The following is a 56,760-nucleotide window of genomic DNA, read 5'->3' on the forward strand; positions in this document are numbered from 1 at the left end:
ATCTTCGCGAACCTGTTCGTCGAGCGTGACAGCCAGAAGTCGATCGTGATCGGGCACAAGGGCGAACGGCTGAAGGACGTCGGTTCACGGGCTCGTGCCGAGATCGAGTCGCTGCTCGGTGGACGGCACGTCTACCTGAACATCCGCGTGAAGGTCGCGAAGGAGTGGCAGCGCGATCCGAAGCAGCTCGGTCGACTCGGGTTCTGACGCGGGTCATTCCGTGGATTGACGCGCACGACGGCGCGCAGCCGTACCGTGGACGGGTGTTCCGTCCCATGCTGCGCGCCCAGATCGTCGTGGACCTCGTGGTCGCCGGCGTCCTCGGCGTGCTCGTCGCGGTCACGTCGACTCGGGGGATCGACGGGCCGCTCGCGTACCTGACCGTGCTCGGCCTGACCGTGGCGCTCGCGCTCAGGCGGCTCTCGCCGGGCCTCGCGCTGACCGTCGCGTGGGTCACCGCGGTCTTCCAGATGGTGACCGGGCAGAACCCGGACGGTGCCGATGCGTTCATCGCCGCGATCGTCTACACGACGAGCGCGTACGGCAGCCGACGCGTCCGCTTGGCGGGACTCGTCTCGGCGATCGGCGGCGCGATCACGGCCGCGGTGTACGTCGGCGCGAAGGACTACGCCCAGCGATTGACCATCGACACTGCGACGACACCGGCGCGGGAGTCGATGCAGGTCACGATCGCGTACTTCGTGGTCATCCTGGCGCTGCTCCTGCTGCCGTGGCTCGCGGGCGTCGTCGTGCGGACCCGTCGGGCCGCGCGGATGAGTCGTGAGGCCCTGCTCCTCGCCGAACGCGACGCGGCCCGGGCGGACCGTGCGGTCGCGGTCGAGCAGGAGCGGGTGCGGATCGCACGCGACATGCACGACATCGTGGCGCACTCCCTCGCAGTCGTCATCGCGCAGGCGGACGGTGCCCGGTACGCGTTGAAGGCCGACCCAGCCGTCGCCGACCAGGCACTCAGCACGATCTCCGGGACCGCCAGGCGGGCGCTCGGCGACGTGCGGGAGCTGCTCGGCGCGCTCCGCCACGAGCAGGGCACCGCGCCGACCCCGGACATCGACGACATCGAGCTCCTCGTGACGGAGATGCGCGCCATCGGGCTCGACGTCCGCGTGGAGCGCAACGGCGATTCGACCACCCTCCCGACCACCACGCAGCTCGCCGTCTACCGCATCGTCCAGGAGAGCCTGACGAACGCGTACAAGCACGGGGAGCACGGCACCCCGGTGCAGGCCACCCTGACGTACCGTCCGGACACCGTCGAGATCGACGTCGTCAACCGCCGTGCTGACCACGGGCACGCGGGGCCGGGAACCGGGCACGGGCTCGTCGGGATGCGGGAGCGTGCCACGATGTCCGGGGGCAGCATGACCGCCGGCCCCCGCGGCGACGACTTCGCCGTCGCGGTCCGGATGCCCGCGCACCCCGCGAGCGGGCAGATGCCGCGGGGGCTCGTCACGACGAGGCAGCCGACGGACCACACCACCGACCAGGAGCAGACACGACGATGACCGACACCCCGATCCGCGTCGCGCTCGTCGACGACCAGGCCCTGTTCCGCACCGGGATCCGGATGCTCGTCGACTCGCAGCCGGACCTCCTGTTCGTGGGAGAGGCGGGCGACGGCGCCGGCGGTGTCGAACTCGTCCGCACGGGACGCCCGGACGTGGTGCTCATGGACGTCAGGATGCCGGTCATGGACGGGATCACGGCGACCGCGAAGATCGTCGAGGACGGCGGGACGGACGGCGCAAAGGTCCTGGTGCTCACGACGTTCGACTTCGACGAAGCCGCGGCGAAGGCGATCCGTGCCGGGGCGAGCGGGTTCGTGCTGAAGGACGCCGATCCGGAGTTCCTGCTCGCGGCGATCCGGACGGTGCACGCGGGGACGGCCGTGTTCGCGGCCTCGGCGACCCGTGAACTCCTCCGCCGGTACGACGACGCCCAGGAGCAGGCAGCGAACGTCCCGGCTGCGTTCGCCGAGCTGACGCCGCGGGAGCGGGAGATCTTCGACCTGGCCGCCAGGGGCTTCAGCAACAGCGAGATCGCCCAGCACGAGTTCGTCAGCGAGGCGACCGTGAAGACCCACATCTCACGGGTGCTCACGAAGCTGGAGCTGCGGGACCGCGTGCGCCTGGTGGTGTTCGCGCATCAGCACGGGCTCGTCACGAAGGACTGACGATCGGGTGCTGCGCAGAGCGCTCGGCACCGACCCGTGTCATCCGGTGGGATGACCCGTCCACAGCACACGAAGCCGAGCGGACGATCCACAAGAGCCGACGGACCGACGCGAACCGAGCCTCCTGATCGTCAAGGTGGATGCATGACCACCAGCCACGCACCGATCATCCGCCTCGACCACGTGTCCAAGCACTACGGGGACGCCGCACGCCGGGTCACGGCGCTCGACGACGTCAGCGTCGACATCGGCGCCGGCGAGTTCACCGCGGTGATGGGCCCGTCCGGTTCCGGCAAGTCGACGCTCATGCACGTCGCAGCCGGGCTCGACACGGTCTCTGGCGGGCGCATCCACATCGACGGCACCGACATCACGCAGCTCGGCGACAAGGAGCTCACCGAACTCCGCCGACGTCGACTCGGGTTCGTCTTCCAGTCGTTCAACCTGGTCCCGACGCTCGACGTCGCCGAGAACATCCGGCTGCCGTTCCTGCTGGGTGGGCACAAGCCCTCCCAGCAGGAATCCGCGTGGATCGACCGGCTCGTCGAGATGCTCGGACTCGGCAATCGCCTGACCCACCGTCCGCACCAGCTGTCCGGCGGACAGCAGCAGCGGGTCGCGATCGCACGCGCGCTGGCATCGCGCCCCGCGGTGGTCGTCGCCGACGAACCGACCGGTGCCCTGGACTCCCGGACCGGGCGTGACGTGCTCGGCATCGTCCGCGGTGCCGTCGCGGAGTGGGGGCAGAGCGTCGTCATGGTGACCCACGACCCGGTCGCGGCCGCCAACGCCGACCGCATCCTGTTCCTCGCGGACGGCCGCATCGTGGGGGACCGCCCGGCGATGAGCGCCGCGGACATCTCCACCACCATGCTGGGGATGGAGGCCGCAGCGTGAACGCCCTCCGCGACTTCTCGCCCACCGTCCTGGTCGCCGCACTCGGGACCACGTTCGGCTCCGCGCTGGTGATCGCGCCGGGCATCGTCACCCAGGCGATGGCGGCCGCCGGCCTCGCCGACCTCGGACCGGTGAAGGCGATCCTCGACGTGATCGGCTGGTTGTTCCTCGGCATCGCGCTGTACGTCGGGGCGATCGTCACGGCGAACACCTGTGCCACCCTCATCGCCGGGCAGACTCGGATCCTCGCGCTGCAGCGTCTCGTGGGTGCCACCGGCGCGACGCTCCGCTCCCGCATCACCCGCGCCGGCCTCGTCGTGGGGGTCGTGGGCGGACTCGTCGGCGCGGTCGTCGGCACCGGGCTCAGTGCGCTGTTCGTCGCCGTCCTCCGGGGCAACGGGTTCCTGCCGGACACCACCTACACCCTCGTGCCGTGGCAGCTCGTGCTGCCGATCGTCGCGGTCGTGCTCGCGACCTGGGGCGCGTTCGCAGTGGGGTCCCGTCGGGTCCTGACGGTCACGCCGCTGCAGGCGCTGTCCTCGAGCGTCGAGCCGAGCCACGACGACGTCCGGTCCGGCACCGCGCGCAAGGTCTGGGCGATCTTGCTGATGGCCGGCGGCGGGGCGCTGATGGTGCTCGGGCTCGCCGTGAGCGGCGCGTCGCCCCTCGCGGTCCTGCCAGCTGCGCTCGGTGGGTTCGTGTCGTTCGCCGGGATCGCCGTCGGCGCGACGATCGTGATGCCGCCCGTCCTGGCGCTCATCGGCCGCTTCGGGGCCAAGGACCCGGTGGTGCTGCTCGCCGGCCGGAACGCGATGCGTGCGCCGGGTCGGTCGTCCCGGGCGACGATCGGACTCGTGATCGGCGTCACCCTGCTCGTCACCTTCGCCGTCGCGCTCGGGATGATGCAGCAGGTACTCGAGACACAGCTCCGCGGGCAGCTCCAGGGCGGGAGCCCGGAGCAGCTGCAGGGCATGCGCGACTTCTTCGTCCAGGTGAACGGCGTCGTCAGCGTCATCGTCGGCTTCTCCGCGGTGATCGCAGCGGTCGGTGTCGTCAACGCCCTCGCCCTCGGCGTGCTGCAGCGGCGTCGCGAACTCGGGCTGCTCCGTGTGCTCGGGCTGACCGGTGCGCAGGTGCGTCGGATGATCGTGACCGAGGCCGTGCAGATGGTCGTCGCGGCCGTCCTCACCGGGCTCGTGCTCGGGACCTTCTACGGGTGGGTCGGCGGTCAGACGCTGCTCGGGTCGCTCGGTCAGCCCGTCGGTCCGGTGCTCCCGCCGACCACGATCGTCATCGTGGTCGCCGGTGCGCTCGTCCTCGCGGTGGTGGCCACCGTCGCCCCCGTCCGGCGAGCCATGCGCGTCCCGCCGACCGAGGCGCTCGCGGTCGACTGACGGTGACGGTGGTGCGGAACCGACGCGTCACACGAGGCGGACCGGTGCTACGGTGAAGGAGCTATGTACTCGGCGCTCCTCCTCCTTCGCTGCCGCGACGAGGCCTGACACACCGGCCCACCTCGTCGCGGAGTCTCGTCGTCGGCCGACACCACCTGACGAACCGAAAGCGAACGACCGATGCAGAACACCCAGCGCCCCTCCGGGATGCCGATCCACAAGTACGTCCCGTTCCACGAGCAGATCTCCGTCGAGCTGCCGGACCGCACCTGGCCGACGAAGCGAATCGATCGCGCTCCGCGCTGGTGTGCCGTCGACCTGCGTGACGGCAACCAGGCCCTCATCGACCCGATGGACGCCGAGCGCAAGCGTGCGATGTTCGACCTGCTCGTGCGCATGGGCTACAAGGAGATCGAGGTCGGGTTCCCCAGCGCCTCGCAGACGGACTTCGACTTCGTCCGCAGCCTGATCGACGAGGGCGCGATCCCCGACGACGTCACGATCCAGGTCCTGACGCAGGCGCGCGAACACCTCATCCAGCGCACGTACGAGGCAATCGACGGCGCCAAGCAGGCCATCGTCCACCTGTACAACTCGACGTCGATCGTCCAGCGGGAGGTCGTCTTCCGCACGGACGTGCAGGGCGTCGTCGACATCGCGGTGGCCGGCGCGAAGCTCTGCAAGGCCGCCGAGGCGACGCTGCAGCACGACACGACGGTTTACTACGAGTACTCGCCGGAGTCCTACACGGGCACCGAGCTCGAGGTCGCGCTCGAGATCTGCAACGCCGTGCTCGCGGTCTTCGAGCCGACGCCCGACCGGAAGGTGATCATCAACCTGCCGGCCACGGTCGAGATGGCGACGCCGAACGTGTACGCCGACTCCATCGAGTGGATGTCCCGCCACCTCGCCCACCGGCAGGACGTGATCCTGTCGCTGCACCCGCACAACGACCGCGGCACGGCCGTCGCCGCCGCGGAGCTCGGGTACATGGCCGGTGCCGACCGCATCGAGGGGTGCCTGTTCGGCAACGGGGAGCGCACCGGCAACGTCGACCTGGTCGCCCTCGGCATGAACCTCTTCACGCAGGGCATCGACCCGGAGATCAGCTTCGCGGACATCGACCAGATCAAGCGCACGGTCGAGTACTGCAACCAGCTGCCCGTGCCGGAGCGCCAGCCGTGGGCCGGTGACCTCGTCTACACGGCGTTCAGCGGGTCGCACCAGGACGCGATCAACAAGGGCTTCGACGCCATGAAGGCCAAGGCGGCCGCAGCAGGGAAGAGCATCGACGACGTCGAGTGGGCGGTGCCGTACCTGCCCGTCGACCCGAAGGACATCGGCCGCTCCTACGAGGCCGTCATCCGCGTCAACTCGCAGTCCGGCAAGGGCGGGGTCGCGTACCTGCTCAAGACGGACCACGCGATCGATCTGCCCCGCAAGCTGCAGATCGAGTTCTCCGGCGTCGTGCAGCAGCGCACCGACACCGAGGGCGGCGAGTTCACCTCGGAGAAGATCTGGGACCTCTTCCGCGACGAGTACCTGCCCGCCGATGACGAGTCGGACAAGTGGGGCCGCTACGAGATCACGAAGACCGCGACCTCGAGCGACTTCGACGGCACCACGAAGCTCGCGGTCACGATGCGCGTCGACGAGGGATCCGTGGACGCCGATGCCGTCGGGACCGGCCCGATCGACGCGTTCCTGTCCGTCATGCGCGAGCAGGGCGTCGACGTCACGCTGTACGACTACTCGGAGCACACGATGAGCGCCTCCGGTGACGCGAAGGCAGCGTCGTACGTCGAGCTCGACGTCGACGGCGTGCGGCTCTGGGGCGTCGGGATCGACGCCGACATCGCGACCGCGTCGCTCAAGGCGATCGTGTCCGCCGTGAACCGTGCGGTCCGTGCGGCTGCCGCCGCCGGGGCTTCCCCGGAGCTCGTCTCCGCCTAGCCGGTCCGCCACCACGGCCGGGAGGCACGGTGCAGGTCCGCCCCGCACCGTGCCTCCCGGCCGTCGCGCGTTCCGGCCCATTGCGCGCGCAGTAGGAAGCCGAATCGCGCGTGGGAGGTGGAAACTTCCGACCGCCTACGCGCGATTCGACTTCCCACGCGCGGAAGGGCCCGCGGCACGCGCGGAAGGGCCCGCGGCACGCGCGGAAGGACCCGCGGCACGCGCGGCTCGACCCCGCGTGTCCGACCCCTGCGGCGCGCCGTGTCGGGGGCGCGGGGGATACTGGGGGCATGCCGCTGTACCGGGACGAGTGTGTCGTGCTCCGCACCCACAAGCTCGGCGAGGCGGACCGCATCGTCACGATGCTCAGCCGACAGCACGGCAAGATCCGCGCCGTGGCGAAGGGCGTCCGGCGCACCGCGTCGAAGTTCGGCTCCCGGCTGGAGCCGTTCATGGTCGTCGACGCCCAGTTCTACGAGGGGCGTTCGCTCGACATCGTGACCCAGGCGGAGTCGCTCGGGTCGTACGGCGCGCAGATCGTGGCGGACTACAGCGCGTACACGGCCGCCAGCGCGATGGTCGAGACCGCCGACCGACTGAGCGAAGCGGACGCCGGACTCCAGCAGTACCTGCTGCTCGTCGGAGCCCTCCGTTCCCTGTCACGCAGCGAGCACGTGCCGAGCGCGACGCTCGACTCGTACCTGCTCCGCGCGATGAGCATCGCCGGATGGGCGCCGTCGTTCTCGGACTGTGCGGTGACGGGGGAGCCCGGCCCGCACTCGGCGTTCGTCGTCCAGCTCGGCGGGGTCGTCGCCGACGGGGCCGCGCCTCCCGGCTCGCCCCGGCTCGACCACACCACGCTGTCGATCCTCGGCTCGCTGCTCGCGGGGGACTGGCGCACGGTCGACGCCGCCGACGAGCGGAGCAGGTCCCGGGCCTCCGGCGTGGTCGCGGCCTACGCCCAGTGGCACCTGGAACGATCGCTGAAGTCCTTGCCGCACGTCGACCGCACCGAGCACCCCGTGCCGGTGCCGACCACGCACGGCGGACCGGAAGCGACGGCAAGGGCGGTCGCGACCGTCCCGGCACCCCCGCCACCGACACCCGACCCCAGCGCCCCCGAAGGGACCCGCACCGCATGAGCCCCCGTCGTTCCGCCGAACCGGAGCCCTTCAAGCCGATCGACTGGACCGGCGAGACGCCTCCGGCGATCCCCCCACGGTTCGTCCCGGAGCACGTGGCGATCGTGATGGACGGCAACGGTCGGTGGGCGAACGGCCGTGGACTCACACGCATCGAGGGGCACAAGGCCGGCGAGGCCTCGCTGCTCGACGTCGTCGCCGGCGGGATCCAGATCGGCGTCAAGCACATCTCGGCGTACGCGTTCTCGACGGAGAACTGGAAGCGCTCCCCGGAGGAGGTCCGGTTCCTGATGGGCTTCAACCGTGACGTCATCCGCCGCCGTCGGGACCAGCTGCACGAGTGGGGCGTTCGCGTCCGCTGGGCCGGACGGCGCCCACGGCTCTGGCGCAGCGTCATCGAGGAACTCGAGACCGCCGAGCGGATGACCGCGGGCAACGACGTGCTGACCCTGACGATGTGCGTCAACTACGGCGGCCGCAACGAGATCGCCGACGCGGTCCGGTCGCTCGCCGAGGACGTCGCAGCCGGTCGCCTCAAGCCGAGCCAGGTGACCGAGAAGGCCCTCGCGAAGCGTCTGTACGTGCCGGAGATGCCCGACGTCGACCTGTTCCTCCGGAGTTCGGGCGAGCAGCGCACCAGCAACTTCCTGCTGTGGCAGTCCGCCTACGCCGAGATGGTGTTCCTCGACCGCCTCTGGCCCGACTTCCGCCGCAGCGACCTCTGGGGTGCGATCGAGGAGTACGCGAGTCGTGACCGTCGGTACGGCGGCGCCGTGGACGCCCCGACCGCCTAGCGGGGCACGCGGAACGCGTCAGGCCAGCAACGGTTCCGCCGCACGCACCGCGTCGAGCGCCGCTCGGACACTCGGCACCCGCTCGGCCCCGCGCGCGACGACGACCTCGACCCGCCGAGCGAGCTCGTCGTCGACGGGGTCGATCGACACCCCGGACGGGATCACCGTCGTCGCGAGCGCCAGTCGGGGGAGGAGCGCCACCCCGAGTCCGGCAGCGACGAGGCCCACCACCGCCGCGGCGTTGTCGGTCTCGAGCACGATGTCCGGCGTGAACCCGGCGCTCGCGCACGAGGCGAGCAGGTGCCCACGGCAGCGCGGGCACCCGCCGATCCACCGCGCACCACGCAGGGAGGCGAGATCGACCGCGACGGAACCGGCGACGGCACCGGCCGAGCCGGCGTGGCGGGCCTGCCCCGAGCCTCCCGACCGGACCAGCGCGAGCGGGTCCCGCCCGATCGCCCGCGTGACCAGCGCGGCATCGGTCGCGACGTCGTCACCCACGTACGTGAACGTCAGCGCGACGTCGACCTCGCCCCGCCGGACCAGCTCGAGCGCCTCAGGGGGCTCGACCTCGACGTAGGACGTCGTGACACCGGGGACCGCGGCCGCCATCGACGCGAGCACTGCGGGCACCAGTGTCGACGAGGCGCTCGGGAAGCCCGCGATCCGGACGCGTCCGCGGGCGAGCCCCCCGACGGCGTCGAGGTCCTCCTGCGCAGCGGTCAGGGCGGCCTGCACGTGCAGCGCGTGGTCGGCCAGCACCTGTCCCGCCTCGGTCAGGGTCACGCCGCGAGCGCCCCGGAGCAGCAGCGCATGTCCGAGTCGCTGTTCGGCCCGCTGCAGGAGCTGGCTGACGGCGGGCTGGCTGTACCCGAGTGTGGCGGCGGCGCCGGTGATCGACCCGGCGTCGGCGACGGCTCGGAGCGCGCGGAGCAGCTGCGGGTCGAGATCGTCCATAACGCAATGCTATGGCGAAGCAAACAGACCTGCCCTGGTGTGATGGATCGTCGCGCACGAGCATGATCGGCATGGACTCCTTCGTCGACGGCCACGGCTACCTCGCCGCCTGCACCGCCGGGCTCCCGACACGGGGGACCCTCGCGGCGATGCGCGCCGACCTCGACGAGTGGGGTGCCGGCGGATCGAGTCCGATCCGGTACGGCGAGCTCGTCGAGGAGGGGCGAGCCCTGTTCGCGCAGATCGTCGGCGTCGATGCCAGCCGGGTCGCGACCGGCTCGCAGACCTCCGCGATGACCGCGGTCGTCGCGTCATCGCTGCCGGACGGCGCCGAGGTCCTCGTCCCGGAGGGGGACTTCAGCTCCATCGTCTTCCCGTTCCTCGCACAGGCGTACCGCGGGATCCACGTCCGGAGCGTCCCGCTCGCATCGCTGGCGGCGGCCGTCACCCACGACACCGCACTCGTCGCGTGGTCTGCGGTGCAGTCGGCGACCGGCGCGGTCGCGGACAACGACGCCGTCGTGGCCGCCGCCCGTTCCGTCGGTGCGCGGACCCTCTGCGACCTCACCCAGGCTGCGGGGATCCTGCCGATCTCGGCCGCACCGTTCGACGTCACCGTCACCCACGCCTACAAGTGGCTCTGCGCGCCGCGCGGCGTCGCGTTCATGACGGTGGCGGCCGTCGCCCAGGAGTGGCTCCGCCCGGTCCAGGCCGGCTGGTACGCGGGCGAGGACGTCTGGTCCTCCTGCTACGGCCCCGCGATGCGGCTCGCCGACGACGCCCGCCGGTTCGACGTGTCGCCGGCATGGCAGGCCTGGCCAGGTGCGGTCGCCGCCCTGCGGCACGTCGCGTCGCTCGACATGGACACGGTCTGGAGGCACGGCACCGGTCTCGCGGACCAGCTGGCGGCCCGCCTCGGGGTCGCCGGGCAGTCGCAGGCCGTGATGACGGTGCCGGATCCGTCCGGCGCCGGGTTGGCGGCGCTGACCGCTGCGGGGATCACGGCATCCGGCAGGGCCGGACGACTCCGGCTCGCGTTCCACCACTGGAACGACGAGTCGGACGTGGACGCAGTGGCGGCGGTGCTGGGCCGTTAGTCTTGCCCGGTACGTTTCTCACGAACCGGGCACCCAGCTCGGCGACCTTACGGAGTTCTCCTTGGCTCAGCCCTCCCGTCTCGACTCGGTCATCGCCCTCGCCAAAGGCCGTGGGTTCGTCTTCCAGTCGGGTGAGATCTACGGCGGATCCCGCTCCGCTTGGGACTACGGGCCCCTCGGCGTCGAGCTGAAGGAGAACATCAAGCGCCAGTGGTGGCAGCGGTTCGTCCGCGGCCGCGGCGACATGGTCGGTCTCGACTCCGCCGTGATCCTGCCCCGTAAGGTGTGGGAGGCCTCCGGCCACGTCGCGACCTTCACCGACCCGCTCGTCGAGTGCCTGCACTGCCACCACCGCTTCCGCGAGGACCACCTGATCGAGGCCTTCGAGGCCAAGAAGAACCGTGCACCAGAGGGCGGCATGGCCGAGATCGCCTGCCCGAACTGCGGGACCCGCGGTCAGTGGACGGAGCCCCGCGAGTTCTCCGGGATGCTGAAGACCTACCTCGGCCCGGTCGAGTCCGAGGAGGGGCTGAACTTCCTCCGTCCCGAGACGGCGCAGGGCATCTTCACCGACTTCGCGCAGGTCGTCACGACCAGCCGCATGAAGCCCCCGTTCGGCATCGGTCAGGTCGGCAAGGCGTTCCGCAACGAGATCACGCCCGGGAACTTCATCTTCCGGACCCGCGAGTTCGAGCAGATGGAGATCGAGTACTTCGTCCCGCCGGCCGACGCCGAGACCCACTACGAGCAGTGGATCGCGGACTCGATCGCCTGGTACACGGACCTCGGCATCGACCCCGAGAACCTCCGTCGCTTCGACGTGCCGGACGGCGAGCGTGCGCACTACTCCGACGCCACCGCGGACATCGAGTACCGCTTCGGGTTCCAGGGCTCGGAGTGGGGCGAGCTGATGGGTGTCGCGAACCGCACCGACTTCGACCTCAACAACCACATCGAGTCCTCCGGCAAGGACCTCCGGTACTTCGACCAGGCCGCGAACGAGAAGTACGTCCCGTACGTCATCGAGCCGTCCTTCGGCCTGACGCGCGCGCTCATGGCGTTCCTGCTCGACGCGTACTACGAGGACGAGGCGCCGAACGCGAAGGGCGGCGTCGACAAGCGCACGGTCCTCCGCCTCGACCCGCGCCTCGCCCCGGTCAAGGCCGCGGTCCTGCCGCTGTCCCGCAACGAGCAGCTCTCGCCGGTCGCCCGCGGGCTCGCCGACGACCTGCGCAAGAACTGGAACGTCGACTTCGACGACGCCGGGGCGATCGGCCGCCGCTACCGTCGCCACGACGAGATCGGCACGCCGTTCTGCATCACGGTCGACTTCGACACGCTGGAGGACGAGGCCGTCACCGTCCGCGAACGGGACACCATGGCGCAGGAACGGGTCGCCCTCGACCAGCTGCAGGGCTACCTCGCGCAGCGCCTGGTCGGCGCATAGGGACCAGTACCACTGACGCGGTCGACTCCGGGAATGCTCCGGAGTCGGCCGCGTTGTCGTTCAGCATGAGCAACGACAGCGTGAAGGTCGATGTCTGGTCCGACATCGCGTGCCCCTGGTGTTACATCGGCAAGCGGAAGTTCGAAGCGGGCGTCAACGCATTCGGTGCCGGACCCGATGGGCACAGCGTCGAGGTCGAGTACCACTCCTTCGAACTGAGCCCGGACACCCCGGTGGACTTCGAGGGCACCGAGGCCGAGTTCCTCTCCCGACACAAGGGCATGCCCGTCGACCAGGCGCAGCAGATGCTCGACCAGGTCACCGGGATCGCCGCGTCCGTCGGGCTCGACTACGACTTCGACTCGATGCACCACACCAACACCGTGAAGGCGCACCAGGTCATCCACCTGGCGAAGCAGCACGGCAAGCAGCTCGAGATGGTGGAGCGGCTCTTCGCGGCGTACTTCGAACGCGGGGAGCACGTCGGACAGGAGTCCTCGTTGGCCGACCTGGCCGCCGAGGTCGGGCTCGACCGTGACGAGGTGCTGGCGACCCTGCGCGACGACGCCAAGCTCGCCGACGTCCGTGCCGACCAGGCGCAGGCCCAGGCGTACGGCATCAACGGCGTGCCGTTCTTCGTGATCGACGGCAAGTACGGCGTCTCCGGCGCGCAGGACCCCGCGGCCTTCGAGCAGGTGCTCCGCCAGGTCGTCGCGCTGCGGACGTCGACGCCGGAGGAGGTGGCCGCGGCGGCCGAGCGTGCTGCGGACGACGCGAGCGCGGACGTGGAGGCGACCCGATGACGGACCTCGACGTGCGCTCGCAGGCCGCGCCGAGCCTCCAGGCCGTGCCGGGGCTGCAGGCCGTGCCGGGGCTGCAGCCCCTGCTGGCGGACGCCGTGGTGTGCGACGGTGACTCGTGCTTGGTCCCCGGTGCCGAGGGCGACTGGTCAGAGGTACCCGACTAGCTCAGCGCTGGGGTTCCTCGTCGGTGATGTCGGCGACCGTCGCGCCGTAGGCCGCGATCAGGTCGTCGGCGTCCACGAACGCGCTCGCACCGTGGCGGCCGGCGCCGAGTGCGACGCGACGGCCGACGATGCGTTCGTCGGCGAAGACCGGCAGGTCGCCCGTCGCGCCGATCGGGGTGATCGTGCCGCGTTCGTATCCGGACGCCTGCAGCGCGGTCGCGGCGTCGGGCATCGAGAGCTTGTTCACGCCGACGAGCGCGCGGAGCTTCTTCCACGCGATGCTCCGGCCGCCGGGGACGAGTGCGAGGACGAAGTCGCCGTCGTGGCGCTTGACGACGAGGGTCTTGACGATGTCGCCCGGGGTGATGCCGAGCAGGTCTGCCGCCTCGGCGAGGGAGTTCGCGGCCGGGCGTTCGACCACCTCGACCCGGAGTCCGCGGGCTGCGGCGTCGGCGTCGAATCGGGCGATGGCATCGGTCGTCATGTGGAGAACGCTACCGGCGCGCGCCGACGTGGGAGAATGGAGCCCGTATGACGATCACACAAGCCCCCCGGAAGCCCCTGCGCATCGGCCCGATCGAGGTCGACGTGCCCGTCGTGCTCGCGCCGATGGCGGGCATCACGAACATGGCGTACCGCCGGCTCTGTCGTGAGTACGGAGCCGGGCTGTACGTCTGCGAGATGATCACCTCCCGTGCCCTCGTCGAGCGCACGCCGGTGTCGATGCAGCTCATCCAGCACCACGAGTCCGAGACCCCTCGGTCCATCCAGCTCTACGGCGTCGAGCCGAACACCGTGGCCGAAGCGGCGACGATCCTGGTGGGTGAGGACCGTGCCGACCACATCGACCTGAACTTCGGGTGCCCGGTGCCGAAGGTCACGCGCAAGGGCGGGGGCGCGGCGCTGCCGTGGAAGACCGAGCTGTTCAAGGAGCTCGTCACCAAGACCGTCCGTGCCGCCGGTGACGTCCCGGTCACCGTGAAGATGCGCAAGGGCATCGACGCCGACCACCTCACCTACATCGACGCCGCCCGCATCGCGCGCGACGCCGGTGTCGCCGCGGTCTCGCTGCACGCCCGCACCGCGAACGAGCACTACTCCGGCGAAGCCGACTGGTCGGCGATCGCGACGCTCAAGGAAGCCGTCACCGACATCCCGGTCCTCGGCAACGGCGACATCTGGTCCGCTGCCGACGCGCTCCGCATGGTCGACGAGACCGGCTGCGACGGTGTCGTCGTCGGGCGTGGGTGCCTCGGCCGGCCGTGGCTGTTCGGTGACCTCGCGGCGGCGTTCCGCGGCGAGGGCCTCCGGTACATGCCGTCCCTCGGGGAGGTCGCGGTCGGGTTCCGTCGGCACGCCGAACTGCTCGTCGAGTTCTTCGGGTCCGAAGAGCACGGATGCCGGGACATCCGGAAGCACGTCGCCTGGTACTTCAAGGGGTACCCGATCGGCGGTGACGTCCGGTCCGGGCTCGCGATGGCGTCCCGCCTGCAGGAGATCGACGACCTGCTCGGACAGCTCGACCACGACGCGCCGTACCCGGGTGCCGACGCCGAAGGTCCCCGTGGTCGCGCCGGACACCCCAAGCGCACGGCCCTGCCCGACCGCTGGCTCGAGAGCCGCGACGTCGACGCCGAGTTCCGCAAGGTCCTCGCCGCCGCCGAGCTGCACCACAGCGGCGGATGAGCGCCACGAGCTCGTACGGGCCGGCCGACGCGGAACGCTGGCTGCCCGAGGAACACGGCAACCGCCGCAGCGACTTCGCCCGTGACCGCGCCCGGCTGCTGCACTCCAGTGCGCTCCGCCGACTCGCGGCCAAGACCCAGGTGCTGAGCCCGACGACCGGTCTCGACTTCGCCCGCAACCGCCTGACGCACTCGCTCGAGGTCGCGCAGGTCGGGCGGGAACTCGCCGACTCACTCGGCCTCGACCCGGACGTCGTGGACACCGCCTGCCTGGCGCACGACATCGGCCACCCGCCCTTCGGCCACAACGGCGAGACCGCCGTGAACGCCTGGGCCGCCGGCATCGGTGGCTTCGAGGGGAACGCACAGACCCTCCGGTTGCTGACCCGACTCGAGCCGAAGGTCTACGGCGACGACGACCGTGCGTACGGCCTGAACCTCACCAGGGCCTCACTCGACGCCTCGTGCAAGTATCCGTGGCCGGCGTCCCAGGGTGTCGCCGAGTCGTCGTCCGGACGCACCAAGTTCGGCTTCTACGACGACGACCACGACGCCTTCGAGTGGCTCCGAGCGGGCGCTCCCCGTCGGCAGCGCTGCATCGAGGCGCAGGTGATGGACCTGTCCGACGACATCGCGTACTCCGTGCACGACTTCGAGGACGCCGTCGTCGCCGGGTTCATCGACGTCGCCGCGCTGGGGGACCGCGTCGGCGAGAACGACATCGTGTCCGCCATGCACGCCTGGGTGGGGGACGACCTCAGTCGCGACGAGCTGCTCGAGGCGTTCGACCGACTGCGATCGCTGCCGCTGTGGATGACCTCGTACGACGGCTCCCGGCGGGACGCCGCCCGCCTGAAGAACCTGACCTCGCAGCTCATCGGTCGGTTCGCCAGGACGGCCACCACGGCGACCCGCCAGGCGTACGCGTCCGGCTCGCTCGTCCGGTTCGCCGCGTCGGTGGTCACGCCGCCGGAGATCATCGGCGAGATCGCCGTGCTCAAGGGGATCGTCGCCGCGTTCGTGATGACCCACGGCGACCGGCAGCCCGTGTACGAGGACCAGCGGCGGATCCTCACCGAGCTGCTCGACGCGATCGCCGACCGTGGCGTGTCCGCGCTCGAGCCGGGCTTCGCCGCCGACTGGCGTGGTGCGCGTGACGACGCTGCACGACTGCGTGCCGTCGTCGACCAGGTCGCGAGCCTGACCGACCAGGGCGCACTGGCATGGCACCGGCGTCTCGTCGTCGGCGATCGGGAAGCCGTCCACATCCCCGTCTGAGCGGTCCGTGCGGCTGTGCACGGCTCGTGCTGCGCGGTCGGCGCGGTCGGTCCGGCGAACTAGGATCGAGGGGTGGCTGGACTCATCGCGCGGAACGACATCGACGAGGTCCGCGCACGCGTGAACATCGCCGACGTCGTCGGTGACTACGTCACGCTCAAGTCCGCCGGCGTCGGGTCGTTGAAGGGGCTCTGCCCGTTCCACGACGAGCGCTCTCCCTCGTTCCACGTCCGCCCGCAGGTGGGTCGCTACCACTGCTTCGGGTGTGGAGAGGACGGCGACGTCTTCAGCTTCATCATGAAGCAGGACCACACCACGTTCTCCGAAGCAGTCGAGCGGATGGCCGCCAAGATCGGCTTCACCCTCCACTACGAAGAGGGCGACGGGCCGCGGACCGACTACAACACGCGTGCCCGGTTGATCGCCGCGAACGAAGCAGCGCAGCAGTTCTACGTCGCCCAGCTCACGACCCCGCAGGCCGACCCGGCCCGGCGGTTCCTGGGGGAGCGCGGCTTCGACCCGTCCGCCGCGCAGCACTTCGGCGTCGGGTTCGCCCCGAAGTCCTACGACGCGCTCAAGGACCACCTCAAGGGCCGCGGCTTCACGACGGAAGAGCTCATCTCCGCCGGGCTCGTCGGCCAGGGCGACCGTTCACCGTACGACCGCTTCCGCGGGCGCCTGATGTGGCCGATCCGCGACGTCACGGGTGCCACGATCGGGTTCGGTGCCCGTCGGCTCCTGGACGACGACAAGGGCCCGAAGTACCTGAACACCCCCGAGACCCCGATCTACCACAAGAGCCAGGTGCTCTACGGGCTCGACCTCGCCCGGCGCGACATCTCGAAGCAGAAGCAGGTCGTCATCGTCGAGGGCTACACCGATGTCATGGCGTGCCACCTCGCCGGGGTGACGACCGCCGTCGCGACCTGCGGTACCTCGTTCGGCGTCGACCACATCAAGGTCCTGCGCCCGATGCTCGGCGACGTCAGCGGTGCCGACCCGAACGCCAACGGGGAGGTCGTCTTCACGTTCGACCCGGACGAAGCCGGGCAGCGGGCGGCGTCCCGCGCCTTCGCCGAGGAACAGCGGTTCGCCGCGCAGACCTTCGTCGCGGTGGCACCGGGTGGCCTCGACCCGTGCGACCTCCGGCTGGCCCGCGGCGACGACGCGATCCGGCGGCTCGTCACGAACAAGCGGCCGATGTTCGAGTTCATGATCCGGCGGACGCTCGACGGGCACGACCTCGAGACGGTGGAGGGCCGGGTCGCTGCCCTGCGTTCTGCGGCACCGGTCCTCGCCGGCATCCGGGACCGCTCGTTGACGCAGGGCTACGTCCGCGAGCTCGCGGGGTGGCTCGGCATGGAGATGGGCGACGTGCGACGGGCGGTGGAGGGTGCTCGTTCCCGGTCCTCGTCCTCCGTGCCCGTCGGCCAGGCCGGACCCGGTGGGCAGATGGTCGCGCCGCTCGACGAGCCCGTCGCCGGGATCCGATCGCTCCCGAACGACCCGATCACCCGCATGGAGCGCGACGCCGTGATGGCGATGGTGCAGCAGCCGACGTCGGTCGGTGCACCGCTGCTCGGACTCGCGGCCGCTGCGACGTTCTCCGCTCCGATGCTCGCCGTCGTCCGTGACGCCGTGGTCGCGAACGTCGACTCGCTCGGACGGCCGGACTGGCTGGACCGCCTGACCGCCGACGTGCCCGCTCCGGTCCGGGGTCTCGTGTCGGAGCTCGCGCTCGCCCCGATCCCCGCCCGCAACGACGAGGACCTGGCGATCTACTGCCGGGGGATCGTCGTGGCCCTGATCGAGCGTGACCTCCTCGCGCGCAAGGCGTCGCTGCTCGGGCAGCTCCAGCGCGCCGACCCGAACGAGAACGCCGATCGACGCGGCGAGATCCAGCGCCAGCTCGTCGACATCGACGCGCAGCGCATGCGGCTCCGCGCCGACGCCGACCCCGCCTGACCCGCCGAGGCCGCCCGACCCGCCGCGCAAGGCAGTGTTGCGATGCGCAACTTTCCTGCGCGGCGCGCCGCGTCCGACGAACGGATGATGCGGCATGCGCAGCACTCCTGCGTTACAGCGGTGTAAAAAAACCGGCCCCGCCGGAAGAAGTTCCATGGCAGGGTGTCTCTCAATGAGTGTCCCGGGACGGTACACAGCGGTTCCACCACCGATCCCGGGGCTCCTGCAACCAACAGCAGAGAGGCATCGGACATGGCATCCGTGTTCAAGAAGCGCACAGCCACGTGGGGCAAGCGCACGATCGCGCTCGGCGCGGGAGCAGCAGCGACGGCGCTGGTGCTGACCGGCTGCGCGGGCGGCAGCAGCGGCTCGTCCACCGACCTGAACGGCCTGATCATCGGCACGACCGACTCGATCACGTCGCTCGACCCGGCGGGCTCCTACGACAACGGCTCGTTCGCCGTGCAGAACCAGGTGTTCCCGTTCCTCATGAACACCCCGGTCGGCAGCCCGGACGTCAAGCCGGACATCGCGACCAAGGGCGAGTTCACGGACCCGACGACCTACACGGTCACGCTCAAGAAGGGGCTCGAGTTCGCGAACGGCAACAAGCTCACCTCGAGCGACGTGAAGTTCTCGTTCAACCGTGAACTGAAGATCAACAACGAGAACGGCCCGCAGTCGCTGCTCGCGAACCTCAAGAGCATCGACACGCCGAACGCCACGACCGTGGTGTTCCACCTGGACCACGCGGACCAGACCTGGCCGCAGGTCCTGTCGAGCCCCGCCGGCCCGATCGTCGACGAAGACGTCTTCTCGGCCGACAAGCTCACCCCCGCTGCGGACATCGTCAAGGGCAAGGCGTTCGCGGGCCAGTACGAGATCACCTCGTACAAGGAGAACCAGCTCATCCAGTACAAGGCCAACGCCAAGTACGACGGGCTGCTCGGCAAGGCGAAGACGGACGAGGTGACGGCCAACTACTACACGAAGGAGACCGACCTCAAGCTCGCCGTGCAGAAGGGCGACGTCGACGTGGCGTACCGCTCGCTGACGCCGACCGACATCGCCTCGCTCCGCAAGGACGACAAGCTGACGGTCACCGACGGCCCCGGCGGCGAGATCCGCTACCTGGTCTTCAACTTCAAGTCGCAGCCCTTCGGGACCGGCCAGTCCGACTCCGACGAGGCGAAGGCCCTCGCCGTGCGGCAGGCCGTGGCGGACGTCGTCGATCGCGACGCGCTCGCCAAGGAGGTCTACAACAACACGTACACGCCGCTGTACTCGATGGTGCCGGACGGCCTCACGGGTGCCGCGACGCCGTTCAAGTCGATGTACGGCGACGGCAACGGCGCGCCGGACGTGGACAAGGCGAAGAAGACCCTCGCCGATGCGGGTGTCGACGGCAAGATCCAGCTCGACATCCAGTACGCGCCCGACCACTACGGTTCGGCGTCGGACGACGAGTACGCCCTGCTGAAGACGCAGCTCGAGAAGTCGGGCCTGTTCACCGTGAACATCCAGTCGACGGTCTACACGACCTACGCCCAGGAGCGCACGAAGGACTCCTACCCGGAGTACCAGCTCGGCTGGTTCCCGGACTTCTCGGACGCCGACAACTACCTGTCGCCGTTCTTCACGAAGGACAACTTCGTGCAGAACCACTACGACGACCCGACGATCCAGGACCTCATCGCGAAGGAGCAGGCCGAGTCCGACCCGGCCAAGCGCGCTGACCTGATCGAGCAGGCGCAGGAGCGCGAGGCGACGCAGATCTCGACGCTGCCGCTCCTGCAGGGCAAGTCCGTCGCGGTCGCGTCGAAGGACGTCAAGGGCCTCAAGCTCGACGCGTCGTTCAAGTTCCGCTACGCAACGCTGAGCAAGTAAGCACCACCCCGAAGGGGGCGTTCCGCAGGCCGGAACGCCCCCTTCGGCCGCGCAGGACCACCGGTCCACACACAGGACCCGAAAGGCACCCACCCAGTGACCCTCACGACCCCAGAGGCGATCGACACCGAGCCCACGAAGCCGGCGGCACAACGCAGTGCCAAGTCCGGCGGTGGCATCGGGCGGTACGTCCTCGTCAGATTCCTCCTGATCTTCCCGACCGTCTTCATCCTGGTGACGCTCGTGTTCTTCCTGATGCGCATCATCGGGAACCCGATCGTCGCGTCCGTCGGCGGCCGGCTGACCCAGGCGCAGCTGCAGGAACGCCTGCACGCCGCCGGGTACGACCGCCCGGTGATCGTCCAGTACCTCGAGTACCTCGGCAACATCGCTCGTGGCGACTTCGGCACGACCGCGACCGACCACCGTCCGATCACCGAGATCATCGTCACGTACGGCGGCGCGACCGCGGAGCTCGTGTTCTACGCGCTCATCGTCGCGCTCGTCCTCGGCATCCCGCTCGGCATGCTCGCGGCCTACCTCCGCGACAAGTGGCCGGACGTGCTGCTCCGCGCGCTCGCGATCCTCACCTACGCGACCCCGGTGTTCTTCGGCGGTCTCCTCATGAAGCTCGTCTTCTCGGTGTGGCTCGGCTGGCTGCCCCTCGGTGACCGAGCGTCGACCCGGGTGGAGCTCGCGCTCGACCAGGTCCCCGGCGCGACGGGCATCTACATCATCGACGCGCTCCGCACCGGCAACGGCCAGATCATCGGCGACGTGCTGCTGCACGCCGTCCTGCCGGCGTTGACCCTCGGGCTCCTGACCGCCGGCATCTTCCTGCGCCTGGTGCGCGCGAACATGATCGGTTCGCTCGGCTCCGAGTACGTCGACGCGGCCCGCTCCCGTGGTGTCCGCGAGTCCCGCCTCGTCCGGACGCACGCGTTCCGCCCGGCCCTGGTGCCGATCATCACGGTGATGGGCCTGCAGATCGCGATGCTCCTCGGCGGCTCGGTGCTCACCGAGACGACGTTCGGCTGGCGCGGCCTCGGCTTCGAGCTCAACCAGTACCTGTCGGCCCGTGACTTCGTCGCGGTCCAGGGCATCGTCGCGATGCTCGCGGTGATCGTCGCGGTGACGAACTTCATCGTCGACGTCGTCGCGGCCCTGATCGACCCGAGAGTGAGGTTCTGACGATGACCGATGCGTCCCTCGTCGACCGCCACGAGCCGCTCTGGAAGCGTCTCCCTGTCGTCGTCCAGCTCCGCAGGAGCACCGGCTGGCAGCGCGCCATGCTCGTCACGGGCGTCGTCATCTGCGCCCTGTACCTCCTCGTCGCGGTGTTCGCGCCGCTCATCGCCCCGTACGGCTTCGGCCAGCTGCAGGGTGCCGACGGGGCGAACTTCCCCCGCACCGGTGCCCCGAGCGCCGAGCACATCTGGGGCACCACGGTCGGCGGCTTCGACGTGTTCAGCCGCGTCGTGTTCGGCGCGCGCACCGCGGTGCTCGTCGTCATCGTCGCGGTGGTCGTCTCGATCATCGTCGGCGTCCTGCTCGGCATGGTCTCCGGCTACATCGGCGGATGGCTCGACCGCATCCTGGTCGTCGTCGCCGACGCGATCTACGCGTTCCCGTCCCTGCTGCTCGCGATCGTCGTCTCGATCGTCGTCTCCGGCGGCAACTCGAGCTACTACGGCGGCATCACGGCCGCGGCGATCTCGATCACCGTGGTCTACGTCCCGCAGTACTTCCGCGTGGTCCGGGCAGAGGCCGTGCGCCTGAAGAACGACGCCTTCGTCGAGTCCGCCCGGGTGATGGGCACGAACCCGTGGCGCATCATGACGCGCCACGTGCTCCGCAACTCGACCCGGTCGCTGCCGCTGATCCTGACCCTCAACGCGTCCGACGCGATCCTGACGCTCGCCGGCCTCGGGTTCCTCGGGTTCGGCATCGGTCCGACCGCCGGCGCCGAGTGGGGCTACGACCTCAGCCGCGCGCTCTCCGACGTGGCGTCCGGCGTGTGGTGGACCGGCGTCTACCCGGGTGTCGCGATCGTGGTGCTGGTCCTCGGCGTCACGTTCGTCGGCGAGAGCCTCAACGACATCTCCGATCCCCGTCTGCGCGCGCGCCGGCGGCTGAAGCAGCTGGTCTCCACGCGTGACAAGGCGACCGCAGCGGAAGGGGCAGCAGCATGACGACCACGAACGAGAACGAACCGGTCGTCGTCGTCGACGACCTCACCGTCACCTTCGCGACGGACGGCGGCGCCGTCGACGCCGTGAAGGGCGTCAGCATCGACGTCCGACCCGGCGAGGTCCTCGCCCTGGTCGGCGAGTCCGGCTCCGGCAAGTCCGTGACCGCCCGCAGCATGCTGCGGCTGATGCCGGAGACGGCGACGCTCGGCGGGGCGGTCATGCTCGAGGGCAACGACGTCGTGACGGTCGGCGCGCAGAAGCTCCGTGAGCTCCGCGGGACCGCCGGCGCGATGGTCTTCCAGGAGCCGTCGACCGCACTGAACCCCGTCTTCACCGTCGGGTGGCAGATCGCCGAGGGCCTCCGTGCCCACGGTGGCGTCTCGAAGAAAGAGGCCCGCGCGAAGGCGATCGACTACCTCCGTCGGGTCGGCATCCCGGACCCGGAGGTCCGCGTCGACCACTACCCGCACCAGTTCTCCGGCGGTCAGAAGCAGCGTGTCGTCATCGCGAGCGCGCTGGCGCTCGAGCCGAGCGTGATCATCGCCGACGAGCCGACGACGGCGCTGGACGTCACGGTGCAGGCCGAGATCCTCGATCTGCTCCGCCGCTGCCGCGACGAGTTCGGCGCGGCGATCGTCATCATCACGCACAACATGGGCGTCGTCGCCGACCTGGCCGACCGCGTCGCCGTGATGTACCAGGGCGAGATCGTCGAAGAGGCCCCGGTCGCTGAGCTGTTCGGCAACCCGCAGGCCGACTACACCAAGCGGCTGCTCGCCGCGGTGCCCCGGCTCGAAGCGTCCACCGGCGCGGCACGTCGGGCGATCATCACCGAGGACGTCGCACCGGTCGTCGAGGCGAAGGGGCTCGAGATCGAGTACCCCGGACGACTCGGCTCGCACGCGTTCAAGGCGGTCAAGGGCGTCGACCTGGCGATCCGTCCGGGCGAGGTCCTCGGTCTGGTGGGGGAGTCCGGCTCCGGCAAGACCACCATCGGACGGGCGATCGCCGGTCTCACGCGGGTGACGGGCGGGTCGCTCGAGGTCCTCGGACACGAGATGCTCGGGTTCAACGAGCGCGACTTGAAGCCGGTCCGGAAGGACATCGGGTTCGTGTTCCAGGACCCGGCGACCTCGTTCAACCCGCTGCTGACGATCGCCGAGTGCGTCGCAGAACCGCTCATCGTGCACGGCGTCGCGTCGTCCCCGCGGGCGGCGCGGAAGCAGGTCGACGAGCTGATGGAGGCCGTGCAGCTCCCCGCCGCGTACGGCGACCGGTACCCGCATGAGCTCTCCGGCGGGCAGCGCCAGCGTGCATCGCTCGCCCGGTCGCTCGCGCTCCGGCCGAAGCTGCTCATCGCCGACGAGCCCACGAGTGCGCTCGACGTGTCGGTGCAGGCCCGGGTGTTGGAGCTCTTCCTCGAGCTGCAGCAGGACTTCGGCTTCGCCTCGCTGTTCATCAGCCACGACCTCGCGGTCGTGGGCGCGCTGTCCGACCGGATCGCGGTGCTGTACCGCGGCGACCTGGTCGAGACCGGCACGACGGCGGAGGTCCTCGGCGCACCGCAGCACCCCTACACGCAGCGCCTGCTCGCGTCGCTGCCGGTGCCGGATCCAGCCGAGCAGGCCGAGCGACGGCGTACGCTTGAGCAACTGGAGCGCGTCGGGTCCTGATCCGACGGACCGGCCATCCCTGGAGGCCCGGCCTGCGTCGTCGACGCTGGTCGAGCCTCCAGGGCGGACGGCTCCACTGCACCACGTACGACGCGCGGACGGGTTCCGTCCGCGCTGCGCCGCCAGGGGGCGGCGCGGAAGGGGTTCCATGATCGGGGTCAACGGACCGGCGGTCGTCGCGGACGACGTGTCCATCGAGTACCGGGTTCCAGGCGCCCGACCGATCCGGGCGGTCGACGGCGTCAGCCTGACGGTCCGCAACGGCGAGATCCTGGCGCTCCTGGGGGAGTCGGGCTCGGGCAAGTCGACGTTCGCGGCGGCGGTCGCCGGCCAGTTCGGCGCCCGCGGCGAGGGCGAGAGCGCACAGCGACGACACATCGTCGGCGGCGAGCTCACCGTCCTCGGGCAGAAGACGCGCGGGCTCCGGGCCTCGTCACGACGACTCGCCCGGCTGACCGGTCGGATCGGCTACCTCTCGCAGGACGCCGCCGATCGCCTGAGCCCCGACCTCACCGTCGGCGAGGCCATCGCCGAACCGATCTACGCCCGCGACCGTCGCTTCGACCGCAAAGAAGCCGGGCTCATCGTCGCGCGGCTCGTCGACGCCGTGCACCTGCCGCTCGGCGTGATGCGGCTCAACACGTGGGAGCTCTCGAGCGGGCAGCGCCAGCGGGTCGCACTCGCACAGGCGCTCGTCCTCGAACCGCAGCTCCTCGTCGCGGACGAACCCGCCCGCGGCGTCGACGTCCTCGTCCGCCAGTCCGTGCTCGAGGCCCTGGCGAGCCTGCAGCAGGGCCGGCGGTTCTCCGCCGTGGTCGTGTCGAGCGACCTCCGCGAGGCCCGTGCCCTGGCCGATCGCGTCGCCGTCATGAACGAGGGACGACTGGTCGGCCTCGGGACGTTCGACGAGGTCCTCGACAGCCCCGTGGATCCCTACGTGAAGACCCTCGCCGCGACCGCTGCCCGGCCGGTGAAGCGCCGACCCGCCGGGGGTGCCGCCGGTGCGCCGCGCCGCTCGTCCGCTCCACGCCGCCCGGCGACCGCCGGCACCGGCCCCCGTACCGACCGACAGGAGAACGCGTGACGTCACGTGGCCACCGCGCAGTGCTGACCGACTCGGGAGCGCCGCTGCCGGTGCCGCCGCCGACGTCCGGTCCGATCGCGATCCTGCCCTCGCCGGCCGACCTCCACGTGTCGGCCGTGTCCGACGCCGGTGGCACCGTCGCCCCGCTCGACGGCGACACGCGTGGGATCGTGTGGCTCGACCCGCGGGACCCCTCCGGTCTCGAGTCCGCGCTGGACTCCGCACCCGGTGTGACCTGGGTGCAGCTGCCGTTCGCCGGCGTCGACGCGTTCGCACACCTGATCTCCGCGCACGGGGACCGCGTGCTCTTCACCTCGGCCAAGGGGGCGTACGCGGAGCCGGTCGCCGAGCACGCCCTCGCGCTGACCCTCGCGACGCTGCGGGTCCTGCCCGCGCGAGCCCGGGCGACCTCGTGGGCGACCGAACCCGAGGGGGTGTCGCTGTACGGCCGGAACGTGCTCGTCATCGGCGCGGGTGGCATCGCGCTGGAGTACATGCGGCTGCTGGCACCCTTCGACGTGGACGTGACGGTCGTCCGCCGGTCGACCTCGCCGGTGCCGGGTGCGTCCCGCACGGTGACGACCGACGACCTCGACGACGTGCTGCCGTCCGCCGACGTCGTGATGATCGCCGCGGCGATGACCTCCGGGACCGCAAAGCTCTTCGGCGCGGCGCAGTTCGCGCGCATGAAGCCGACCGCGCGTCTCGTGAACATCGCCCGCGGCGGCCTCGTCGACACGGACGCGCTCGTCGACGCCCTCCGCGCCGGGGAGATCGCCGGCGCCGGCGTCGACGTGACCGACCCGGAGCCCCTGCCCGACGGACACCCGCTGTGGGAGACGCCCGGGGCGATCATCACGCCGCACCAGGCGGACACACCGGAGATGGTGGCGCCGTTGCTCGCCGAGCGGGTGCGGGCGAACGTGGCGGCGTTCCTCGCGGAGTCGGGATCCGGCTTCGTCGGCGTCGTGGACCCGGTCGCCGGGTACTGACGTGCGGCGCGCCCGGGGTGCGTGCCGGATGCGCGGGGAGCGTCCGTTGTCCTGCTATGCTGTTACCCGTTGTTCAGACCGGGTCACCCGGAAGCGCAACTGATCCTCGATAGCTCAATTGGCAGAGCAGCCGGCTGTTAACCGGCAGGTTGTTGGTTCGAGTCCAACTCGGGGAGCGTCAGGCCCCCACCGTCCGCGGTGGGGGCCTCTTCGTTTCCCTGACGGGCGTTAGAGTGCTCTGGGCGATCCCGCGCCCCCGCACCATCGTGCGCACGTTGCGCCCGCTGCCCGAGGAGACCGACGATCACCGTGCCGACTGCCGACCGCTCGCGTCGCGTGGCGTACCCGTCCCGGCTCCGCGGCGACATCCAGGGACTCCGCGCCCTCGCCGTGCTCCTGGTCGTCGCCGACCACCTCGTGGCGATCCCGACCGGTGGGTACGTCGGCGTCGACGTGTTCTTCGTCATCAGCGGCTTCCTCATCACCGGGCAGTTGCTCCGGGACGTCGACCGGCACGGCCGGGTGCGGTTCGGGCGGTTCTGGCTGCACCGGGTCCGTCGCATCCTCCCGGCCGCGATGGCGACGATCGCGGTGACCGTCGTCGCTGCGTCGGTCGTGCTCGGCCCGACCCGGTTCCGGACCGTCGCCGTCGACGCGTTCTGGTCGACGGTCTCGCTCGCCAACTGGCACTTCGCCGCCGTCGGCACCGACTACTCGCAGGCGAACGGCCCGGTCTCGCCGCTGCAGCACTTCTGGTCGCTCGGCGTGGAGGAGCAGTTCTACGCGGTGTGGCCCGTGCTCATCGCCGTGGTGCTCCTCGTCGCGAGGGGGCGGGCGTCACGTCGGTTGCTCGGCATCGTGCTCGCGGTCCTCGTCGTCGGGTCCTTCGGGTTCGCGGTGGTGCAGACCGCCACGGAGCCGACCGTCGCCTACTTCTCGACCCTCACCCGCGGGTGGGAGCTCGCCGTCGGCGCGCTCGTCGCCGTCGTCTCCGGGCGACTCACCGGGCTCGGTCCACGGGTCCGCACGATCGGGGCGTGGGCCGGGCTCGCGGTCATCGTCGTCGGCGCGGTGCTGCTCGACTCCCGGACGCCGTTCCCCGGCCCGTGGGCGGTGCTGCCGGTGGTGGGTGCCGCGCTCGTGGTGGCCTCCGGAACCGGGGGAGCAGCACGGGGCACGTCCCCGCTCGCGAATCCCGTGACGGGGTGGATCGGCGACCGCTCCTACTCGATCTACCTCTGGCACTTCCCGGTGATCGTCCTCGCCGGTGCCGTGGTGCCGGAGGGCTCGAAACGGTACCTGCTCGCCGTGGTCGTCCTCACCGCCGCGCTGAGCGTCCTGTCGTACCGCTTCGTCGAGACCCCGATCCGGAGCTGGCGCGCCCCGGACGGATCACGCACCGGCCGGCGAGTGCGTCGTCGGGGGACCATCGCGGTCGCCGGAGTGCTCGCGGTCGTGGTCGCCGCCGGTGTGAGCGTCGCGACCGTCCGACCAGAGACCGTCGCGCCCGTGCCGACGATCGCGGGGTCGAGCGTCGGCGCCCGCCAGCTGACGCAGCAGATCGCGGCCGCGGCGAAGGCCACGGCGTGGCCGGCGGACCTGACCCCGACGATCGACGCCGCGCCGACCGATGCGTCCGCGGCGATGACGGACACGCACTGCTTCAACCCCGCCGATCCGACCGACGCCACGCAGTGCACCGTGGGGTCCGGGAGCAAGACGGCCGTCGTGACGGGGGACTCCATCTCGATGGCGTGGCAGCCCGCGGTTCGCGCAGCGCTCGGTTCCGGGTGGCGGGTGCACGCGATCGGGTACTCGAACTGCCCGTTCATCGCCGCCGACGTCACCTACGCCCCCGCACCGTCGCAGGGCGCGCGCTGCACGGCGACACGGCAGGCCCGCATCGACCAGATCAAGCGGCTGCACCCGGACGTGCTGGTGATCTCCGACCTCGAGCTCGGCATCGACCGGTTGAACTCCGGCGCCACCGGGGCGGAAGCCGTCCGGGAGTGGACGGCCGCGCGCGAGCAGATCATCGACCAGGTGCGGGGCTCGGTCGGCCGGGTCGTGCTCATCGCGCCGAACCCGGTCGGCCCGCCGCTGTCCTGCGCCGATGCGGGGGCCCCGCCGAGCGCGTGCGCCACGACGCCCTCCGACGCGTGGAAGCGCAAGGCCGAGGCCGACCGGGATGCGGCTGCCGCGACCGGCGCGACGTTCGTCGACGCGACGGACTGGTTCTGCACGGACGCCGGTGTCTGCCCTCCGTTCGTCGGCCGGGTCCTCGTCCGGTGGGACGACGGTCACATGACGACGACGTACGCGAAGTACATCGCGCCGCTGCTGCGCCGCGAGCTGCTCGGCTGAGGGGTTCACGGCGGGCGTCGGGGCAGAGCCTGTTAGCGTTCTCAGGTGCACCTCATCCGTCGAACCGTCCGCGCGGCGCTCTGCCTCGCGGTGGCGGGGGTCGTCGTGGGCGGGATCGCCGGGTGCACGGCGGGGGCCGAGTCCGAGCCGGACGACTCCGTCGACAGCACGCCGTCCTCTTCGGTCGCGGCATCGGGCACGGCACCGATGGTGTTCGCGTTCGTCTGCCAGGACGACGGGGTGCCGAGCCGCACGGAGACGTTCACGACCTACTCGGCGGTGTGGGAAGCCGAGCGGACCGACTGCCGGGCGCAGCGCATCACGGGGACCGAGGCGTCGGCGCAGCAGCAGGACGCGGTGGACGCCACGGCGGGGGAGTCGACGATCGAGCAACTCGCGGCGACCTGCGCGGTGTCCGGGGCGGCGCCGTGGACGACCCCGATCGAGTCGGCTGCCGAGGCGCGGACCGCCGCCGGACTCGCGATCTACTGCCCGGGGCATCCGGAGATGAAGCACCTGCGCGACGCGATCGCGGCGTACCGGGGCTGAGTCGAGCCTCCAGGCCGGGCCCGACGGCCCGTCAGCCCTCCGGGTGGTCGCGGCCGGGCAGCCAGGACTTGCCCGGTCCGCCCCAGCTCTGCTTCTTGACGGACTTCAGGGACTGTTTGAAGTACGGGTGCACGAGCCGGTCCGCGTAGAGCACGCCGTCGAGGTGGTCGTACTCGTGCTGGAAGATGCGCGCGAGCCAGCCGTGCGCCTCGATCTCGAACGGTTCGCCGTGCTCGTCGACCGCGCGCAGCAGGGCCCCGTCGCTCCGGCGCAGCGGGAACCGGTCACCGGGGATGGAGAGGCAGCCCTCGGACTCCTCGTCCTCGTCCAGTTCCTCAACAGACTCGGGCACCGGCGGCGTGATCCACAGAACGGGGTTCACCGCTGCGCCGCGCCAGAGCACGCCGTCATCATCGGTCCATGAGTAGACGAAGAGCCGCTTGCCGACACCGACCTGCGGGCCGGCGAGCCCCACACCAGGCGCCAGGTCCATCGTCTCGAACATGTCCGCCACCAGGGAGCGCAGGTCGTCGTCGAAGACGGTGACCTCGTCGGCGCGGTCGTGCAGGACGGGTTCACCGGTGATCCGGATGGGGAGGACGGCCATTCACCCAGGTTATCGGGAGCGGTCGGATAGCCTCGACGCGTGACGACGGACCTCCAGCTCCCGGACGCGGTGAACAACCTCACCCCGTTCCAGGCGCTCATGATCCCGGTCGCGCTCATCGGCGCGGTGTTCCTGTCCCTCGGTGCCCAGTTCCAGGCCCGCGGGGTCAAGCGGGTCGAAGCGCGCCTCGGCAAGCAGTCGAAGGGCCTCAGCGTCCGGCACGTCCTCGGGCTGATCTCGAGCGGGTACTGGGTGCTCGGCACGATCATGCTCGGCGTCGCCGTGGTCCTGCAGCTGATCAGCATCACCTACGCGCCGCTCATCGTCGTCCAGCCGCTCGGCGCCGTGGCGCTCGTCATCACGACCTGGTTCTCGTCGCGGTCCTCCGGGGTCCCCCTCGGGCGACAGGCGCGGCGCGCGGTGTGGACGTGCATCATCGGCGTCGGCCTGTTCGTCGCGATCGCGGCGTTCGTCGGGCACGAGAGCCCGATCACCCGTGCCCAGCTCGTGACCGTGCTGATCATCCTCGCAGTGGTCCTCGTGCTCGTCCTCGTGTCGTTCCGCGTCGTCGCGAAGCACAAGAGCGCGCTGTACTACATCATCGGCGCCGGGGTGCTCTACGGCTTCGTGGCGACCCTGGCGAAGGTCACCCTGAACCGGTTCGTCAACCACACGTTCGACTGGCTCACCGTCCTGGCGATCATCGGCGTCATCGTCGCGGCATCGCTCGGCGGGTACTTCGTGCAGAACGCCTACTCGGCGGGGTCCGCGGACCTCGTCATCGCCGGCCTGACCGTGGTGGATCCGATCGTCGCCGTCGGCATCGGCGTGATCGTCCTCGGCGAGGCCGCCGGCGCACCGTCGTTCGCCGTCGTCGGGTTCGTCGTCGCCGCAGCGATCGCGGTGACCGGTGTCTTCATGCTCGCGAAGTACCACCCGGAAGCCAGGCGCTGACCGACGCCGTCCCCCTGGGGGAGGGCACCCCGTCCACCGCGCGGCTGACGCGGTCGCGCATCGGCGTACGGTAGCGTTTCAGACCCAGACCAACCCCGGCGCGTCGGACCAGCGACCCGCCGGATGCAGGCCCAGGAGAGGACGACGCCCGCCGTGTCAGGAGACGCCACCCCCACCGGACGCCCGCTGCGCATCCTCATCGCCGCAGACACCTTCTCACCGGACGTCAACGGCGCTGCCACCTTCACGGAGCAGCTCGCCGTCGGCCTCGCCGAGCGCGGCCACGAGGTCCACATCATCGCCCCGGCCGCCAACCGGCACCACGGCACCTTCGACGAGGAGCACCGCGGGGTCACCCTCGTCGTGCACCGGCTCAAGTCGTACAAGTGGCCGCTGCACGCCTGGCTGCGCTTCGCGTGGCCGTGGAGCGTCCGGAAGCACACCGCGCCCATCATCGACGCGATCAAGCCCGACGTGCTGCACATCCAGTCGCACATCATCGTCGGCCGCGGCGTCGCCCGGGAAGCACACGACCGGGGCATCCGGATCATCGCGACGAACCACTTCATGCCCGAGAACCTCCTCGAGTACACCCCGTTCGGTCGCTTCACGCTGCCGATCGCGCTGAAGATCGCGTGGAACGACGCTGCCCGCACCTACCGGCTCGCCGATGCCATCACGACGCCGACGAACCTGGCCGCCGACTACCTCCGCGAAGCCATCGCCGGACAGCGCGTGCTCGCGATCTCCTGCGGCATCGACGCTTCCCGCTACGTCGCGCGAGAGGGGCGTCCGGCGAACAACGAGATCGTCTTCGTCGGCCGCGTCGCTCCGGAGAAGAACCTCGACGTCCTGTTCCGGGCACTGCCGCTGCTCCCCGCCGAGCTCGGCGCGCGCATCACGATCGTCGGTGACGGCGAGATGATCCCGAAGCTGACCGCGCTGTCGAAGGAGCTCGGCATCGAGGACCGGGTGACGTTCCTCGGGTTCGTCTCCGACGAGGTGAAGTTCCGCACCCTGACGAACGCCACGGTGTTCGCGATGCCGTCCACGGCTGAGCTGCAGAGCATCTCCTCGCTCGAGGCGATGGCGTCCGGCCTGCCCGTCGTCGTCGCGAACTCGATGGCGTTGCCGCACCTGGTCGACGGCAACGGGTACCTGTTCGAGCCCGGTGACGAGCGCGACCTCGCCGACAAGCTCGCGAAGGTGCTGACGGCCTCGGACGAGGATTACGTCGGTCTCCGAGAGCGCAGCCTGGCCATGATCGAGGCGCACGACATCAACCGCACGCTCGCGACGTTCGAGTCGCTGTATCGTGGGGAGCCGGTGGCCTAGGCTCCCGACGAGGGGCGGTAGCCAAGCTGGTCAAGGCAGTCTGCTCATAACGGAACGATCGCGGGTTCGAGTCCCGCCCGCCCCACGTAGTCGCAACGAAGCGCGGGTTCAACAAGCTCCGAGACACCGGCCCGCCTCCGTAGTCGCTACGAAAAGCGGGTTCGAGAAGCTCCGAGACACCGGCCCGCCCCACGTAGTCGCAACCCACCGCGGGTTCGAGACGATTCGAAAGGCGGGCCCGCCCCACGTGCACCTCCCCACACGCAAGCGGAACAACCACGACGACGAGCCGACGCCGGGCCCGACCCCGAACGTGACGTTCGAGGCGTCCCGGTCAGGCACCGGCGTGCGCGTCAACGCCTTCCGCATCGGGTTCATGGGCGGCATCGGCGTCCTCGTCGCGCTGCTCGCCGGTGCCCTCATCGGCCAGCTGTCGACCGTCCTCGTCTACATCGGCGTCGCGCTGTTCATCGCCCTCGGCCTCGACCCGCTCGTCACGTTCCTCGAGCGCTACATCCCACGGTGGGCCGCGATCCTGGCGGTCGTCGTCGTGGTGCTCGGAGCGTTCGTGGGCATCGTGTTCGCCGTCGTGCCGATCATCGTCAACCAGGCGACGAACCTGGTGCACAACTTCCCGGAGATCGTCGAGGACATCTCCAAGCAGGACTGGGTGCAGAACCTGTCGAAGCAGCTCGCCGGCTCGTTCGACCTGACCCACGCGCTGCAGTCGGTCCAGTCGTTCGCCGAGGACCCGGGCAACCTCCTGAGCCTCGGAGGCGGGATCCTCGCGGTCGGCAGCGGCATCCTGTCCGGGCTGACAGGCGTGCTCATCGTCCTCATCCTGATGCTCTACTTCCTGGCGTCGATGCGGAGCATGAAGAGCATGCTGTACCGCTTCGTGCCTGCGTCTCGTCGCCAGAACTTCGTCGACGTCAGCGAAGAGGTGACGTCCTCGGTGGGTCGCTACGTCGTCGGCCAGATCTCGCAGGCAGCGATCAACGGGATCCTCAGCCTGGTGTTCCTGCTCATCATCGGCGCGCCGCTGCCGGTCCTGCTGGCCACGTTCGCGTTCATGGGCTCCCTGATCCCGCTCGTCGGGACTCTCGGTGCCGCGATCGTGATCTCGCTGCTCTGCCTCTTCGCCTCGCCGGCGACCGCACTGGCTGCGGCGATCTACTACCTCGTGTACATGCAGGTGGAGTCGTACGTCATCTCCCCGCGCATCATGTCCCGTGCCGTGCAGGTCCCCGGCGCCCTCGTCGTCATCGCCGCGGTCGCCGGGGCCACGATCGGCGGGGTGCTCGGCGCGCTCGTCGCCGTGCCGATCGCCGCGTCGGTGATCATCATCGTGCAGAAGGTCATCTACCCGAGGCAGGAGCAGGCATGACCGCCTCCGCGCGTGAGCGGTGGGCGGTCGGTCCGCGTGGCCCGCTGGCCCTGGTGAACGCGCAGCGGGTCGACCACCCGCAGGCCGTCTGGCCCGTGCCCGGCACCTGGGCGCCGTCGGCCGGCGGACTCACCGTGACCGCTGCCGCGGACGACGGCGTGGTCGTCGACGGCGTCCCCGTCGACGGAACGGTCCTCGTCGCCGGTGACGAGGCGGTCGTCCCGTCGACGGTCGCCTTCCCGGACGGGTTCGCCGGCACGGTCGCCGGACGCACCCTCCGCGTCTGGGACCCGTCGTCGGAGGCGATCGCCCGCTTCGCGAGGATCGACCAGTTCCCACGCTCCGACGAGTGGGTCGGTTCCGGCAGGTTCACGCCGGCACGGGACGTCGCCGGCCTGGAGGCTCGTGGTGACGTCCTCGACGCCGCAGGCGATCCGTTGGTGGTCGCCGGCACCGTGTCGACGACCGTCGGCGGGGTGGCCGTCACGCTCGTCGCGGTCCGGTCGGCACCGTTCGGGGGAGCGGCACGGCTGCAGCTGATTGTCCAGGACGGCACGAGCGCGCTCCCCGAGGACGACGTCCACAGCAGCTACTCGATGGGGCGGTTCCTGTTCCTGTCCGATCCGGGTACCGCCGCGGACGTCGAGCTCGACTGGAACGAACTGGTGCTGCCACCGTGCGCGTTCTCGTACCAGTACGCCTGCCCGATCCCGCCGCCGGAGAACCGCCTGTCGGTCCCGGTGACGGCGGGGGAGCGGCACCCGGTCGATCGGGACGGCGCCGTCTTCCACTGATCCGCGCTCGGACACGGGCTGATCCGGCGCGCGTCCTTGCCGTTCCCAGCGGAGACGCTGCATAATGGGCGTGTCCGCGAGGACATCACAATCGGATATCGATGGCTCTGGTCACCGGATCCTCCGCAGGTCGATGGGGAAGTCGCACCTGATGATCGGAGGAATCATGACCGGGACTGCGTCAGGAGTGCTCTACGTGCACTCCTCCCCGCGCGCGCTCTGCCCCCATGTCGAATGGGCAGCAGGTCGCGCCATGAGTCGTGCCGTGAACTTCTCGTGGCTGGACCAGCCTGCGCAGGACGGCTCGCGGCGTACCGAGTACACCTGGACCGGGCAGGTCGGCACCGGCGCCGCGATCGCCTCTGCGCTGCGTGGCTGGGAGCACCTCCGCTACGAGGTCACCGAAGAGCCCACCGAGGCGTCCGACGGTGGCCGGTGGATGCACACGCCCGACCTCGGCGTCTTCTACGCGCAGACCGACATCACGGGCAACATGGTGATCCCCGAGGACCGGGTGCGCTACGCGATGGAGGTCGCCGGCAGCAACGCCCTCGAGCTGCACCGTGAACTCCGACTGGCGCTCGGTCAGGCCTGGGACGACGAACTCGAGCCGTTCCGCCACGCTGCCGAGGGTAACCCGGTCGTCTGGCTCCACCGCGTGGGCTGAGGCGCCCGCCCGGCGTCGCTCCCGGTTCCGCCCTCGTCTTCCGGCTCCTCCTTCACCAAAGCGACAGTTCCCCGCCGATCATCGGCGGGGAACTGTCGCTTTTGCGGAGATGACGGGCCGGGTGAGCGGGCCGAAACCCCGGTCAGGCCGTGCGGAACGCGACGACGGCGTTGTGGCCGCCGAAGCCGAACGAGTTGCTGACCGCGAGCAGGTCGCCAGCCGGCAGCTCGCGCGGAGCGGTCGCGACGTCCATCACGATCTCCGGGTCCTGCTCGGTGAGGTTGATCGTCGGCGGCGCGACCCGGTTGTGCAGCGCGAGGACGGTGAACATCGCCTCGATCGCACCGGCGCCACCGAGCAGGTGCCCGGTGGATGCCTTGGTCGCCGAGACGACGACGGAGTCGAGGTGGTCACCGAACACGCGACGCATGGCGTGGTACTCGGCGATGTCGCCGACCGGGGTCGACGTGGCGTGCGCGTTGACGTGTGCGACGTCGTCGCGCGAGGCACCGGCGTGCTCGAGCGCCGTGAGGACCGCACGGGCGGCCGCGCTGCCCTCGGGGTCCGGAGCGGTGATGTGGAAGGCGTCGGACGTGATACCGGCACCGGCGACCTCGGCGTAGATCTTCGCGCCGCGGGCCTCGGCGTGCTCCTTCGTCTCGAGGATCAGCGCAGCCGCGCCGTCCGCGAGCACGAACCCGTCGCGCGTGACGTCGTACGGACGCGATGCGGTCTCGGGGGAGTCGTTCCGACGCGAGAGTGCCTGCATCGCGGCGAAGGACGCGAGCGGCATCGGGTGGAGCGCTGCTTCGGCGCCACCGGCGATGACGATGTCGGCTTCACCCGTGGCCACGTGCCGGTACGCCTCGGCGAGGGACTCGGTGGACGAGGCGCATGCGGAGAGGTACGTCCGGGCACCGCCACGGGCGCCGAACTCCATCTCGATGGCCGCTGCCGGACCGTTCGCCATGAGCATCGGCACGGTCATCGGCAGGACGCGGCGCGGGCCCTTCTCGCGCAGGGTGTCCCAGGCGTCGAGCAGCGTGTTCACGCCGCCGATGCCGGTCGCCCAGTCCACGATGAGGCGTTCGGGGACGACGGTCTCGTTGTCGATGCCGGCATCGGCCCAGGCTTCGCGCGCGGCGATGAGCGAGAGCTGCGACGACGGGTCGAACCGCTTCGTCTCGGGGCGGGTGAGCTGGTCGGTGATGAAGCTCCGGGCCTGGCCCGCGAACCCGACGGGGATGTCGAGCTCGGCGTAGCGCGGGTCTTCGAGCCTGGTGATGCCGGACTTGCCCTCGAGCAGGGCGTCCCAGGTCTCCGAGGCAGTCGCGGCGAGAGGGGTGATCGCACCGATCCCGGTGACGACGACGGTCTTGTTGGTCATGGAACGACTTGTTTCTTCTGAGGTGGACATGAAGAGCGCCGCGGCCCGTGACCGGAAGGGTCGAGCCGGACCACGGCGCTCAGGAAGTTCGCGTCAGGCCTGGGCCTTGACGATGAAGTCGACGGCGTCACCGACGGTCTTGAGGTTCTTGACCTCTTCGTCGGGGATCTTGACGTCGAACTTCTCTTCGGCGTTCACGACGATGGTCATCATCGAGATCGAGTCGATGTCGAGGTCGTCCGTGAACGACTTGTCCGCCTGGACGGTGTCGGTTGCGATGCCGGTCTCGTCGTTGATCAGCTCGGCCAGGCCGGCGAGGACGTCTTCGTTGGACAGGGCCATGATGGTGTCTCCTTGAGGGGGGGTGTCGTTTGACCGTGGACCAGCCTAGGGCACGGGGTGGTTCCGTGCCCGCAGCCGGGCGGGCCTGTGGTTGAGTCGGTGGACTAGGGGAGCACGACCACCTGCGCGCCGAACACGAGTCCGGCGCCGAACCCGATCTGCAGGGCGAGTCCGCCCGACAGCTCCGGGTGCTCCTCGAGCAGGCGGTGGGTGGCGAGCGGGATGCTCGCGGCCGAGGTGTTGCCGGTGGTCGTGATGTCGCGGGCGATCACGACGGACTCGGGGAGGCCGAGCTGCTTGGCGAACTCGTCGATGATGCGGATGTTCGCCTGGTGCGGGACGAACGCGGCGAGCTGGTCGGGGCGGACCCCTGCGGTCTCGAGCGCCTCGCGGGCGACCTTGACCATCTCCCAGACGGCCCAGCGGAACACGGTCTGACCGGCCTGCCGTATCGTCGGCCGCGCGGCCCCCGCTTCCCACTCGTTGAAGGTCGCGGTCATGCCGATCGCGTCCCACTTGGACCCGTCGGATCCCCAGATGGTCGGGGCGATGCCGGGGAAGTCGCTCGGGCCGACGACCGCCGCGCCGGCGCCGTCACCGAGCAGGAACGAGATCGATCGATCGGTCGGGTCGACGATGTCGCTGAGCTTCTCGGCGCCGATGACCAGCACGTGGTCGGCGATGCCGGACTTCACGAACGAGTCGGCCTGGGCGATGCCGTAGGCGTACCCGGCGCACGCTGCGCTGATGTCGTAGGCCGCAGCCGGGGTGGCACCGATGCGCTCGGCGAGGAGCGACGCCATCGACGGCGTCGCGACCGTGTGCGTCACGGTGCTGACCAGGACGACGCCGATCTGGTCGGGGGTGAGCCCGGCCTTCGCGATCGCCTCGCGCGCAGCGGTCTCGGCCAGGTCGACCGCCTCGACACCCTCACCGGCACGCATCCGGGTGATGATCCCGGTGCGCTGGCGGATCCACTCGTCGGAGGAGTCGATCGGTCCGACGAGGTCGTCGTTCGGGACGGTGAGCTCACCGCGCGCGGCTCCGAACGCCATGATGCGGCTGAACTCGTGGCCCCGGCGCTGCGCGAGGACGGGACGGTCGGTCGACTCGACTGCTGCTGACACGTCGGTCATGCGGACACCTCCGCGGTGCTGAGGAGCTCGATCGCGGCCGGCAGGTCCTCGGGGGACTTGATCGCGACCGTCGGGGTGCCGCGCAGGCCGCGCTTGGCGAGTCCGACGAGCGCACCGGCCGGTGCGAGCTCGATGATGCCGGTGACACCGGCCTGCTGGAAGGACTCCATCACGGCGTCCCAGTGCACGGGGTTCGCGATCTGCTGGACCATCAGGTCGACGAACTGCCGGCCGTCGTCCACTCGGGAACCGTCGGCGTTCGTCCAGATCGGAAGCGTGGGGTCCGCGGCGGCGGTGCCGGCGGCGACGGGGGCCACGCGCTCGACGGCGGGGGCCATGTACCGGGTGTGGAACGCGCCGGCCACGGCGAGGGGGATCACGCGGGCCTTCGCCGGTGGGTTCTCGGCGAGTGCCGCGATCGCTGCGGCGGCGCCGGCGACGACGGTCTGCCCGCCACCGTTGTGGTTCGCGGGCACGAGGCTGTGCGCCTCGAGGGCCTGGGCGACCTCATCGGCGTCGCCACCGAGGACGGCTGCCATCGAGGTCGGCTCGAGCGCGGCGGCGTCGGCCATCGCCCGGCCGCGGGCGGCGACCAGCGAGACGGCGTCGGTCGGCTGCAGGATGCCGGCGACGGCGGCGGCGGTGAACTCGCCGACCGAGTGTCCGGCGACCCCTCCGACCAGGGCACGACGGCCGCCGGCGAGGAGCGCGTCGGCGGTGATGATGCCCGCGGCCACGATGAGCGGCTGGGCTAGCGCGGTGTCCTTGATGGTGTCCGCGTCGGACTCGGTGCCGTGCACGGCGAGGTCCACGCCGATCGCTTCGGACCACTGCCCGACGCGTTCACGAACGGTGGCGTCCTCGAGCCACGGGGCGAGGAAGCCGGGAGTCTGGGAGCCCTGTCCGGGCGCGACGACGACGATCACCGGACAATCCTGTCTGCCGCGACGCGTGCGCCTCGTGTGGACTCCCGACACGAATCCGGGTGAGACATTGTGGGACCCCTACGGTCGGCGGTCACCGGCGTCCGATCCGACGCCGACCAGAGGCCGACTCGGACATCGCGCCGAGGATCAGCGCCGACTGCACGATGAGGGCGTCACGGGCGTGGGTGGCGTCCCACCCGATGATGTCCGCGACGCGACGGAGGCGGTAGCGGACGGTGTTCGGGTGCACGAAGAGCTCGCGCGCAGTGGCCTCGAGCGAGCGCCCGGTGTCGAGGTAGCACCAGAGCGTCTGGAGCAGTTCGGTGGACTGGTCCTTCAGCGGGACGTAGATGCGCTGGACGAGGGCGGAGCGGGCGAGGGGATCGCCGGCGAGTGCGCGCTCGGGGAGCAGGTCGTCCGCCAGCGCTGGACGGGGAGCGCCGCGCCAGGCACGCGCGACGGCGAACCCGGCGAGGGCCGCCTTCGCCGAGGTCGACGCGTCGACCACGCCGGGGACCTCGTTGCCGAGGACCAGGTGCCCTTCGCCGAACATCGGCTCCAGCGCCTGCGCGATGGCCATGAACGAGACGGGCTCTTCGCCCTCGGGGACGTCGTCTCGCGGGGTCGAGCGACCGATGACGACCACGAGCCGCGACCCCTGCACGCCGATGAGCACGTCGGCGTCCATGTGGCGTGCGGCACGGCGGACCTGGTCCACCTCGAGCTGCTTCGGCGCGGTGCCGACGAGCACCGCGACCTCGCCGTGGCCGTGCCATCCGAGCGCCGCGATCCGTGACGGCAGTTCGTCGTCGTACTCGCCCGACAGGATCGAGTCGACCACGAGCGCCTCGAGCCGCGCGTCCCAGAGCCCGCGGGCCTCCGCCGCACGCGCGTAGACGTCGGCGGCCGCGAACGCGATGTCCCGCGAGTACTTCAGGATCGCCTCCTGCAGCATCTCGTCGTCCTTGGCGCGCTCCTCGACCACGGTCACCACGACGCGGATGAGCTGCAGCGTCTGCTGCAGACTCACCGAGCGGAGGAGTTCCCGCGGCGCGGAGCCGAAGACGTCGGCAGCGGCGATCCACGGCGTCGACGCGCTGCCCTCGAGCCACGAGATGAACGACGTGATGCCGGCCTGCGCCACCATGCCGACCGCCGAGCGTCGACCAGGGGGCATCTCGCTGTACCAGGGGAGCGTGTCCTCGAGCCGCTTGATCGTGGCGGTCGAGAGTTCGCCCGACACCTGCCGGAGCCAGGAGAGCGCGCGTTCGCGGTCGTTCTCCCGGCCCACGGCGGGGTCGGTGCGGGGTGTCGTCACCGCCGGTGTCAGCTCTCGCCGCCGGCGGAACCGGTCGTCCCGGCGGTCACGTCGTGCAGGCGGTACTTGTCGATCGCCTGCTGGACGAGCGCCGCGTCGACCTTGCCCTGGCGGGCGAGCTGCTGCAGCGTCCGCACGACGACCGAGGGGCCGTCGATGTGGAAGAAGCGGCGGGCGGCCGGACGTGTGTCCGAGAAGCCGAAGCCGTCGGCGCCGAGCGTGGCGTAGTCGGTCGGCACGAACGGGCGGATCTGCTCCTGGACCTGGTGCATGAAGTCGCTGACGGCGACGACGGGCCCTTCGGTCGCGAGCAGGCGCTCGGTGACGTACGGCGTGCGCGGCTGCTCGTTCGGGTTGAGGAACGCGTGCTGCTCCGCGTCGAGGCCGTCGCGGTAGAGCTCGCCCCAGCTCGTGACGCTCCAGACGTCCGCGGAGACGCCCCAGTCCTCGGCGAGGAGCTGCTGCGCCTCGAGGATCCACGGCACCGCGACACCCGACGCCAGGAGCTGCGCCTTCGGGCCGTCGTGCTCGCTCGGCTTGAGCAGGTACATGCCCTTGACGATCCCGTCCACGTCGACGCCCTCGGGCTCGACGGGCTGCACGATCGGCTCGTTGTAGACCGTCAGGTAGTACATGACGTTCGGGTCGGCGTGCTTCGGCGAGCCGTCCTCGTTCGTGCCGTACATGCGGTCGAGGCCGGACTGCACGATGTGCCCGATCTCGTAGCCGTACGCGGGGTCGTAGGACACGACGGCCGGGTTCGTCGCCGCGAGCAGCAGCGAGTGTCCGTCGGCGTGCTGCAGGCCCTCGCCCGTGAGCGTCGTGCGGCCCGCGGTCGCGCCGATCATGAACCCGCGGGTCATCTGGTCGCCGGCGGCCCAGATGGCGTCGCCGGTGCGCTGGAAGCCGAACATCGAGTAGAAGACGTAGACCGGGATGAGCGGCTCGCCCTGCGTCGAGTACGACGTGCCGACGGCGGTGAAGGCCGCGAGGGCGCCGGCCTCGTTGATGCCGACGTGGATGATCTGACCCTGCGGGCTCTCCTTGTACGCCAGGAGGAGTTCGCGGTCGACGGACGTGTAGTGCTGCCCGTTCGGGTTGTAGATCTTCGCCGTCGGGAAGTACGCGTCCATGCCGAACGTGCGTGCCTCGTCCGGGATGATCGGGACCACGCGGTCGCCGAAGTCCGGGGAGCGCAGCAGGTCCTTCAGCAGACGGGCGAACGCCATCGTGGTGGCGATCTCCTGCTTGCCGGAGCCCTTCTTGACGACCTGGTACTTCGAGTCGTCCGGCAGCGTGATCGACGTGTACTTGGTGCGACGCTCCGGCACGTACCCGCCGAGTGCGCGACGGCGCTCGTGCATGTACTGGATCGCCTCGTCGTCGGTCCCGGGGTGGTAGTACGGCGGCGTGTAGGGGTTCTCCTCGAGCTGCGCGTCGGAGATCGGGATGCGCATCTCGTCGCGGAACTGCTTGAGGTTGTCGAGCGTGAGCTTCTTCATCTGGTGGGTCGCGTTGCGGCCCTCGAAGCTCGGACCGAGACCGTAGCCCTTGACCGTCTTCGCGAGGATGACGGTCGGCTGGCCCTTGTGCTCGGTCGCGGCCTTGAACGCCGCGTAGACCTTGCGGTAGTCGTGGCCACCGCGCTTGAGGTTCCAGACCTGGTCGTCGCTGTACCCGTCGATGAGCTGCAGCGCCTTGGGGTCGCGCCCGAAGAAGTTCTCGCGGACGTACGCGCCGTTCTCGGCCTTGTACGTCTGGTAGTCCCCGTCGGGGGTGACGTTCATCAGGTTGAGCAGCGCGCCGTCGGTGTCGCGGGCGAGCAGGTCGTCCCACTCGCGGCCCCAGATCACCTTGATGACGTTCCAGCCGGCACCGCGGAAGTAGCTCTCGAGCTCCTGGATGATCTTGCCGTTGCCACGCACCGGGCCGTCGAGACGCTGCAGGTTGCAGTTGATCACGAAGTTGAGGTTGTCGAGCCCGTCGTTCGCCGCGACCTGCAGCTGCCCGCGGGACTCGACCTCGTCCATCTCGCCGTCGCCGAGGAACGCCCAGACCTGCTGGTCGGACGCGTCCTTGATGCCGCGGTTCGACAGGTACTTCGCCTGCTGCGCCTGGTAGATCGCGTTGATCGGGCCGATGCCCATCGACACGGTCGGGAACTGCCAGAAGTGCGGCATGAGGCGCGGGTGCGGGTACGACGAGAGTCCGCCGCCCTCGTGCGACTTCTCCTGACGGAACCCGTCGAGCTGGTTCTCGTCGAGGCGGCCCTCCATGTAGGCGCGGGCGTACATGCCGGGGGAGGCGTGGCCCTGGAAGAAGACCTGGTCGCCGCCGGACGCGTGGTCCTGTGCGCGGAAGAAGTGGTTGTAGCCGACCTCGTACAGGGCGGCGCTCGACGCGTAGGTCGAGATGTGGCCGCCGACCGAGATCCCGGGGCGTTGCGCGCGGTGCACCGTGATGGCCGCGTTCCAGCGGATCCAGCGGCGGTAGCGGCGCTCGAGCTCTTCGTCGCCGGGGAACTCCGGCTCGTTCTCCGGCGCGATCGTGTTGACGTAGTCCGTCGTCGGGACCATCGGCACGCCGAGGTGCAGTTCCTTGGACCGCTTGAGCAGGCTGAGCATGATCTCGCGCGCACGCTCGTGACCGTGCGCGGCGACCAGTCCGTCGAGGGACTCACGCCATTCGGCGGTCTCCTCCGGGTCCTGGTCCGTGCTGCCGTTGCTGTACGGGTCCTGGTCGTTCACCGTCACCCTTGACCTCGGTTCGTTCTCGTGGTGGTGGACATGGTGGCGCACCGGTCGGTCGGGTCACGACCAGCGGTGGGAGCCTCGACCACTCTAGGCCCCAGCACCGACGAGCAGCCTGATGGTGACGTGTGTCCGCACGCTCGTGAACAGGTGCTTGCATTCGCGTGTCGTCGGCGTACGATTGCCGATCGTGCCCGTGCGACCCTGCGCGTGCATGGATCGACGGGCACACCCGCAGCCCGAGGAAGAAGTACACGCAACGATGGCACTGGAGATCGGCTCACTCGCGCCGGACTTCGAACTCCCGAACCAGTTCGGAGAGCACGTCCGCCTCAGCGACTTCCGCGGTTCCCGCCCGGTCGCACTCGTCTTCTTCCCGCTCGCGTTCTCGTCGACCTGCACGAGCGAGCTCTGCGCCCTCCGGGACAACATCGCGATGTTCCAGGACAACCGCGTCGAGCTCATCGGCATCTCGGTCGACTCGAAGGCGACGCTCCGCTCGTTCGCCGACCTGAACGGCTACGACTTCGAGCTCCTCGCCGACTTCTGGCCGCACGGCGCCGTCTCCAAGGAGTACGGGGTCTTCCTCGAGCACAAGGGCTTCGCGAACCGCGCCACCTTCGTCATCGACGTCCAGGGCCGGATCCGCGCGTCGATCATCTCCGAGCCCGGCGTCGCCCGCGACGTCACCGAGTACCGCGCGGCGCTCGACCGGCTGGCCGCCTGCACGGCGCCCGTCCCGGTCGGCTAGCGGCGGTCCGACCCACCAACCGTCGACCGGTCCGGTTCCGAACACCTCCTGGGTGCGCAGGCACCGGACTGGAGGCACGGTGCACGCCATCGACACCGCGGCAGCACCGCGGACGGGCACGTCCGACGCGTACGCGCCGTTCCCGGTGACGGCTGACGCCGCCAGGTGGTCGCTTCGCCGGACGGTCGTCCCGACCGTGCACGGTCCCGTCGTGGTGCACGCCCGCAGCGGCGTCCGGCCCCTGCTGTTCCTGCACGGGGTCGCCGGTTCCTGGACCACGTGGACCCCGTTGCTCGAGGCCGCCGACGGCTTCGCGACCCGCGGGCTGGTCCTCGTCGACCTGCCCGGCTGGGGGTCGTCGCCCGCGCCTCGGACGCCGCTGTCGGTCGACGACGCCGTCGCGGTGCTGACCGCCGTGCTCGATGCGCTCGAGGTCCGGGTCGTCGACGTCGTCGGGCACTCGATGGGCGCCTTCGTCGGCATGCACCTCGCGGTTGCCGCCCCGGAACGGACACGCTCCGTGACGCTCGTCTCCGGCACCACGTTCGCCGCGATCGACGCCGCTCGGCACCCCGTCCGCGGCGTGCTGACCGTCCCCGCGTTCACGCTGCTGCGGGCCGGGCTCGCCGTCACGCGCGGCGCGGCCGTCCCGATGCTCCGGGTGCTCGCCGGGATCGGGCTCCTGCGGTTGCTCGCCGCACCCGTCTTCACCCACGTGCGGCACCTGGACCGGAGCGTGCTCGACGCCTTCGTCGAGGAGCTCCGGCCGGCGGGCTTCCTCGCCGCCGCACGATCCGGCGCCGCCTACGACACGGACCGCTGGCGGGGGATCCGGTGCCCCGTGACCGCGGTGTCCGGGCGCGACGACGTCTTCGCCCGCGTGCGCGACCTCGACGACCTGACTCGCGTGGTGCCGCAGACACGAACCGTTCTCTTGGACGACTGCGGGCACTTCGCCCACGTCGAGCACCCGGCTGCGGTGGTGGCCGCGCTCAGTGGTACTGCGGCGGCCAGTCGAACGCGGGCGGACGATGCGGGACCTCGCCGACGGTCGTGACGACGAGGTCGACCTCGCCGAGGTTCCGCAGCTCGATCGACCGCGGGTTCCCCAGGTACCGGCGGCCGTCGACCCACACGGTCAGGTCCCCGTGCAGGCCGCCGACACCCCAGGCGCTCAACGGGACGTCCCACTCGTCGAAGAACTGCCCGAGGGTGAAGTCCTGACGCACCGGTGACTCGACGTGCACGATGCCGGACGTGTCGTGTGTGTGGATCTCCGTGGCGAAGCGCTCCCGGTCCGAGTGCCCGATGTCCGCGGGGATCACGACCGGTTCGTCGCCGTCGGTGATCGTCACGTGGGTGTGGACGTGCTCGGCCAACCGCTGTCCCCACACGTCGTGGAGTCCGGCGGCCTCGGCCCGTGCCGCGAGGTCGGTCGGACGCGGCCAGGGCGGACCGCCGTGCGCCGAGCACCCCGCGAGGAGCACCACGAGCGTGGCTGCCGTGATGGCCGCAGTCGCAGTTGCTCGTCGCACTGTTCCGTGCTTACTCGGTCAGACGTGTACTCGGTCAGACGCGCTCCGGCACGAGATCCGCGACCCGGGCTCGCACCTCGGACACGACCGTCCGGCGCATCCCCTGGGAGAACAGCGCGTGGTCCCCGTCGGGCACCGGCACCAGGCTGACCGAGCCGGGTCGGGACCCGGGTGCGAACCGTTCGAGCGCTGCGCGGCCACCGAGACGCTCGAACGTCGCGACGTCGGTGGGAGCCGCGATCACCACCACCTCGGTGCCGGCAGCGACGAGCGGTCGCACGTGCTGCAGGACGCCCCCGGTGCGGCTCCGCTCGACGTGCTCACGGACGACCTGCGGCACGACACGGTCGTACCAGGACCGGATCACCAGCCGGGCGGGCGACGGCGACCCAGCGGCCGCAGCGCTGTCGCCGCCCGGTGCGGCGGGCCGTCGGCGGAAGTCGTTCGGGCTGATCTCCACGACCAGCCGCGGTGACAGCGCCGCCGAGCGGCCGGCGAGCCACGCACCGGCGCACATGCCGACCAGTGCGAGCCGGTCGCCGTGGACCCCGAGCGCGGACACGATCGCGTCCTGGTCGTCCACCCACGTCTGCGCGAACAGGTGGTTGTGCTCACCGGCAGCCACCACCGTGCTCTCCCCGGTGCCCCGGCGGTCGACCCGGACGACCCTGGCGCCGTCCTCGGCGAGTGCCCGGGCGAGCGCGACCTGGTAGTCGTTCCCGCCGACGCGGTGCTCGGCGCCGCCGGTGTGCAGGACGACGACGGGAGCGTCGTCGGCCACGCCGGCGGGAACCGTCTCCACGGCGAAGAGCGACTCCGGTCCGAGGTGCACGACGTGCTCCGAGATCCCGGAGTCGAGGTCGAGGACCGCGTCGACACGTGGCGGTCTCGACGCGACCGTTGCAGAGGGGACGTGCTCGTCCACCCATGCGACCACCGTGTCGACGGCCTGGACCGGCATGCGGGCGTGGATGCTCATCTCGTCGAGCAGTTCCGCGCTGCCAGGTACTTCGACGACCGGAAGGGCACCGACCGCTCGGGGGGCTCGTGCCCCGGGGCGCACCAGCACGAGGGTGGAGCGAGGGTCCCGTTCGACGTGCACGAGCGCCGCGACGGCTGCGGCCTGCGCCGGGTCCAGGTCGATCCCGACGAGGGTCTCGACGCCGTCGACGACGCGGGTGGCCTCGATCGTCAACGTGGCGAGCGCACGCTGTCGACGCAGCCAGGCGCGGCCGGACTCGGGGGCGTCCCAGAGCACCAGGCCGTCCTCCTCGGTCGCAGCTGCGGAGGCGATGAGTGCCCCTGAAGCGAGTCCGACGTAGACGATCCGCTCGATCCCGGTCGTGCGGAGCACGGCCGCCGCGTGCCGAGCGGACCGGACCGGCGCGTCGGGGTCGGCATCCTCTTGGGAGTCGCCACGGCCGGACGGGTCGTAGCGCACCGAGGCCACGCCACGAGCCTCCAGGCGGTCCGCCAGCAGGCGGAACGTGCGGTACGCGAGCACGCCCTCCTGCCCGAGCGGTGCGCAGATGACGACCCCGGCGCGCACCGACGGCGGCGTCTGCACCGCGACCCGGGAGGCCGGGGAACCCGACCACCCGTGTGTGGTGGTCACAGCGTCAGCGCGCGACGGACAGCCGCTGGCCACGCGTCGGGGTCGGTGCCGTGCGCGGCGAACAGGGCGATCGTGATGCGCTCCAGGCCGAAGGCCAGGCACGCACTCTGGGCGACCTCGCCGTCCTCGGTGCGGATCCCGAAGGACAGGCCGAAGTGGTCCTCGTGGAGGTTGGCGGAACTGATCGCGGTCGGCTCGCCCGCGTCACCGTAGACCGGCGTGACGAACTCGTACTTCAGCGCCTGTTCGACCTGGTTGCGCGCGAGGATCGTGCCCACGCGGCCGAAGAACGGGTCGTTCGCGGGGACCACGTCGATCTCCAGCCCGAAGCCCTCGAGGAGCGACCGCATCACGGGCACGCGCCCGTCGCGGTGCGCCTTCGCCGAGGCCGGGGTGCCGATGTGGACGAACTCGTGCATGTGGAAGGCCTGCAGGCGCATCGGGTCGAGCGAGGGCTCACGCCGGAACGAGTCGCCGACGATGTCGAAGGACCGGCCGGCCTGCGGGACCGTCTCGCCGACCAGGCCGTAGACCGGGTGGCAGACCGCTGGCGCGAGCATCAGGTCCGCCGGCTCCAGGAAGGACTCCCAGCGCTCGCCGCGTTCCCGCGCCGCGAGGAGCTCGCGGTGCTTGCGGTCGTCGCCGGTGAACCCGGAGATCGACGCCGCGAGGTCCGGGAACGAGGCGATGTAGTCGGTGCGCTCGAACGCGGCGAGCGGCTCGACGGGCGGGAAGCGGAGGACCTCGGAGTCGAGGTCCGCCATCGAGCGGACGGCCGCGGAGTCGACGGCGGTGTACACGCGCTCGAAGACACCGGTGCGGCCGTAGAGCCCGGGGGAGCCGAGGTCGATGAGGACGCGATCGGTGAGCAGTCGGGCGCGGAGCGCTGCGCGGGCGGCGGTGAGCGGGGCCGTGGGGTCGACCGGCGTTGTCGTGCTCGTCGTGCTCGCTTGGGTGATGGTCACAGGATCGCTCCGCTCATGAGTGCCAGGCCGGCGTCGTTCTGGAGGAGACGGTCGTTGCTCACCATGACGGCGGCACCGTGTGCGTCTCGGAGGTGTCGGGCGATGCTCATCGGTCCCGACGCGGCGTACCCGGCGATGCCGACGATGCGGAGCGCTGCGGTGACGATGTCCGTCACCTTCTGGGAGGCCCCGATCTTCAGGGCGTTCGCGGCGAGGGCGGAGGCGCTCGACTCGAGGGTGTCGGGGTCGTCGGCGACGGCGTCGAACCGCTCGGCGGCGTGCCGGACGCCGTCGGCGAGCCCCTGCAGGTCGACGAGGAGCTCCGCGAGGCGCAGCGCACCCGGTGGTGTCGTCCCGACGCTGGCTCGTGCCTGCTTGCGGACGGCGGAGCGTGCGCGTTCCGCTGCCGAGGCGGCGATGCCGAGCCACACCGACGCCCACAGGACGTGTGAGACGGGCAGGATCGTCTGCGCGGAGATCGTGGCGTAGTCGTCGCGGAACACGTGGTCGAGGGTGGTCTCGGCGTCGAGGATCCACCCGTTGCTGCACGTGCCCCTGAGACCGAGCGTGTCCCACGTCGAGGTCTGCGAGAGCACGGTGCGTTCGGTGTCGCAGATCACGAGGCGCTGGTCGGACGCCGGTGCGTCGGTGTGGCGGCGGGCGGTGACGAACACCGCGGTGGACTCCGTGGCGTACGAGATGACGGGTGCGTCCTTACGCAGGCGGATGCGCCCGGGGACCTCGGTGGACGCCTCGATCGCACAGGTGGACCGTCGGGCGTCACCGCCGACGCCCTTCTCGGTGGTCGACGACGCGACGAGCGCGCCGTCCAGGACCCGGTCGATCATCGCGCGCACGCCGGGAGCGTCGCCGCCGTGCCGCCAGAGCGCCATCACCTGGCCCTGGTGCATCGCGAACACCATGCCGGTCGCCGCACACGCACCGCCGAGCTCGGTCGCGATCGCGGACAGTTCGGACACGGAGGCACCTTCGCCACCGAGCTCGATCGGGACGGACGCGGCGAGCAGGCCGTACTCGCGCATCGCGGCGATCGCCTCGCGCGGGGGCCGGGCATCGCGGTCGACCTCGTCGGCGAACTGCGCGGCGACGGCTGCGACGGCGGCGGTTCGTTCGGCGAAGCGGTCCGCGGTCGTCTGCGGGGTGGTGGGTGCCTGGGGCTGCAGGGTGGTCATGACGTCGCCTGCGATGCGGCCGCGACCATCGACTCGACCGAGGAGAACGTCGCACGGTTGAGCAGGTGGTCCGGGAACTCCGCGTCGAGCTCGTTCTCGATCGCGAGCATCACGTTGACGGTCGCGTGGGACGTCAGCCCGAGCAGGTACAGATCCGCGATCGGTGCCACGTCCCACGCGTCGACGGTGAGCCGCCCGTGGTCGGCGAGTGCGCGTCGGACGGCCTGTTCGGTCGTGTCAGCGAGGGTGTTCTGGTCCGGCTGCATGCGAGCAACCCTAGGGACGGGGATGCCCCGGAAAGCCGCCGTCCGGATGCGCGAAACCGCAACGACCAACGTGGGGCTGAACAGGGGTTCAGGTTGCCCCGCCGATGGGCCCGTTCACCGGTCTGCCAACGCGACCGCCGTCGCGAGCGCGAGCCCTCGTTCGTGGGAGAGGGACACGTCGACGACGCTGATCCCCTGCGCCTCGGCGAGCACCAGGGCAGCGCCGGTGAGCTCCACGACCGGGGCGCCGTGGTCGTCGAGCACGATCGCGACGTCGTGCAGCGGGACCGCCTGCCCGCCGGTGGGGCGGAGGAGCTTGATCACGGCCTCCTTGCCGGCGAACCGCGCGGCGAGGCGTTCCGGGTCGTCGCGGGCGTCGGCGCGCTCCCGGACCGTGAAGACCCGGGTCAGGTACCGCTCGCCGTGTGCGCTGATCCCCGCGAGGACGTCGTCGACCGCGGCGAGGTCGCACCCGGTCCGGACGGCGGTCATGCCGCGATCGTACGTGCCCCGGCCGGTCGTCGGGTGGCGTCGCGCTCCCGGACGGTCGGCCGGTGGCGCCGGAGCCGGTGGCCTAGGCTCCTGATCGTGCGCGACCACGGCTGTGCGCCCGCGACACGCCGACGAGGGAACCGATCGCGGGGCTGCGGACACCACAGGACATGGACCAGATCACGGGGGACCGCGCCGACTGGGCTCTGAGCGCCGCGGGCGACGGTCAGGCGTTCGGGCGGGTGTTCGACCGGCACGCTCCACGGCTCCGTCGACACGCGGTCGGACTCGTCCCCACCCCTGCCGATGCCGACGACGTGGTCGCCGTCGCCTTCCTCGAAGCCTGGCGGCGACGTGACCACGTCCGGTTCGTCGACGACTCGCTGCTGCCCTGGCTGCTCGTGACGACGACGAACGCGGCGCACAACCTCACCCGCTCGACCCGCAGACACCGCAGCTTCCTCGGCCGGTTCCCCGTCGACGACCCCGCTCCAGACCCCGCCGATCGGTTCACCGACGGGGACGCGGTCGCCGCGCTCCGCGGACTCGGTCTCGCCGATCAGCGTGTCCTCACACTCTGCGTCCTCGAGGGACTCAGCGAACGCGAGGCGGCGACGGCACTCGGCGTCCCCGCCGGGACCGTCAAGTCCCGACTCCACCGGGCGAAGGCCCGGCTCCACCAGCAGTACACAGCCACAGCGGAACCCCTCGGAGGCGCACTGTGAACGACGAACGCTCCCCACGGGACGACGAACGCTCCCCACGGGACGACGAACGCTCCCTCCGGGACGACGAACGCTCCCCACGACTGACCGCGATGCGCGATGCGCTCGTCGCCGAGGTCGCATCCACCCCCGCGGCCCACGTACGCGGTCGGCGTCGACCGACCCGGACCACGGTCGCAGCCGTCGTCGTCGCGTTCCTGGTCGGCGGCGGACTGACCGGCGGGCTCACCGCCGCGGCGCTCCCCGGCAGCGATCCGGACACCGCGGTCCAGGCCTCGCTCGGTGCCACGACGCGGTACATGGTCGGGCACGTCAACCACGGCCGGCTCCTCGGCACCCCGACGTTCCGCGTCACGCACGGCGACGCCGCGCTGACCCTGTCCTCCCGACCACCCGGCGCGGACCGCGTCGCCGTGGCGTGGGCATGCCTCGACGGCAGTAGCCCGACCGTCGAGGTGGGTGGGCACCGGGTCGAGGGCACCACGTGTGGTCGTCGCGACGACCCGACGTCCGAGCAGATCGGATGGGCGCTCGCCGCGGCACCGGCGTCCGGCGCCGCCGAGGTGACCGTCTCCGCCGACGACGCCGACCGGTACGGCGTGTGGGTCTCGTGGGCGAGGTCGCCGCAGATCGCTCGTCCGTCCGCGCAGCAGGAAGCCGAGACGGCCGACGGCGTCGTCACGCTGGACGAGTACCGGACGGCGTTCAACCGGCTGCTCGCGTGTCAGGCGCAGGCCGGGCAGCCCATGGGCGACGACGCGCTCTCCTGGTACGCGGACGGCCTGTGGAACGGCGAGGGGCGGGGGACCGGTCCCTGGTTCCTCTACGCCACGCCCTCCGCCGGGAGCGAGGTCTTCGACACGCAGTGCTACCCGAGGGAGTTCGGTGCCGTGGACACGATCTGGCAGGGGGAGCACCCGATGCCGGAGGACCCGCCGGCGGCCGGGTGACGCCCGCGAGGCGTGCGCCCTGTGAGGATTCGCCGGGGGCGTTCGTCGTACGCCCCGGCCCGGTGGCTAGCGTTCGGGACATGACGACACCCGCAGAGACCGACCACAAACGCCGGGGCGGGTGGTTGCCCGGCCAGGACGACCTCGAAGCCTGGATCGAAGGACACCGGGAACGTGCACGGGCCCATCGCGACCGTCCGCTGCACCCCGCCGTCGCCGCGTTCCGGCACCTGTTCGACACCGACCCGGTGATCCGGATGGGATTGACCCGCATGATCGAGCAGGTCCCGCACGGCAAGCAGTACCAGAAGCGACACATCGAGGACATCGACGAGTTCTTCTCGCTCGTCAACGAGGTGATGACGACTGCTCCGGCGTTCAGCGACGGCGGCATGGTCACGACCCCGTTCGCCGCGATCCTCGACTGGACGATGGCCACTCCGGCCGGGTTCGCCGTCTACCGGGACCCGAAGGTCAACGCCGCACTCAAGGACGTCCTGGACGCATGGGCCGAGTACCTCGACAGCCCCGCCTCGCTCACCGTCATCACGGACGCACCCGACGGGTGGAAGTCGGAGAAGGCACAGCAGGTCGTCGGCATGGACCAGTTCCAGCACGACCCCGACGCCGAGCACTGGGGCTTCAGGTCCTGGAACGACTTCTTCATCCGCCGGTTCAAGGACGGCCAGCGCCCCGTCGCGGCCCCCGACGACGACACCGTCGTGGTGAGCTCGAGCGAGTCCACGCCCTACGCCATCGCGACGAACGTGCAGCGTCGTGACGCGTTCTGGGTGAAGCAGCAGCCGTACTCGCTCGAGGACCTCCTCGCGAACGACGAATCCGTGGACCGGTTCGTCGGCGGGTCCGTGTACCAGGCGTTCCTCAGCGCCACGAACTACCACCGCTGGCACAGCCCCGTCGCCGGCACCATCGTGCGGGCCTTCGTGCAGCCGGGCACGTACTTCTCCGAGGCCGACTCCGAGGGGGAGGACGCCGTCGAGCCGAAGGACTCGCAGGGGTACCTCGCGCACGTCGCCGCGCGGGCCGTCATCATCATCGAAGCCGACAACCCGTCGCTCGGGTACGTCGCGGTCGTCCCCGTCGGGATGATCGAGGTGTCCTCCTGCGTCATCGGCGACGGCATCGAGCCCGGTCGTCACGTCGACAAGGGCGACGAGCTCGGGTATTTCCAGTTCGGCGGGTCCACCGAGTGCCTCGTCTTCGAACCGGGTGCGATCGAGTCGTTCGCCGTACAGGCGTTCCCGGACCCGCGGCACCCCGCGCTGGTCCACCTCCATACGCAGATCGCGACCGCCGCGTCGGTCTGACCCGTCGGCTCGGTCCGCGGATCCTGCGGACTGGAGGCTCGGTGCCAGCCGACACCGAGCCTCCAGTCCGCCACAGGGCGCGCCCGGCGACCGCCGCCTGGAGCCGTTTGTCGGGTTCGCCCCGGGTGCCGGCCTGCGGTGGTCAACCGATGCGACGCATCGCGCGCTGTTCCCGACGGAGCGGCCGCTACGATGGATCTCGAGGGCCTTTAGCTCAGCTGGTAGAGCGCCACGTTTACACCGTGGATGTCGTCGGTTCGATCCCGGCAGGGCCCACCGAGAAAAGCCGCGCTGGCAGACAAGCCCCCAGAGGACCTTCGTCAGAACAGCGAGTTCAACTCGCCGTAGTCCATGGACGAGGCCAGGGATGCGTGCGTGCCGGTGGTCAGCAGCTCGGCAGCGGCCCGTCGAGCGGTCTCGTACGCAGCCTGAGCCACACCGGAGCCAAGGCTCACCCGTGCCACCCCGAGGCTCGCGAGCTGCGCGGTGTTCGGGGAGCGAGGGCCGGCCATCACGTTGAGCGGATGGTCGATTGCTTCCGCCAGGGCTTTGATCGTGTCGACATCGCTGACTCCGGGAACGAAGATGCCATCTGCTCCTGCTTCGAGGTAGCGCTTCGCCCGGTGCAGGGTCTCGGAGAGATGCTGAGCCGGAGCGACCAGGCCAGCGAGGTACACGTCCGTCCGAGCATTGATGAACATCGGCACCCCGGCACGATCGGCTGCACGTCGGGCAGCGCCGATCCGGTCCACCAGATCGGCCGGCGGCAAGGCGCCGTCCTCGATGTTGATACCGACCGCACCGGCTTCGAGCACGGCGTGGACCGTGCGCTCCACGCCGTTTGCGTCATCGGCGTATCCGGTTTCGACGTCCGCGGTGACCGGCAGGGACACCGCGGCGGCGATCCGAGCGAGTGCCGCAGCGGCCTCTTCGCGCCCCAGCGCATTCCCGTCCGCGCGGCCGAGCGACCAAGCGACACCCGCGCTGGTGGTAGCGATGGCTGCCGCGCCCGCGCGCTCCACGAGTCGGGCACTTGCCACGTCCCAAACGTTGGGGAGGACGAGCGGCTGAGCGGGATCGGAGTGAAGGGCGCGGAAGGCGTTGGCTTGGGTAGTTCTGTTCATCACCTCCTCAGTTCAGCCGAGTCGCGGGCCTGCCTCTGGCGGTGATCGGACGACGCGGGACGATGCTGGGGCCGGTTCGATGGCCGATGGGCTCAAGGACAGCGCCCTCCTACACTCTCCCTCGTGAGTAGACGGAGTCCTGGGTCACGCTTTTTCCGACGCCCGGAGCCCTTCGCTGGCGGGGAGGTATGGATCGTCCAGCACGACGAGTCACCCGACAACACGGTCCTGGGCGTCTTCGCCACGGACGACGAGGCGTACGCCTTCATGAACACGGTCAAGGACGACTACGAGAACGGCGTGATCTGCTCGAGCTTCTCGATTCCCTACCGGTTCACCGATGGCGCCGTTCGGTACCAGGTCAAGGACTGACGTCCAGTCCGGTAGCCGATCCTCCACCGAAATGGGAAAGCGGGGCGGTGGGCCTCGAGCACATCAGTCCTTCCATCGCACGACATCGCCTACCTATCGCCCGCAACCAGCGCACTACGATCTGCGGGATGGAGCTGATCACCGACCTCGCTCGGTCTGCTTGGTTGATCCCGCGCATGCAAGCCTTCGGGACCATCGGCGGAACGGCCGGATCCGAGTTCGAGGCATACGCCCGCGTGCTGCACCCGCTCAACGCGTACCGTGACGACCCGTCGGCCACTGACGAGCACGGTGAACCCCTGGTGCTCGAGTCAAGCGTTTGGCGGTGGTTCGATGTTGCCGCGAGGGTCGGACGTAACTTGCACCCCGACGTTGCGTGGAGCGAGGTGAGCGGACGCGACGACGAGACAGAGCTGGTCTTCGATGACGGGTGGCGCGTCGAGCCCCCCGAGGAAGGGTGGTTCAACCCGACGCAGCTCGCAGCGCTGACGGAGCACCTGACGGCCGCGACCACGACCCCGCTCGACGCCGTGGCCGCAATCTGGGACGGCTGGGGTGACTTGAACGGCAGCTCGAAGTTGGCCGTCGGGTGGCAGGGCGGATCACCGAACGCCGCCGAGCGCGCGGAACTCCGTGAGTACGCGGCACGCATGGCAGCGGAGCATCAGATGCAACAAGAGGCTCTCCGCGCTGCCCTGGGCGGGCCACGACTCCACCTACCGGGTCGCGACTACATCCTGCTGGGGGTGACCCTGCCCGCGTTGGCGGACCCCTCGTGGATGGAGGACACCCGCGTGGGGACCTACCGCACGGTCGGGCACACCCCGCAGCTGCTGTGGCCAGGGGACCACACGTGGGTCGTCGCGACCGAGATCGACACCGATTCGACCATTGTCGCCGGGTCGCGCCAGCTGATCGCGAGTCTCCTCGCCGATGGACGGTTCGAGGCGTTCGAGGTCAGACCGGACAGCGCTCTCGTCTGACACGCTCGCGCAGCTCCACGGGGCGCCCGATTGCCGATCGGTCATCGGACGGTCCACTGAGGTCGGTGGCTTCAAGCTCGTGTGGGCGTGTCCCCTGTACCTCGCCGGATCGTTCTCGTGCTCACTTGCTGCAACGCGAAGAGGCAGAGTGCGACTGAGCCGATCGCCATCACGACCGAGTCCGCTTCCTCGCCGGCGAACACTTTCAGTGTCACGGTCGCCGCGGCCCCCCACGGGAGCCAGGCAACGGCGATCGCCGCAGCCAGGACCGTCCGCCGCTGAGCAAGGAGGACGAGGACGCTGACGAGGACGATTCCTCCAGCTGATGCCAGCACCCAGGGAGCGAGCGCGATGCTCCACCAGCCGGCGTCTCCGACGAACTGCGTCTCCCACGGACGCGCGGTGGGGAGTCGCAGGAAGCCGAACAGCGCCGACGCGATTCCGACGAAGCCGAACGCGGCGAAGCTCGGAAGTCTGCGGCGTGGATCGCCGATGGAGGCGAAGATGACCAGCAGCGCAACGAACACGACGGTGGTCGAGCCAGGTCCATTCCAGTTCCCAGTTGCCGAGCGGAGCAGGGACGCGCTGGCCACTCCGAGCAATGCCACGACCCCGATCGCATGGGTAAGTACCCGCGATCCGGCGACGGCCGCGACGAACATGAGCAGTACTGGCGCGATGAACAGTGGCGCGGCGTTCAGGAACGGCCCGAACAGTGGAACGTTGTCAGGCACCGTGCCCCTATCGAAGCCTTGCGGCCATGAGACGAAGAAGAAGTACGTGAGCGTGAACGCGGCGGCGGCTCCGACCGAGATGGACGACACGAGCGCCCGCACGTCCTGCGGGCATACGACGTTGATCCACTCCGCCAGCCCTCGTCCGCGAAGGTCGGCGAGCTCGCCGGTGGCCGGGTCGGTCCGGCCTTCACTGTCCGCGACGTCGAGGAGGACCCCGACCATCGCCTCACCAAATCGGCGTCGCCACCTCGGCGGGTACCAGCGCACCGCAGCCCGGTACTGCTCTTCCAGGTTCGCGCTGGTCATGCGATGCCCTCACGTGCGATGAATGCTGAACCGGTGACGTGTCCGGTCTGGAAGCCCTGCAGGCGCCGGCGCGCCGCGCTCGCGTTCGCTTCGAGTCGGCGCACCTCGCTCTCGAGAGCATCTCCACCCGCGGGCGTCATCTCGAAGTACTTCCGAAGGCGACCATCGACGACTTCCTCCCCTGCTTCTTGCACCAAACCCTGATCGAGAAGACGGTCGAGGACCGCGTACAAGGTGCCGACCTTCAACCGAACCCGGCCGTCCGAGATGGACTCCGCTTCCGCGATCAGGGCGTACCCGTGAGCCCGGCCCCCCGCCAGTGCCGTCAGCACCAGCAGTGTCGGCTCTCGCATCTCTCCATTACTCATGTCGCCATGATACTCATACGGACAGAGCATGCGAGGTGCAGTTCAAATGGACTTTCTCCTGTCTCGTTAGTCGATCGGCTATCGGACAGCGTCTCGCCTCCTGGGCGATCCTGCGGGTATGCGCTACCGGCTGATGAATGAGTACAGCGTCGACTGGCCGCTGTGGCACGACGATGGTCTTTACGACGCAGGCACGCCGTCGTTCTCGCCCCGACTTGAGCGCGAGATCCTCGAATGGGCTCGTGACTTCAACGAGAACTTCGGCATGGAAACTGGCTGGCCGACTGAGGTGGCTGCACGCTCTCACGAACGCCAAGGACGTCGTCTCTTGCTGCTCGTCGAACGAGAGCTGCCGGAGGGAGACGACGTGGTACTCGGCTACTGGGAGACCAACAAGCGCAAGGGGCTGTAGACCCAGAGCCGTCCGGTGCAAGGTCCCGGTCACGCTCCGAGAACGCACCGCGTCAGGCATTCTCGTTCCACGGAGTTCTCGTGGTGGACGTGGTCAGGCCTCATGGTCATCTTGCTGGCGGGCTTCGTGCTGATAGGCCGAGCTGCTGTGATCGCCGTCCGACGAGATGGGCTGGGCAGGGGCCAACCGCAGCGCGGGTCAACAGCTCCTTGGTGGTGGGCGGGAGTCGGCCTGTGTGCCGTTGCGAGTGCTCTGCTGATCTTTTGGGTCACAGCTCTCGACAGCTGATCAGGAGAGCCGTCAACGCTTGCCGATGACACGAATCGCCTCAATGACGAATCCGCTCCCAGACGCATGTCCGAGAGCGGATCGGCGATCAAGACTGCGTTCTCCTACCTCGCTACGTGCTCGTCGAGTACCTCGATTGCTGCTCGACCCCACCCCGTAGGGTCGTCGCCGGGAGGCACGAGTGCGAGCGAGTACCAGAGCACGAGGATGGGCCACCATTGGAGTTCCGCATCGGTGAG

General features: G+C 70.3%; 55 protein-coding genes and 3 tRNA genes (2 of these 58 only partly in view). 39 read left to right on the plus strand and 19 right to left on the minus strand.

Annotated elements, in window-relative coordinates; genetic code table 11:
* The 8 genes from era to ACO0E1_RS14290 form a co-directional block, all read left to right on the plus strand.
* A protein-coding gene (gene era, locus ACO0E1_RS14255) for a GTPase Era (RefSeq protein ID WP_281264239.1) crosses the window boundary here: on the plus strand, positions 1–207 show its end. Its footprint begins 717 nt before the window's first position; 207 of the gene's 924 nt are visible here — the last part of the coding sequence; its start codon lies off the left edge, out of view; it ends in the stop codon at positions 205–207.
* Positions 208–263: 56 nt separating this feature from the next.
* Positions 264–1,523, plus strand: a complete 1,260-nt coding sequence (locus ACO0E1_RS14260) for a sensor histidine kinase (protein ID WP_422874797.1) — start codon at positions 264–266, stop codon at positions 1,521–1,523.
* Positions 1,520–2,191 (plus strand): response regulator, encoded by a 672-nt coding sequence (locus ACO0E1_RS14265; RefSeq protein ID WP_422874798.1) that lies wholly within the window; start codon positions 1,520–1,522, stop codon positions 2,189–2,191. The genes ACO0E1_RS14260 and ACO0E1_RS14265 overlap by 4 nt, the downstream gene beginning before the upstream one ends.
* A gap of 144 nt (positions 2,192–2,335) precedes the next feature.
* On the plus strand, positions 2,336–3,088 hold the full coding sequence (locus ACO0E1_RS14270; protein ID WP_422874799.1) for an ABC transporter ATP-binding protein: 753 nt from the start codon (positions 2,336–2,338) through the stop codon (positions 3,086–3,088).
* Positions 3,085–4,482: an ABC transporter permease gene (locus ACO0E1_RS14275; protein ID WP_422874800.1), complete on the plus strand. Its 1,398-nt coding sequence runs from the start codon at positions 3,085–3,087 to the stop codon at positions 4,480–4,482. The genes ACO0E1_RS14270 and ACO0E1_RS14275 overlap by 4 nt, the downstream gene beginning before the upstream one ends.
* A 180-nt stretch (positions 4,483–4,662) precedes the next feature.
* On the plus strand, positions 4,663–6,435 hold the full coding sequence (gene leuA, locus ACO0E1_RS14280; RefSeq protein WP_422874801.1) for a 2-isopropylmalate synthase: 1,773 nt from the start codon (positions 4,663–4,665) through the stop codon (positions 6,433–6,435).
* A gap of 290 nt (positions 6,436–6,725) precedes the next feature.
* Positions 6,726–7,577, plus strand: coding sequence for a DNA repair protein RecO (gene recO / locus ACO0E1_RS14285; protein ID WP_422874802.1), 852 nt, complete (start codon positions 6,726–6,728; stop codon positions 7,575–7,577).
* A complete protein-coding gene (locus tag ACO0E1_RS14290) occupies positions 7,574–8,371 on the plus strand; it encodes an isoprenyl transferase (RefSeq protein ID WP_422874803.1) in 798 nt (265 codons plus the stop codon). The genes recO and ACO0E1_RS14290 overlap by 4 nt, the downstream gene beginning before the upstream one ends.
* Positions 8,372–8,389: 18 nt before the next feature.
* Here ACO0E1_RS14290 and ACO0E1_RS14295 read toward each other — a convergent pair whose 3' ends face one another.
* Entirely contained in the window at positions 8,390–9,328 is a 939-nt protein-coding gene (locus ACO0E1_RS14295) for a LysR family transcriptional regulator (RefSeq protein ID WP_422874804.1), read from the minus strand.
* 71 nt (positions 9,329–9,399) lie between these two features.
* Here ACO0E1_RS14295 and ACO0E1_RS14300 point away from each other — a divergent pair, with 71 nt between their 5' ends.
* The 4 genes from ACO0E1_RS14300 to ACO0E1_RS14315 all read left to right on the plus strand — a co-directional run bounded on the left by ACO0E1_RS14300 (position 9,400) and on the right by ACO0E1_RS14315 (position 12,839).
* A complete protein-coding gene (locus ACO0E1_RS14300; RefSeq protein ID WP_422874805.1) occupies positions 9,400–10,425 on the plus strand; it encodes an aminotransferase class V-fold PLP-dependent enzyme in 1,026 nt (341 codons plus the stop codon).
* 61 nt (positions 10,426–10,486) lie between these two features.
* Positions 10,487–11,872: a glycine--tRNA ligase gene (locus tag ACO0E1_RS14305; RefSeq protein WP_422874806.1), complete on the plus strand. Its 1,386-nt coding sequence runs from the start codon at positions 10,487–10,489 to the stop codon at positions 11,870–11,872.
* Positions 11,873–11,937: 65 nt separating this feature from the next.
* A complete protein-coding gene (locus ACO0E1_RS14310; RefSeq protein WP_422874807.1) occupies positions 11,938–12,675 on the plus strand; it encodes a DsbA family oxidoreductase in 738 nt (245 codons plus the stop codon).
* Positions 12,672–12,839, plus strand: a complete 168-nt coding sequence (locus tag ACO0E1_RS14315) for a hypothetical protein (protein WP_422874808.1) — start codon at positions 12,672–12,674, stop codon at positions 12,837–12,839. Before ACO0E1_RS14310 ends, ACO0E1_RS14315 begins: the two co-directional genes overlap by 4 nt.
* Before the next feature lies 1 nt (position 12,840).
* Here ACO0E1_RS14315 and ACO0E1_RS14320 read toward each other — a convergent pair whose 3' ends face one another.
* Positions 12,841–13,323: an aminoacyl-tRNA deacylase gene (locus ACO0E1_RS14320; protein ID WP_402728488.1), complete on the minus strand. Its 483-nt coding sequence runs from the start codon at positions 13,321–13,323 to the stop codon at positions 12,841–12,843.
* Between the two features lie 47 nt (positions 13,324–13,370).
* Between ACO0E1_RS14320 and dusB the strand changes: the two genes are divergently transcribed.
* The 12 genes from dusB to ACO0E1_RS14380 all read left to right on the plus strand — a co-directional run bounded on the left by dusB (position 13,371) and on the right by ACO0E1_RS14380 (position 28,508).
* Positions 13,371–14,525 (plus strand): tRNA dihydrouridine synthase DusB, encoded by a 1,155-nt coding sequence (gene dusB / locus ACO0E1_RS14325; RefSeq protein WP_422874809.1) that lies wholly within the window; start codon positions 13,371–13,373, stop codon positions 14,523–14,525.
* Positions 14,522–15,802, plus strand: coding sequence for a deoxyguanosinetriphosphate triphosphohydrolase (locus ACO0E1_RS14330; protein WP_422874810.1), 1,281 nt, complete (start codon positions 14,522–14,524; stop codon positions 15,800–15,802). The genes dusB and ACO0E1_RS14330 overlap by 4 nt, the downstream gene beginning before the upstream one ends.
* A 72-nt stretch (positions 15,803–15,874) precedes the next feature.
* Positions 15,875–17,767 carry a DNA primase gene (dnaG, locus tag ACO0E1_RS14335; RefSeq protein ID WP_422874811.1) on the plus strand — a complete coding sequence of 631 codons (1,893 nt, stop codon included), beginning with the start codon at positions 15,875–15,877 and terminating at the stop codon, positions 17,765–17,767.
* A gap of 252 nt (positions 17,768–18,019) precedes the next feature.
* On the plus strand, positions 18,020–19,654 hold the full coding sequence (locus ACO0E1_RS14340) for an ABC transporter substrate-binding protein (protein ID WP_422874812.1): 1,635 nt from the start codon (positions 18,020–18,022) through the stop codon (positions 19,652–19,654).
* A gap of 96 nt (positions 19,655–19,750) precedes the next feature.
* Positions 19,751–20,845 carry an ABC transporter permease gene (locus ACO0E1_RS14345; RefSeq protein WP_402728493.1) on the plus strand — a complete coding sequence of 365 codons (1,095 nt, stop codon included), beginning with the start codon at positions 19,751–19,753 and terminating at the stop codon, positions 20,843–20,845.
* A gap of 2 nt (positions 20,846–20,847) precedes the next feature.
* Positions 20,848–21,846: an ABC transporter permease gene (locus tag ACO0E1_RS14350; RefSeq protein WP_422874813.1), complete on the plus strand. Its 999-nt coding sequence runs from the start codon at positions 20,848–20,850 to the stop codon at positions 21,844–21,846.
* Positions 21,843–23,519, plus strand: a complete 1,677-nt coding sequence (locus ACO0E1_RS14355; protein ID WP_422874814.1) for an ABC transporter ATP-binding protein — start codon at positions 21,843–21,845, stop codon at positions 23,517–23,519. Before ACO0E1_RS14350 ends, ACO0E1_RS14355 begins: the two co-directional genes overlap by 4 nt.
* Positions 23,520–23,667: 148 nt before the next feature.
* Positions 23,668–24,603: an ATP-binding cassette domain-containing protein gene (locus ACO0E1_RS14360; RefSeq protein WP_422874815.1), complete on the plus strand. Its 936-nt coding sequence runs from the start codon at positions 23,668–23,670 to the stop codon at positions 24,601–24,603.
* Positions 24,600–25,595, plus strand: a complete 996-nt coding sequence (locus tag ACO0E1_RS14365) for a D-isomer specific 2-hydroxyacid dehydrogenase family protein (RefSeq protein WP_422874816.1) — start codon at positions 24,600–24,602, stop codon at positions 25,593–25,595. Before ACO0E1_RS14360 ends, ACO0E1_RS14365 begins: the two co-directional genes overlap by 4 nt.
* Before the next feature lie 103 nt (positions 25,596–25,698).
* Positions 25,699–25,771 (plus strand) — tRNA-Asn (locus tag ACO0E1_RS14370).
* A gap of 133 nt (positions 25,772–25,904) precedes the next feature.
* The gene (locus ACO0E1_RS14375; RefSeq protein ID WP_422874817.1) at positions 25,905–27,959 is read left to right on the plus strand and encodes an acyltransferase family protein; all 2,055 of its coding nucleotides are present in this window, start codon (positions 25,905–25,907) and stop codon (positions 27,957–27,959) included.
* Positions 27,960–28,004: 45 nt separating this feature from the next.
* Positions 28,005–28,508 carry a hypothetical protein gene (locus tag ACO0E1_RS14380; protein WP_422874818.1) on the plus strand — a complete coding sequence of 168 codons (504 nt, stop codon included), beginning with the start codon at positions 28,005–28,007 and terminating at the stop codon, positions 28,506–28,508.
* A gap of 31 nt (positions 28,509–28,539) precedes the next feature.
* Here the strand turns inward: ACO0E1_RS14380 and def are convergent, their stop codons facing one another.
* On the minus strand, positions 28,540–29,115 hold the full coding sequence (gene def, locus ACO0E1_RS14385; protein WP_422874819.1) for a peptide deformylase: 576 nt from the start codon (positions 29,113–29,115) through the stop codon (positions 28,540–28,542).
* 39 nt (positions 29,116–29,154) lie between these two features.
* Here def and ACO0E1_RS14390 point away from each other — a divergent pair, with 39 nt between their 5' ends.
* The 6 genes from ACO0E1_RS14390 (at position 29,155) to ACO0E1_RS14415 (ending at position 34,252) form a co-directional block, all read left to right on the plus strand.
* A complete protein-coding gene (locus ACO0E1_RS14390) occupies positions 29,155–30,069 on the plus strand; it encodes a DMT family transporter (RefSeq protein ID WP_422874820.1) in 915 nt (304 codons plus the stop codon).
* A 123-nt stretch (positions 30,070–30,192) separates the two neighbouring features.
* Positions 30,193–31,404 carry a glycosyltransferase gene (locus ACO0E1_RS14395; RefSeq protein WP_422874821.1) on the plus strand — a complete coding sequence of 404 codons (1,212 nt, stop codon included), beginning with the start codon at positions 30,193–30,195 and terminating at the stop codon, positions 31,402–31,404.
* 11 nt (positions 31,405–31,415) lie between these two features.
* Positions 31,416–31,489 (plus strand) — tRNA-Ile (locus ACO0E1_RS14400).
* Positions 31,490–31,651: 162 nt separating this feature from the next.
* A complete protein-coding gene (locus tag ACO0E1_RS14405; protein WP_422874822.1) occupies positions 31,652–32,791 on the plus strand; it encodes an AI-2E family transporter in 1,140 nt (379 codons plus the stop codon).
* Complete coding sequence (locus ACO0E1_RS14410; protein WP_422874823.1) at positions 32,788–33,585, plus strand: DUF1684 domain-containing protein; 798 nt, start codon at positions 32,788–32,790, stop codon at positions 33,583–33,585. Before ACO0E1_RS14405 ends, ACO0E1_RS14410 begins: the two co-directional genes overlap by 4 nt.
* 166 nt (positions 33,586–33,751) lie before the next feature.
* Positions 33,752–34,252, plus strand: coding sequence for a DUF3145 domain-containing protein (locus ACO0E1_RS14415; RefSeq protein WP_422874824.1), 501 nt, complete (start codon positions 33,752–33,754; stop codon positions 34,250–34,252).
* Between the two features lie 142 nt (positions 34,253–34,394).
* Here ACO0E1_RS14415 and ACO0E1_RS14420 read toward each other — a convergent pair whose 3' ends face one another.
* The 6 genes from ACO0E1_RS14420 to aceE all read right to left on the minus strand — a co-directional run bounded on the left by ACO0E1_RS14420 (position 34,395) and on the right by aceE (position 42,114).
* Positions 34,395–35,639, minus strand: a complete 1,245-nt coding sequence (locus tag ACO0E1_RS14420) for a beta-ketoacyl-[acyl-carrier-protein] synthase family protein (protein WP_422874825.1) — start codon at positions 35,637–35,639, stop codon at positions 34,395–34,397.
* A gap of 93 nt (positions 35,640–35,732) precedes the next feature.
* Positions 35,733–35,981 (minus strand): acyl carrier protein, encoded by a 249-nt coding sequence (locus ACO0E1_RS14425; RefSeq protein ID WP_281264269.1) that lies wholly within the window; start codon positions 35,979–35,981, stop codon positions 35,733–35,735.
* A gap of 104 nt (positions 35,982–36,085) precedes the next feature.
* Positions 36,086–37,036 carry a beta-ketoacyl-ACP synthase III gene (locus ACO0E1_RS14430; protein ID WP_422874877.1) on the minus strand — a complete coding sequence of 317 codons (951 nt, stop codon included), beginning with the start codon at positions 37,034–37,036 and terminating at the stop codon, positions 36,086–36,088.
* A 77-nt stretch (positions 37,037–37,113) separates the two neighbouring features.
* Positions 37,114–38,043 carry an ACP S-malonyltransferase gene (locus ACO0E1_RS14435; protein WP_422874826.1) on the minus strand — a complete coding sequence of 310 codons (930 nt, stop codon included), beginning with the start codon at positions 38,041–38,043 and terminating at the stop codon, positions 37,114–37,116.
* Between the two features lie 91 nt (positions 38,044–38,134).
* Entirely contained in the window at positions 38,135–39,361 is a 1,227-nt protein-coding gene (locus tag ACO0E1_RS14440) for a PucR family transcriptional regulator (protein ID WP_281264271.1), read from the minus strand.
* Between the two features lie 8 nt (positions 39,362–39,369).
* On the minus strand, positions 39,370–42,114 hold the full coding sequence (gene aceE / locus ACO0E1_RS14445; protein ID WP_422874827.1) for a pyruvate dehydrogenase (acetyl-transferring), homodimeric type: 2,745 nt from the start codon (positions 42,112–42,114) through the stop codon (positions 39,370–39,372).
* A 259-nt stretch (positions 42,115–42,373) separates the two neighbouring features.
* Between aceE and ACO0E1_RS14450 the strand changes: the two genes are divergently transcribed.
* Positions 42,374–42,862 (plus strand): peroxiredoxin, encoded by a 489-nt coding sequence (locus ACO0E1_RS14450; RefSeq protein ID WP_422874828.1) that lies wholly within the window; start codon positions 42,374–42,376, stop codon positions 42,860–42,862.
* Between the two features lie 79 nt (positions 42,863–42,941).
* Positions 42,942–43,919 (plus strand): alpha/beta fold hydrolase, encoded by a 978-nt coding sequence (locus ACO0E1_RS14455; RefSeq protein ID WP_422874829.1) that lies wholly within the window; start codon positions 42,942–42,944, stop codon positions 43,917–43,919.
* On the opposite strand, the gene ACO0E1_RS14460 is transcribed toward ACO0E1_RS14455, so the two are convergent.
* From ACO0E1_RS14460 to ACO0E1_RS14485, 6 genes are all read right to left on the minus strand, one after another.
* On the minus strand, positions 43,855–44,397 hold the full coding sequence (locus ACO0E1_RS14460) for a hypothetical protein (RefSeq protein WP_422874830.1): 543 nt from the start codon (positions 44,395–44,397) through the stop codon (positions 43,855–43,857). The genes ACO0E1_RS14455 and ACO0E1_RS14460 overlap by 65 nt on opposite strands.
* 34 nt (positions 44,398–44,431) lie before the next feature.
* Entirely contained in the window at positions 44,432–46,012 is a 1,581-nt protein-coding gene (locus tag ACO0E1_RS14465; RefSeq protein WP_422874831.1) for an alpha/beta fold hydrolase, read from the minus strand.
* Positions 46,009–46,977, minus strand: a complete 969-nt coding sequence (locus ACO0E1_RS14470) for an amino acid--[acyl-carrier-protein] ligase (RefSeq protein ID WP_422874832.1) — start codon at positions 46,975–46,977, stop codon at positions 46,009–46,011. Before ACO0E1_RS14470 ends, ACO0E1_RS14465 begins: the two co-directional genes overlap by 4 nt.
* The gene (locus ACO0E1_RS14475; protein ID WP_422874833.1) at positions 46,974–48,170 is read right to left on the minus strand and encodes an acyl-CoA dehydrogenase family protein; all 1,197 of its coding nucleotides are present in this window, start codon (positions 48,168–48,170) and stop codon (positions 46,974–46,976) included. Before ACO0E1_RS14475 ends, ACO0E1_RS14470 begins: the two co-directional genes overlap by 4 nt.
* Complete coding sequence (locus ACO0E1_RS14480; RefSeq protein WP_422874834.1) at positions 48,167–48,436, minus strand: acyl carrier protein; 270 nt, start codon at positions 48,434–48,436, stop codon at positions 48,167–48,169. The genes ACO0E1_RS14475 and ACO0E1_RS14480 overlap by 4 nt, the downstream gene beginning before the upstream one ends.
* A 114-nt stretch (positions 48,437–48,550) precedes the next feature.
* Positions 48,551–48,928, minus strand: a complete 378-nt coding sequence (locus ACO0E1_RS14485) for a holo-ACP synthase (RefSeq protein ID WP_422874835.1) — start codon at positions 48,926–48,928, stop codon at positions 48,551–48,553.
* 170 nt (positions 48,929–49,098) lie between these two features.
* Between ACO0E1_RS14485 and ACO0E1_RS14490 the strand changes: the two genes are divergently transcribed.
* The 4 genes from ACO0E1_RS14490 (at position 49,099) to ACO0E1_RS14505 (ending at position 52,207) form a co-directional block, all read left to right on the plus strand.
* Positions 49,099–49,653 carry an RNA polymerase sigma factor gene (locus ACO0E1_RS14490; RefSeq protein ID WP_422874836.1) on the plus strand — a complete coding sequence of 185 codons (555 nt, stop codon included), beginning with the start codon at positions 49,099–49,101 and terminating at the stop codon, positions 49,651–49,653.
* Positions 49,650–50,603, plus strand: coding sequence for a hypothetical protein (locus tag ACO0E1_RS14495; RefSeq protein WP_422874837.1), 954 nt, complete (start codon positions 49,650–49,652; stop codon positions 50,601–50,603). The genes ACO0E1_RS14490 and ACO0E1_RS14495 overlap by 4 nt, the downstream gene beginning before the upstream one ends.
* 80 nt (positions 50,604–50,683) lie before the next feature.
* Positions 50,684–51,931: a phosphatidylserine decarboxylase family protein gene (locus tag ACO0E1_RS14500; protein WP_422874838.1), complete on the plus strand. Its 1,248-nt coding sequence runs from the start codon at positions 50,684–50,686 to the stop codon at positions 51,929–51,931.
* 203 nt (positions 51,932–52,134) lie between these two features.
* Positions 52,135–52,207 (plus strand) — tRNA-Val (locus tag ACO0E1_RS14505).
* Between the two features lie 44 nt (positions 52,208–52,251).
* Here the strand turns inward: ACO0E1_RS14505 and ACO0E1_RS14510 are convergent.
* Entirely contained in the window at positions 52,252–53,055 is an 804-nt protein-coding gene (locus ACO0E1_RS14510; protein WP_422874839.1) for an isocitrate lyase/PEP mutase family protein, read from the minus strand.
* Positions 53,056–53,178: 123 nt separating this feature from the next.
* Between ACO0E1_RS14510 and ACO0E1_RS14515 the strand changes: the two genes are divergently transcribed.
* Positions 53,179–53,427 carry a hypothetical protein gene (locus tag ACO0E1_RS14515; protein WP_422874840.1) on the plus strand — a complete coding sequence of 83 codons (249 nt, stop codon included), beginning with the start codon at positions 53,179–53,181 and terminating at the stop codon, positions 53,425–53,427.
* A gap of 386 nt (positions 53,428–53,813) precedes the next feature.
* Entirely contained in the window at positions 53,814–54,410 is a 597-nt protein-coding gene (locus tag ACO0E1_RS14520; RefSeq protein ID WP_422874841.1) for a hypothetical protein, read from the plus strand.
* A 71-nt stretch (positions 54,411–54,481) separates the two neighbouring features.
* On the opposite strand, the gene ACO0E1_RS14525 is transcribed toward ACO0E1_RS14520, so the two are convergent.
* Positions 54,482–55,453 (minus strand): hypothetical protein, encoded by a 972-nt coding sequence (locus tag ACO0E1_RS14525; protein ID WP_422874842.1) that lies wholly within the window; start codon positions 55,451–55,453, stop codon positions 54,482–54,484.
* A complete protein-coding gene (locus ACO0E1_RS14530) occupies positions 55,450–55,821 on the minus strand; it encodes a PadR family transcriptional regulator (protein WP_422874843.1) in 372 nt (123 codons plus the stop codon). Before ACO0E1_RS14530 ends, ACO0E1_RS14525 begins: the two co-directional genes overlap by 4 nt.
* A gap of 118 nt (positions 55,822–55,939) precedes the next feature.
* Between ACO0E1_RS14530 and ACO0E1_RS14535 the strand changes: the two genes are divergently transcribed.
* Positions 55,940–56,233 carry a hypothetical protein gene (locus ACO0E1_RS14535; RefSeq protein WP_422874844.1) on the plus strand — a complete coding sequence of 98 codons (294 nt, stop codon included), beginning with the start codon at positions 55,940–55,942 and terminating at the stop codon, positions 56,231–56,233.
* Between the two features lie 392 nt (positions 56,234–56,625).
* Here ACO0E1_RS14535 and ACO0E1_RS14540 read toward each other — a convergent pair whose 3' ends face one another.
* Positions 56,626–56,760: the 3' portion of a phosphotransferase gene (locus ACO0E1_RS14540; RefSeq protein WP_422874845.1), read on the minus strand. 837 nt of this gene lie beyond the right edge of the window; only the last 135 of its 972 coding nucleotides appear in the window; its start codon lies off the right edge, out of view — the gene reads right to left on this strand; the stop codon is at positions 56,626–56,628.

This window comes from Curtobacterium guangdongense (genome assembly GCF_049341845.1).
GTDB classification, from domain to species: Bacteria; Actinomycetota; Actinomycetes; order Actinomycetales; family Microbacteriaceae; genus Curtobacterium; species Curtobacterium guangdongense.

Excerpts from the sequence above, each read along its gene's own strand:
- ACO0E1_RS14510 (WP_422874839.1), bottom strand. The coding sequence starts at position 53,055 with ATGAACAGAACTACCCAAGCCAACGCCTTCCGCGCCCTTCACTCCGAT.
- recO (WP_422874802.1), top strand. The coding sequence starts at position 6,726 with ATGCCGCTGTACCGGGACGAGTGTGTCGTGCTCCGCACCCACAAGCTC.
- ACO0E1_RS14315 (WP_422874808.1), top strand. The coding sequence starts at position 12,672 with ATGACGGACCTCGACGTGCGCTCGCAGGCCGCGCCGAGCCTCCAGGCC.
- ACO0E1_RS14485 (WP_422874835.1), bottom strand. The coding sequence starts at position 48,928 with ATGACCGCCGTCCGGACCGGGTGCGACCTCGCCGCGGTCGACGACGTC.
- ACO0E1_RS14270 (WP_422874799.1), top strand. The coding sequence starts at position 2,336 with ATGACCACCAGCCACGCACCGATCATCCGCCTCGACCACGTGTCCAAG.
- ACO0E1_RS14420 (WP_422874825.1), bottom strand. The coding sequence starts at position 35,639 with ATGACCAACAAGACCGTCGTCGTCACCGGGATCGGTGCGATCACCCCT.
- ACO0E1_RS14310 (WP_422874807.1), top strand. The coding sequence starts at position 11,938 with ATGAGCAACGACAGCGTGAAGGTCGATGTCTGGTCCGACATCGCGTGC.
- ACO0E1_RS14295 (WP_422874804.1), bottom strand. The coding sequence starts at position 9,328 with ATGGACGATCTCGACCCGCAGCTGCTCCGCGCGCTCCGAGCCGTCGCC.
- ACO0E1_RS14265 (WP_422874798.1), top strand. The coding sequence starts at position 1,520 with ATGACCGACACCCCGATCCGCGTCGCGCTCGTCGACGACCAGGCCCTG.
- dusB (WP_422874809.1), top strand. The coding sequence starts at position 13,371 with ATGACGATCACACAAGCCCCCCGGAAGCCCCTGCGCATCGGCCCGATC.
- ACO0E1_RS14320 (WP_402728488.1), bottom strand. The coding sequence starts at position 13,323 with ATGACGACCGATGCCATCGCCCGATTCGACGCCGACGCCGCAGCCCGC.
- ACO0E1_RS14330 (WP_422874810.1), top strand. The coding sequence starts at position 14,522 with ATGAGCGCCACGAGCTCGTACGGGCCGGCCGACGCGGAACGCTGGCTG.
- ACO0E1_RS14350 (WP_422874813.1), top strand. The coding sequence starts at position 20,848 with ATGACCGATGCGTCCCTCGTCGACCGCCACGAGCCGCTCTGGAAGCGT.
- ACO0E1_RS14500 (WP_422874838.1), top strand. The coding sequence starts at position 50,684 with ATGACGACACCCGCAGAGACCGACCACAAACGCCGGGGCGGGTGGTTG.
- ACO0E1_RS14475 (WP_422874833.1), bottom strand. The coding sequence starts at position 48,170 with ATGACCACCCTGCAGCCCCAGGCACCCACCACCCCGCAGACGACCGCG.
- ACO0E1_RS14410 (WP_422874823.1), top strand. The coding sequence starts at position 32,788 with ATGACCGCCTCCGCGCGTGAGCGGTGGGCGGTCGGTCCGCGTGGCCCG.
- ACO0E1_RS14525 (WP_422874842.1), bottom strand. The coding sequence starts at position 55,453 with ATGACCAGCGCGAACCTGGAAGAGCAGTACCGGGCTGCGGTGCGCTGG.
- leuA (WP_422874801.1), top strand. The coding sequence starts at position 4,663 with ATGCAGAACACCCAGCGCCCCTCCGGGATGCCGATCCACAAGTACGTC.
- ACO0E1_RS14490 (WP_422874836.1), top strand. The coding sequence starts at position 49,099 with ATGGACCAGATCACGGGGGACCGCGCCGACTGGGCTCTGAGCGCCGCG.
- ACO0E1_RS14355 (WP_422874814.1), top strand. The coding sequence starts at position 21,843 with ATGACGACCACGAACGAGAACGAACCGGTCGTCGTCGTCGACGACCTC.
- ACO0E1_RS14290 (WP_422874803.1), top strand. The coding sequence starts at position 7,574 with ATGAGCCCCCGTCGTTCCGCCGAACCGGAGCCCTTCAAGCCGATCGAC.
- ACO0E1_RS14535 (WP_422874844.1), top strand. The coding sequence starts at position 55,940 with ATGCGCTACCGGCTGATGAATGAGTACAGCGTCGACTGGCCGCTGTGG.
- ACO0E1_RS14430 (WP_422874877.1), bottom strand. The coding sequence starts at position 37,036 with ATGGCGTTCGGAGCCGCGCGCGGTGAGCTCACCGTCCCGAACGACGAC.
- ACO0E1_RS14360 (WP_422874815.1), top strand. The coding sequence starts at position 23,668 with ATGATCGGGGTCAACGGACCGGCGGTCGTCGCGGACGACGTGTCCATC.
- ACO0E1_RS14340 (WP_422874812.1), top strand. The coding sequence starts at position 18,020 with ATGGCATCCGTGTTCAAGAAGCGCACAGCCACGTGGGGCAAGCGCACG.
- ACO0E1_RS14415 (WP_422874824.1), top strand. The coding sequence starts at position 33,752 with ATGACCGGGACTGCGTCAGGAGTGCTCTACGTGCACTCCTCCCCGCGC.
- ACO0E1_RS14425 (WP_281264269.1), bottom strand. The coding sequence starts at position 35,981 with ATGGCCCTGTCCAACGAAGACGTCCTCGCCGGCCTGGCCGAGCTGATC.
- ACO0E1_RS14300 (WP_422874805.1), top strand. The coding sequence starts at position 9,400 with ATGGACTCCTTCGTCGACGGCCACGGCTACCTCGCCGCCTGCACCGCC.
- ACO0E1_RS14450 (WP_422874828.1), top strand. The coding sequence starts at position 42,374 with ATGGCACTGGAGATCGGCTCACTCGCGCCGGACTTCGAACTCCCGAAC.
- ACO0E1_RS14395 (WP_422874821.1), top strand. The coding sequence starts at position 30,193 with ATGCAGGCCCAGGAGAGGACGACGCCCGCCGTGTCAGGAGACGCCACC.
- def (WP_422874819.1), bottom strand. The coding sequence starts at position 29,115 with ATGGCCGTCCTCCCCATCCGGATCACCGGTGAACCCGTCCTGCACGAC.
- ACO0E1_RS14480 (WP_422874834.1), bottom strand. The coding sequence starts at position 48,436 with ATGCAGCCGGACCAGAACACCCTCGCTGACACGACCGAACAGGCCGTC.
- ACO0E1_RS14530 (WP_422874843.1), bottom strand. The coding sequence starts at position 55,821 with ATGAGTAATGGAGAGATGCGAGAGCCGACACTGCTGGTGCTGACGGCA.